This window comes from Macrococcus sp. PK (assembly GCF_022501545.1).
Lineage (GTDB): Bacteria > Bacillota > Bacilli > Staphylococcales > Staphylococcaceae > Macrococcoides > Macrococcoides epidermidis.
In genome coordinates this window covers 1-57671 of record NZ_JAEPRF010000017.1, presented here as the reverse complement: position 1 = coordinate 57671, position 57671 = coordinate 1, and the positions used below count along the sequence as shown (strand labels likewise).

Below are 57671 nucleotides of genomic sequence, written 5' to 3'. Positions count from 1 at the left end.
TATCGGTGTTGAAAAATGGCCAGACTTCTTACCAAAAGATTTAATCGATGCAGTTGAAACGATTTCTGATATCGATGCTTTTACAAAAGTGTCAGAACTTGCTAAGCTTGAAGGGTTAATGCAAGGTAGTTCATCTGGTGCTGCATTACAGGCGGCTTTAAATCAGCAACAACACTTTACGAATCAAAATATCGTAGTCATCTTCCCGGATGCAAGTGACAGATATTTATCACAAGCAATATTTAATATTAAAGGAGAATAACAATGAAGAAAAAGACAATGATGATTCATGGTGGACAAACGACTGATGCTTTTACAGGATCAGTCAATGCACCAATTTATCAGACAAGTACATATAAACAAGATGGTATTGGTAACTTACGTCAAGGTTATGAGTATTCTCGTACGAAAAACCCAACGCGTACTGCCTTAGAAACATTAATCGCAGACCTTGAACATGGACACGAAGGTTTCGCATTCGGTTCAGGTATGGCAGCAGTATCAACAGTAGTGATGCTGTTAAATGCTGGTGACCATATCGTAGTAGGTAGCGACGTATACGGCGGAACATACCGTGTATTTACTAAAGTATTTGACCGTATCGGTATTAAATCAACGTTTGTAGATACAACAGATGTTGAAGCGGTAAAAGCGGCAATTACACCTGAAACTAAGATGTTATATATCGAAACACCGACAAATCCATTACTCAATGTTACTGACATTCGTGCAATGGTAGAAATCGCACAAGCAAACAACTTAATTTCTGTAGTAGATAATACATTTATGACACCATATTTCCAGAATCCAATCGATCTAGGTGTTGACATCGTATTACATTCAGCAACAAAATATATCGGTGGTCATAGTGATGTTGTAGCAGGATTACTTGTTTCTCGTACGCCAGAATTATCAGAACAAATCCACTTTATCCAGAACTCTGTTGGTGGCATTCTTGGGCCACAAGATAGTTTCTTACTTGTACGTGGTATTAAAACACTAGCATTACGTATGGAACAAACTGAAAAAACAACGATGAAAATTATCGAATTCCTACAATCACAAGATAAAGTAACAAATATCTTCCATCCATCATTATTAGATGCAGAACGTAAAGCAATTCATGAATCACAAGCAACTGGATTTGGTGGTATGATTTCTTTTGATGTCGGTTCTAAAGAAAATGCTGAATTACTTGTAAAATCTTTAAAATACTTTACATTAGCTGAATCATTAGGTGCAGTTGAAAGTTTAATCTCTGTACCAAGTCAAATGACACATGCATCTATTCCACGTGAACGTCGTTTAGAATTAGGCATCACTGATGGATTAGTACGTATTTCAGTGGGTATTGAAGATAGTGACGATTTATTAGAAGACTTAAAAGAAGGATTTGCATTACTTAAATAATTAGGAGGCACATCATGACACAAAAAATGAACGTTGAAAGCTTTAACTTAGACCACACAATCGTAGACGCACCATTCGTACGTTTAGCAGGTATTAAAGAAGGTATCAATGGCGATGTTATTAACAAATACGATATCCGTTTCAAACAACCAAACAAAGAACATATGGAAATGCCTGCACTTCATTCATTAGAACATTTAATGGCTGAGAACATCCGTAACCATACAGATAAAGTTGTAGATTTATCACCAATGGGATGTCAGACAGGATTCTACCTATCACTAATTAATCATGATGACTATGAAGACGTGTTAGTTATCCTTGAAAAAACATTAAATGACGTTCTTGCTGCTACAGAAGTGCCAGCATGTAACGAAGTACAATGCGGATGGGCTGCAAGCCACTCATTAGAAGGTGCGCAATCTATCGCTAAAGAAATGTTAAGTAAAAAAGAAGGCTGGAGAAATATTTATCAAGAAGGTAAAGCACCAGCAGAATAATTAAAAATCCACCTCGGCTGAGGTGGATTTTTTTCTCAATCACAACAAATCATTGATTAAAATCTAATTAAATTAGTGGCTGCATAAACATCATCATATTCGTTCAATACTTTTAACTGTTCATCAACGATATCTAAATGATATGGCCCAGTCATCTCACCAATTTCATACATCTTTGCACGATCAATGTCATCATGCTTCTTAAAGTTAAACGTTACGCTGTAATCTGACTTTTCTCCGGTACCATATACAAGTTCTCCTAAAACTTTAGCTGTACCATTACCTTCAAAATAAGACTTCAATTCAAGTGGTAATGTAAACCTGAAGCGATAATGTGGTGTATTATGCATTAAATAATTGTATAACACACGATCAATTCTATAATCTAAGCGGAAAGCAACACCATTATCGTTTGGCGTTACTACTAAATTCTTTACCATAAAGTGTGGCATATGAAACTCTTTACCTACAGCTTCAGGTGGTGTCGATTCCGGTTTTACAAGTTCAACATTGACGCTTTTTTTCTTCTCATCATTATGTTTCAAATTTTGTACCTCATCGTTTTGTTTTTGATTTTTCGTTAAGAAATAATATAGTGCTCCACTCGCTGCAACAAATACAATTGCACCGACCGCACCAGTCGTCTTTTTACAGTTACATTTCATAGTGACGTCCCCTTTATCTACGTTATTTTATTTCACTATACCCCATTCATCCTTCTTTTAAGCGAAACTATTAAAAAACTATAAAAATCTATAAAAATCTATAAAAAAAATAAAAAACATGTTATTGTAGTGTTTGTACTTTAAGAAACGAGGTTTTATTTATGCTTTTTACACGAACACCAGTAAATAAACTTTTACCGTTCGTATACACAACACTTTTCGTTATTTTTATATTACTTATATTTGAGCAGATACTACAAATGGTTATTGTTTTATTATTTCCGGACATATATAGTGTATTACCCTTTACTTTAGACTTTTTCTTTACCGAAAACATTAGTGAACTTACAAATATTCCTTCATGGATTATTATTCTGATTGTCATCATTCTACTTATCGCAATAACATTTTGGGTAGTAGAATTACTCGTAAAATATAACGAGCGACAGGAAGAACTATACATCGGTGATATCACAGACCATCATCTTTACTTAGCCATATTCACACGTCCAAATGTTAATATAACAGACCTACCAATCTATACCGGAGACTTTATGCGTGATAATAAAGGGACTTCAAGCACTTCAGAAACGAATAGTACACCAGGTGAACTCTATAAATTCATGCATGCAGCACTGTTTAGTAAACCACTTGATGAGGTCTTCTATATTCAGCATATTAAAGTTCAGAAAGAAACATGGCGAGGACTTAAATTTACAGGCGAAGCGATAACGAATAAACGTAATCTTCTCGTACGTAAACAGAAGAAATTCTTCCTTTCTCGTTCAGTTAATGATTACGATAAAATGAAAACATTCATTAAAAGTATTGCTGAAAACTAGTATTTACAGATAATTTACTTTAAATTCACTCCATCTCAATATTTAAAGGGTAAGATGTCTATCATGGAGATGATAGACATGTTTACAGAAAAAGAACGTTTAAATTTAATTATGTCGTATGGTTTAGAAGAATCCATCGATCTTTATAATAAATATTATGATGAAATCCATTCTATAGATCTTAAAAAATTTAAATCAACTATGAGCATCCAGTATGATTTACCACAAAAGCTTGCTGATGCCATATACTTTATAGAATATCATTATAAAAATCGAGGTACCCACTTTGAAGAGATCATGGACTTCTTTAATACTTTACGCGCGATTGAACGACAAGTGATGTAAATTTTATAATAAATGAAAAAAAGGAAATATATGAATATTTCCTAAAGTTGAACTTTTTATTATCCTGTTTTAATTAAAGCAAGATTTCTATATCTTATAGGAGTCTTGCTTTATAATTTTTTCTTCTTTCTTACGAAAATAGATTATTCTATATACTCATTAAATTTATTTCCTAGTACATCATATGATTTAATTGTTTCCCCATAAAACATTTATGGTTAAATATTCCAAAAAATTAAAATTCTATCAATAATTAATGGGTATTATAGTCATAATTAGAGATGATAATATGTTTACAGATAAATAACGTATCAACTTAATACTTTCATACAGTTTAAAAGATGCGATAGAACTGTACAATAAGTTTAATGCCCTAGCCAATGACATTTCTTTGAGTATAAACAATTCATTATATAGCACAAATAAAAGTGTTATTTACAGAGAAACTATCATCCTCTTCAAATCATATTTTGTTAATATGAAAGAAATTCAGAAGAGTTATTTTGACCAATAAGTAAACTTACGCCATATATATTCTAATGGACCTTGTTTATACCTTTTTAAATATAATTGTGCTCCCACACACTGAACTACCGTTAATATTAGCGCGATACTAAAAACTTGCGATAAAGAAAGTTGGCTATATAGTCCTAAAACATAAAAAATAATAAACATCGAAATACTTTGGAAAATATAACAAGTTAAACTTATTTTTCCTATTTTTTCAAAGGGCGTTAAATACATTAGAACTTTATTGTTTTCACAAAGTATAATCGTAAAAACAATATAACTCATAGCAATAAATATGCCGCCATAATAAGTGAAATTTTCCATCATTTCAGCATTAATATGATGATAAATTCCAAATCCTTTTACAGTTAACCCGATTATTAAAAATATACTTGCTGTAATAATAGCGCTTGTTTTGTGCTTCAATATCTTATTGATAAGCTTTGTACGATAAGCATAACTACCAAATAACATAAATGGAAATACAGTTAATAGATAAAATATAAATATTTTTCCTCCAATGAGTGGTGTATTTGCCCCAAGAAATGTTCCCATATTTAAACCTAAAATTAATAAATAATCTCTATCCCTTATAGCTTCTTGCCAAACTTCATTACCAAACGCATTATTTTTATTTAAAACTACTTGGTAGTCTTCTGGTTTAAGTATAACGGAAATCAATTCATTAAAATGCAAACTAAAATGTATCGTTACTAAACATATACTACTAACAAGTGCTATGCGGGGAGAAAGTACTAAAAAGAGTAGTAATAATAAACCAAAAATTGCATAAGTATTTAAAATATCTCCATAAAACAATAAACTTCCATGAAGTATTCCTAATACTAATAAAAATAATAATCTTCTTATTAGACGAGGAAATATATTTTGTCCCCTCTGAAACATATTATCTGCCATGATTGCCATCCCAAATCCAAACAAAAATGAAAAAATCGGATAAAAAGAATTATGGATAAATAATAATGATAATTGTTGCAACAACACATCCTTGTCATTAGCAAATTTAACCAACGGATTTACATAGTAGTAATTTTCATGAAAGCCAACAATATTCATAAATAAAATACCTGTTATACTAAATCCTCTTAATACGTCTAAACTTCGAATTCTATTTGACATAATATCCTCCACAGGAATTTAATCACCATAAAAACCAATTATTTTACAAAAAGATTTCTCATAACAATATATAGTGGTACTTGTTTCAAGTCTTTTCATCTATTATGTTATAACACGTCTAACACCTTTAAAAAGGCATCGTTGTATCTGCATAGATATAGCAATTCACTAACATATTGTTAGCATCAAATGTAGCTTCCAAAATGCTATTATTTACCTTATATGTTACATTTCGTTCTATAATCTTCCCCTTACTATCTTTTATTACATCCGTACCGATTTTATATTTTCCATAATGATTACTGAATTGTTTTATACTGATTTTACCTTTTTGTACGGGAAATTCTATCAAGAAGTATTTGCCTTTCGAAGACTTGTAGCCTATTGTATCGTACTTTTTTATAACAAAACGTTTATTATATCGTTGCTTATTATGCAGGTTTTCAAAAGCATTCATTCCTTCACTAATATCATCGTTATTAAAGTTCGTTGATAATTTCATGCCATTTATAGTAACGTTGTCATTAAATAGAGCTCTTTTAAAGTTCTTATCGAACAAAAACGTATAGCTGTTTCCTGTATATCCTTTCCATTGATAATAAGGTTTTAACATATGTGCGTAACCATCATTACTCTGAATAACCCCTGCACTTAATAATATCGTTGATGCTAAAGCCATCTTCATTAATTTTTTATTCATTATAATTTCCTCCTAGTTTTAATTAATATATATAATTTTTATATTTTTATTTTAAATTTTACACTGTTATCATTTGTTTCAAATAGATACTGTTTATTATAATTATCGAGCAATTTACTAACGATGTAGAGTCCTAAACCATTGCTTGAAGTTTTATTAAGATCGAATTTTATTTCAAATATATTATCGGTGTGTAATGATTCCTTTTCATTACAAGTATTCTCTATATAAAACCACCCTGCTTCTACACCAATATTTATTTTACTTTCAATATCTGTATATTTCACAGCATTACTAATAAGGTTAGAAATGATAATTTGCAACGCCGTCATCCCAATATATATTTGTTCATGTACAAGATTGTTGTTAATTTTTAAATGTTTTTGTTGAATCAATAAATCATATTTCATTAATACTTCTGTAACCACTTTGTTAAGTGATATATGTGATTCATTCTGCTTTAAGTTATCTATAGCCGATACTGATAATACTTGTGAGATAGTGTGTGAAAGATCATCTGTAATAGCAATACAGCGCGCAATGTAAACATCTCTATCTTTATACTTTCCAATGTTGTGCTGCATGTTCTCGAGTATTATTTTCAAACTAGCTAAAGGTGTCTTAAGTTCATGTGATATACCTCTGAAAAAATTATACTTCAACTGTTCTAACTTAATTATTTCCTTATTCTTTCCTTCTAGATCTTCAATAGTTTCTAATAATTTAGTATAAAGTGTATTGATTTGCGCTTTTAATTCACCTACTTCATCTTGAGAAGTAACCTTTAGAAGAGCTGTTTTATCAAGCATCATCATGTCATCTGTAACATTTTTAATCTCTTCTATATTGTTCTTTATAAGCCTTGCATAAACTATAGCAACTAGAATAGAAAATATTAATGAAATTAACAATGAATGTGGTAGAAACTTAAAACTTAAATCTATCGCATCTTGTTGCATATCTGCTGTTGAGATAAACTGGACTGTACGTAATTGACCATTATTCAATACAATATTACGCTCTTCAATAATCAGCGAGTTATGTTTACTTTCAGGATTGATATCAATATCTTGTTCAATCTGTATAGAGTTTCGTTTTTGCTCACCCTTCAAAGAAACTTTAGTCTCACTATGTTTTGAATAAAAATCGAGGGTCTCCTTTACATAATTCAATGATTTTCTATTTAAGTTAAGAGCGATAACATCTGCTTTATGTTGTATTTCTTGTTTTCGGTTTTCTAAATACGTGTTTGGAAATATAAGAAATACAAGAACATGTACGAGTATAACGATTATTAGCAATATAGAAAAAATCTGAAGGAACATTTTGGGAAATATCTTCATTTTGTTCATCTTCGCTCCAATCTATATCCAACATTTCGTATCGTTGTTATGCAGTTTAATTGTAGTTTTTTTCTAAGTTCCTTAATATAGACATCAATGACTCTATCATAAGGTACATCATCTGTTCCTTTCCATACATGATTTAATATCTGCTCTCTTGTCAGTGCGTAACCTTCATTCTCGATTAAAAACTTCAAGATTTCTAGTTCTTTCGGATTCATATCTACTAACTTTCCATTAAGTCGTGCAGTGTAGCGCTTAAAATCTACTTCTGCTCCACGATATTCAAAATAATCATGAGTTCCGTAATATTTTTGAATTAATGCATCCACTCTTACCTTTAACAATGAAAGCGAGAACGGCTTTTCAATATAACCATCTGCCAGGTTTGTGAATGCATCAATTTTATAGGTTTCATCACTGAAAGCTGTAAGTATCAGAACCGGAAGATTACTTTTCTCCCTTATTTCTTTTAATACTTCTAGTCCATTTTTAAAGGGTATTTGAATATCAAGAATAACAAGATGAGTACTTTCGTCAAACTGATTTATAGCAGCTTCACCATCTGATGCTTCAACCACGCTATAGCCGAATTCAGACAAATATTCTACAATTCCTTCTCTTATCATTTCATCATCTTCAACAACCAATACCCTCATAATCCGTTCTCCTTCAATTTAAAAAATTTACATTACTTATTATCTGTCAGTAATTCTTTAGGATGCTTATTCAACATTCGTATAGATGAAACAATCACTGAAATGAATAATACGACAGACATAAATAATATTACAGAAATTACAGTTTCCGTTAATATATTAACATTTAGGCTTGTTAATGTCCTATTAAAGCCGTCAACTTCTGCTCCTCCACCCAATTGACTCGATGAAGATTGAGCTGAAATTTGTTTCGTAATATCTTGTGTTACTTTATCTAAAACTTTCTCACCAAGTATATTTGCTGTGTAGCGTGATAAAATATATGCGCCGACGAAAGCAGGTATAGCAATAAAAAATACTTCCATTAAAAACTGCATAAATATTTTCATTTTAGACATACCAAGTGTCAACAAGATAGCAATTTCTTTCTTTCTCGCATTCATCCATAACAATAATAGAAGTGACACAATCATTCCAGATAATACTAATGCCACTGTAAATAGTTTATTCGCAATACTATAAATTCCAGAGATTGATTGTTGTAGAGCGGGGAAGTTTGATGTACTTTTAATTAAATTATATTCATTCCAATTAATATCTAATTTTTCAAGCTGTTTTATAATTGCATTAAGATCTTTATCTCCTTTTACATAAAATGTAGCATCTTGATATACTGCAGTTTCTTCAGTATTACCATATACCTTAGCCGCAGAATGCAAATCTGTAATGATGGTATTCTGATAAAGTTCTTGTGGCGCACTTACTGGACCATCATTCTGACCGTCAAATAATCCTTTAATTTCTACTTCTATAGTTTCATCTGCACGCTTCTCATTATCTACATCGTAAATGTTCGATTTAAGCTTGATTTTATCACCAACTTTAAGTTTGTTTTTCTCTGCTAAGGCTTTATGCATAAGTATTTTATACTTGTCGTTCTTTGTCAGATGTGTTCCTTGAACTAATCTATAAGACTTTGACAGAAACTTCGTTTCTTTTGCCGATTCATTCACACCTGTCAACATTACTGTACGTTTAAAATGTTTAGCACGTTCACTTGACGGGTCAACTTGTGTTTCATTTGTTTCAAATAAATCGTAACCTACAAGGTCTGCTACACTATTAATTCGTTTCACATAATGATGGATATCTTTTGACTGAGCTACTTTCTCAATATCTTCACTTTTAACATTCCCTCCTCCTCTAGGAGTACCAGGATTCACTTGTCTGTTGATTTCCATAGAGAAACTGTTCGTTACGTTACCAAATGTTTTTTTTGCAGCATTGTCTGTTGCATCTTTTAGAGATAAACCAATTAATGATAAAGTCGTCATCACAAGAATAACAAACATGATAATTAATGATTTAATTTTCTTTTTTGTAACGTAAGAAAACGCATTTCGAATCATTGTGCTACCTCCTTCAATTGCTTATTACGAAGTTCTAAAACAACATCTGCTACTTCAGCAACTGCTTTGCTATGAGTTACAACAATTACACATTTATTTCTCTCTTTAGCCAGATTTTTTAATACATTTATGATTTCTGTTGCCGTTATTTCATCCAGATTGCCAGTAGGTTCATCTGCTAATATTACTGGCGCTTCAGAGACAAGCGCTCTTGCAATTGCTACACGCTGTTGTTGCCCTCCTGAGAGCTTCATAACATTTCTCCTTATCTGCTTAGAATCTAAACCTAGCGATAAGAGTATTTCCTCAGATGCCTTACGGTTAACAATTCTTATATTCTCAAGCGGTGATAAATAGTCAATCAAATTATAATTTTGAAAAACAAGGGAAATGTGATTTTGTCTATGATTTCTGTAACCATCTTGTTTAATATTCTGGCCATTAAATATCACTTCTCCACTTTCAGGTTCATCTAATCCCGCCAGTAACGAAAGTAATGTTGATTTACCGGATCCAGACTTTCCGATAATTGCATAAAACTTACCCACTTCAAATTCTTTACTTACGGTGGACAATACTTTTTCTCTGCCTTTAACATAACGATATGTAACATTTTTAATTTCTAAAATACTCATCTATATTCTCCTAACTGATTTTTGATAATAACTTTTTTGGTGGTTGAAGTAGCATAAAGGATGACGAAACTATAATAGACACAACAATTATTATAAGAAGTATACAGTAACTCATTCCAAATGATTGCAAGTGACTTATATCTCTAGAATTTCGCATCAAGTTTGCAAACATACTTACAATCACTAGTTTACCTAGAAAATATGCAGGGATTGCTGCAGATAAGGAAACAAGAATTAATTCAAAGACAAACTGGATGATAATCATTGCCTTACTTATACCTAAAGAAAGTAGTATTGCAACCTCATAAATCCTTTCTCTTGTCCAAAGTGACAGGACAAGTGATAAAGAAATTATCCCTCCTGCAATAATTATATAATTCATCCATTGCATCATCTCACTCATTCCATTATAAGATGCTACTTTACCTTCCAAACCGCTATTATTTTTTTCAATTTTGTAATTTGCTTTTATATCTTCGTTTTGTTCAAGCATGTGTAATACCTTATCAGGATTATCCGTAACAAGCTCTAGTTTATTAACTCGATTTTTCTGAATAGATTGATAACTCAAAAACATCATATTCTCACTAAAGTCAGATGTCAGGCCGGTATATTTCTCCTGTTTCTTTCCGGAGAAGATCCCCCTAATCTTATATGTCATCATTTTCTTAGTACCTGGTTGTAGTAACTGCACAGTATCTCCTACTTTTAAGTGATTCATTTTAGCAAGCACTTCGTGAACAAGCACACTTTTCTTATCACTCGATTGAATATGATGTCCTGATTTTATTGTGAACACATCACTTTGGAATAATACGTTTCGTTCTGTATTTAATACCGCTTCATATGCCACAGCATTCTTCAAGTTATCCGGTATATTATCACGTTTTACTTTTTGGTTTCCATTTACAACATTTATACCTTTCGCTATTGCTGTACCGTTATATATGGGTGATATCTCCTTTATTTTTTCATACTTAGAAAATTTTTCTTTGTTGAACTCCTCACCATTTTTTTTTGTAACTATAAGTGATGAATTCGTTAGTTTATTTAAATCATCTTTTAAGTTTTTTGTCGTTCTTTGAATGCTAATACAAGCAAACAAACTCGACAACAATACTAACAATATGACAAAGATAATCAATGATCGGTTTTTGTTTCTTATAATATATAACCACCCATTACAAATCATCCTTAACCTCCTTTATTAATATACTTTCGAATGTATAATACAGGATATTTATAAAACAATTATGAAATTGAAAAATAAAAATAATTCATATATCTAATACACAAATATTAGAAGAAATAGAAGTGTACAAAAAAAGACAAATTCGCATCATCAAATGCGAATTTGTCCTTTTAGTTATATAACCATCATTTCAATATATTATATAATTACTGTTATCATATTAAATGCTTTAAATAGCTCTTTCCAAACTCCGGCATTTCAACACCAAAGTTATCTGCAATCGTCGCTCCAATTGAAGCGAATGTCGTATGCGTTTCTAATTTACGACCACCATCAAATTGTTTGCTGTACATTAATAATGGCACATATTCTCGCGTATGATCTGTTCCCGGCATTGTTGGATCGTTACCATGATCTGCGGTAATGATTAATAAATCATCTTCACGAAGTTCATCTAATAATTCACCTAAACGCTCATCAAATGCTTTAATCGCATTCATATAACCTTCTTTATCACGTCGATGTCCATACAACGCATCAAAGTCTACTAAATTCAGGAAGCTGATACCATCAAAATCAGATTTCACAACGTCCATTAATTTATCCATACCATCCATATTATCTTTCGTACGGATTGACTTCGTCACACCTTCTCCATCATAAATGTCATTAATCTTACCGATTGCAATAACATCTCGCCCTGCATCCTGTAACGCATTCATCACTGTACGTCCGAAAGGTTTCAACGCATAATCATGACGGTTAGAAGTTCTTGTGAAGTTACCAGGTTCACCAACATATGGTCTTGCAATAATACGACCGATTAAATACTTTGGATCTTTCGTATATTCACGAACTTTCTCACAAATTTCATAAAGTTCCTCAAGTGGGATAACCTCTTCATGTGCTGCAATTTGCAGTACTGGGTCAGCAGAAGTATAGACGATTAAGTCACCTGTTTTCATTTGGTGTTCGCCCCATTCATCAATAATTGCTGTTCCTGAAGCTGGCTTATTCGCGACAACTTTACGACCCGTCATCTCTTCAATAGCTGTTACAAGCTCATCAGGGAACCCATCCGGATATACTTTGAATGGCTGATCAATATTTAGACCCATAATCTCCCAATGACCTGTCATCGTATCCTTTCCAACAGATGCTTCTGATAATTTCGTATAGTATGCTTCAGGTTTGTCGACTTCATTAACGACTGGAAGCTGTGCGATATTACCTAATCCTAACTTTTCTAAGTTCGGTAATTTCCCTTCATATCCTTCTAACGTATGTTTCAAAGTGTGACTACCAACATCGCCAAACTTGTCAGCATCCGGTGCTTCACCGATACCTACAGAGTCCATTACGATTAAATGAATTCTATTAAATTTCATGATTATCTCTCCTTTGCGTTGATCTGATTTGACTTGATTTTCCGCTCGACTTGTCCAATTTCTCATGTTTATTGGACACATCGCTCTCACGTCCAATCCAAATCCAACTACTCAGTAATAACTTTATGAATCAATACTGGTGCTTCTGCACTGTCTGCAATTTCAATATTGTCGTAAATTTTATTCATAACGTCTTCTACATTATCTCGGTTTGCATATATTGTTACAAGTGATTCGCCCGCTTCAACTTTGTCGCCGACTTTTTTACGTAACATCAATCCTACCGCTAAATCAATAACGTCTTCTTTCGTAGCGCGTCCTGCACCAAGTAACATCGAAGCTACTCCGATTTCATCTGCAACAATCTTGCTTACAACACCACTTGCTTTCGCTGGTACTTCAATCACATACGCTGCTTGCGGTAACTTAGATACATCATCTACGACTGACGCATCTCCACCTTGGTTAGCAAGGAATGTTTTAAACTTCTCTAAAGCTTTACCATTATCAATCACTTCCTGTAATTTCGCACGCGCTTCATCTAAAGATTCTGCTTTACCGGCTAACACAACCATTTGACTTCCTAGCGTAAGCACAAGTTCTGTTAAGTCTTCCGGTCCTTCACCGCGTAATGTTTCAATCGCTTCTTTCACTTCTAATGCATTTCCGATTGCAAATCCTAACGGTTGACTCATATCAGAGATTATCGCCATCGTATTACGTCCGACGTTATTTCCGATCTTAACCATTGCATGTGCAAGCTGCTCTGCATCTTCTTCTGTCTTCATAAATGCTCCGGCACCTGTCTTAACATCTAATACGATCGCGTCAGCTCCTGCTGCAATCTTCTTACTCATAATACTTGATGCGATTAACGGAATACTATTAACTGTTCCTGTTACATCACGTAAGGCATATAATTTCTTATCTGCTGGTGTTAAGTTACCTGTTTGTCCGATCACTGCCAATTTATCTTCATTTACAATCTTAACGAAGTCTTCTTCTGAAATTTCAACATGGAATCCTTCTACCGCTTCTAATTTATCAATTGTTCCACCTGTATGTCCTAATCCACGCCCACTCATCTTCGCAACAGGTATATCAAGTGCTGCTACTAATGGTCCTAATACTAAAGTTGTTGTATCACCAACACCGCCAGTTGAATGCTTATCAACTTTCACACCTTCTATAGCGCTTAAGTCAATCTGATCGCCACTTTCAACCATCGCCATCGTTAAGTTAGCACGTTCTTCATCGTTCATATCCTGGAAGAATATCGCCATCGCTAAACTTGATGCCTGATAATCAGGAATTTCTTCATTTGTATAACCTTTAATGAAGCATTCAATTTCTTCTTTCGATAATGCATGTCCGTCACGTTTCTTTGCAATAATATCTACCATTCTCATCATTAATGACCTCCATTTATTTTGTAAGCGTTTTCTTTTATATTAAAAGTGAAAGGGAATTAATAATCCCCTTTAGCTTCTTCACCCTTTAAAATTTGTACACCTGCTGATGCACCGATACGTGTAGCACCTGCATCAATCATCGCTTTAACATCTTCATAAGAACGCACACCACCAGATGCTTTCACACCCATATCAGGTCCTACTGTTTCACGCATTAATTTCACATCTGCGACTGTTGCTCCACCTATTGAGAATCCTGTAGAAGTCTTAACGAAATCTGCCCCTACTTCTTTCGCAATTTCGCAAACTTTCACTTTCTCTTCGTCAGTTAACAGACTTGTTTCGATAATTACTTTCGTCGTAACATCTCCTGCAGCATCGACTACCGCTTTAATATCTTCACGTACTAAATCAAAGTTGCCACTCTTAGCCGCACCGATATTAATTACCATATCAACTTCACCTGCACCATTCGCAATCGCATCTTTCGTTTCAAATGCTTTTACTGCTGGTGTATTAGCACCTAACGGGAAGCCGATTACAGTACATACTAAAACATCCGTACCCTCTAATAAAGCATGTGCATACTTTACGTGTGTAGGGTTCACACAAACACTCATAAATCCGTATTCACGTGCTTCTTGTGCAAGCTGTTCGATTTGGGCAGTCGTCGTTTCTGGTTTCAAAGCAGTATGATCAATATATTTCGCTAAATTCATATTATTTATTCCTCCCTTATATTCAAATCCATTATAACAGATATTGAACAAAAGTAAAAACGATAAATGAAATTACGTTCAAGTTAAATTAATTGCTTAGCTGTAATGCTATCAGTTATCAGGACATTCGGGATACCACCAGCGAGAGCACCTCGAATAGCTTCTACTTTATGTTTACCACCTGCAACGAGTATGCTTGTTGGAATCTGCTTTAATGTATCCAGCGTCACACCCATCGTACGATCATCGACCCAGACGTCAGCAATTCTCCCATTCTTATTATAAAATCTTGAACAGATGTCACCCACTGCTTCATGCTTCAGACGCTTCACTTCATCGTCCGATAAAAAGCCAAGCTTAAACAACAGTGCTTCATCACGCACTGTACCGGTAGTATATATCGCAACATCACATTCACTTGCCATGTTTAATATCCCTTTAATATGGCGATCTTCACTCACTAATTGTTTCACCTGTTTGTTATCAAAAATAACAGGTACAGGTAAATCACGCGGAATGGAATTAAAGCTCTTTGCAAATAAAGCTAACGTTTCGTGCGAATTCGTCTTTATATTTGAGTATGAAATACCACCCTTTAACTGAATGGTAGACACGCCAGTTAAATTCGTCGGTTTCATTAAGTTAGCAGTTTCATACATCGTTTTTCCCCAGCTTATGCCGACAACGTCATTGTTCTTCACATTTTCATGAAGAAATTCTGCAGCTGCTTCTGCTATAGCACTGAGCACAATTTCGTATTTATCACTAGATACTTCTTTAATTAAGACATACTTTAAATTATATTTTTCTTTCAGTAATTCTGCGAGTTCTTCACTTTTCTCATACGGGTCATGAATCGTTATATTAACAATCCCCATATCTTTAGCAAATTGAAGTTGTCTCGATACTGTCGGTCTGGAAATATTAAGTTCATCAGCAATAGCTTTTTGTCCTAAGTTTTCTTCGTAATACATTTTAGCGATTCTGATACATTGTTTGATTTTTTCTTCCATTATGCTCACCTCTACTTACATCCATTCTAAGGGAAAACAAAAAAAAATACACTTCAATTCCATTGAAGTGTATCAATTAATTTATTAACTAATTTGATTTTAAATTATCCTAAGAAAGATTTTAACATCCAGTTATGTTTCTCTAAACTTGTAATCATACCTAAGAACATATCAGCAGTCATTTCATCATCTGCTTCTTCAGCTGTAGTTTTACCTTCTTCTAATTGTTTAATCACTTTATCAAAGTCTTTAGATAAATCTTTCACCATATCTTCTGCAGATAAATTTTTCTTCGCTTCTTTAACAACAGATAAATCTAAACTTTCTTTTAACGTTGCAATAGGATTTCCTTCAATCGCTAAAATACGCTCTGCTAATTCATCGATGTAAACATTAGCCTCATCATATAACTCTTCGAATTTAGTGTGTAAACTGAAGAAATGTGGTCCTTTTACATACCAGTGATAGTTGTGTAATTTCGTATAAAGCACCGTCCAGTTCGCCACTTGTTGGTTTAATGCTGCTACTACTTTGTTTTCTTTTGTTTTTTTAGCCATCAATAATCTCTCCTTTTAATCCCTTATTTATATTAATTATTATATTATAATTATTCTAATTAATAAAGTGATTTTGTCTGTCTCAATTTTAAATAATTGGGTATACTATTTAAAAAAGAGGAGGCCACCATGTTTAGAAAATACATATTACCTATTATTATCGCAATACTCGCTGCTACCATGCTGCTCACAATCGATTACTGGAAACTGCCGTTAACCGATATACTTACTTCTACCCCATATATCGTTGTGTTATGCATATTTGCTGTATTATTTGCTATTATTGCCTTTATTTACAGTAAACTTGCCTATAAAGTAGATAACGACCCTAGTTTAGAACATTATGAACAGGACAGAGCATCATTTAAGAAATTTTCTGAGATGAATATCGCTATCATTATTTCATTTTATTTTGCACTCGGATCAATTTTATTAATCAGTATTAATGATGCACCATTATATCTAGGAATTATCAGTATTATCGTGTTAATCATGGCAGTCCTGATGCGCTACTATGGATATAGCATGATCAACAAGTTGTATCCGGAACGTGACTTACCTGAGAACTTTGAAGCAGATTTCGATGATAAGCTTATCGATTCACTCTCTAAAGAAGAAATGTATACGATATTTACAGGTTTATATAATGCATTTAAAATCACGAATATTTTATTACCTGCAGCAATGATGCTGATTACAATCTATGGTTATGCGACTGGCGTACCGCAACACTTCGCACTGTCAGTTATCGCTGCAGTCGCAATCATCATCAATATCGTCTATCAAATTACTGTGAGAAAGATGATTTAGACCATCTCATATCACTACAATGCCGGATACTCAAAGTATCCGGCATTGTTGCGCTTATCTAAAAATTCATATAAAAAAAAGACACCCAATAATGAGTGTCTAAAAAATTATGCTTGTCGATGTTCTTCTAATAATGGCTCATCCGGTTTAACAAAGAACCATAGGATAATCGCAAGTGCTGCCGGAATTAACATTAAATAGAACGTTGTATCCCAACCAAACTTCTGCACTAATACCCCACCTAAGAATGGACTTAAGAAAGCACCGATATTACCCCATAAGTTCATCCATCCTGATACAGTACCTGAGAAATTACGTCCCAGGTCAGCCGCTGAAGCCCAGCTCATACCCATTGATAGACCAACACCACCTAAACATAGTGATAAGTAAATGATGTTCATCGTCATATCATTCGTTTGAACGGATAAGAATAACGAAATCGCAAATACGATAAATCCAAAGATTGCGATACTTGAACGTGCTTTAAATTTAGAATGACCACGTGCAACGATTGCATCTGAAATTGATCCACCAGCCATGATTAATACGAACATCATTAACCACGGTGCTGCCGCTAAGAATTTCATATCCTTTAAAATAACGTGATATTCTTCTTGCAAGTAAGTTGGTAACCAGATTAAGAATAATGTGATTACAAACTGCACTACGAAATATTGACCCGCAATTGCAAAGAAGCTGAAACGTTTGAAGAAACGACCCCATGGTGCAGTATCCTTAGTTGCTCCACCTACAGCATCACGGTTCTCCATGATATAAAGCTTTTCTGCTTCATTGACCATCTTATGTTGTTCAGGTAAATCTTTAGCAATAACAAGCCATAAAGCTGCAATAACAAAGCCGATTGCACCAAAGATATAGAATACAGCTTGCCAACCAAATGCTTGGTAAATGGCAATGGTTACGAATGGAGCGATAACTGGGCCGAAATAACTACCAGCAAGTAACGCACTTGAAGCACGCCCTTTTTCTGATTTCGCGAACCAGTATGTATTGAATACAGCGTTTGAAGGATACATAGGTCCTTCACCAATACCGAATAAGAAACGCATTGCATATAGTAAACCGTGATGTTTAACAACACCTGTTAGAATCGTAAATGCACTCCACCAAACTAATGCAAATGTTAATAACTTTTTAGGTCCAAATTTCTCAGCCATAATCCCTGCCGGTACCTGCATTAATGCATAACCTGCTGCAAATATAGAACCTAACATCCCAAATTGTGCTTTAGACATATTTAAATCTTCCATCATCGGACCAGCGATATAAGAAATATTCGCTCTATCCATATAGGCTATAACCCCGATAACAAAGAACATTAACGCGAACATCCAACGCACATTTGATTTTCTTTCACCCATAATATAATTCTCCCTCATCATTATTTTCAACTCATTAAGTCATCCGATGACTGTATTTTTGACTCTTCAAAAATACCACAGGATAATATCGTTTACAATACCTTTGTGAAAAAATAATATATATTTTTTCAACTGCTTCAGCACGATAAAAACAGTCATTCTTGAACTTATCATAAATATAAAAGTTATTAATTTCACAAAGTTGTTGCACTATTATATACAAGAATTATATAACAGTTCTAACGACTCTTATCTCATTAATTCATCTATCTATTGATGCTTCACATATATACAATAAAACCCAGAAAATCAAAGTAATATTTCGAATATATGTTATATAAAAATATTCTGAAAAATAAAACAGATAATTTGTAACACACGACACGAATTGGTATAATATAACTGTTATAAAAATAAAATTTCGTTAAGGAGTGGTTGTTAATGAAAGCAGCAGTATGGTATGGTCCTAAAGATATTCGCGTAGAAGAAAAAGAAATTCGTGATATGAAACCGAACGAAGTACGTGTGAAAGTTGGCTACGCTGGTATTTGCGGCTCAGATTTACACGAATATCAGGAAGGACCTGTATTTATTCCGGTCGATAAAGATGATGAATTAACAGGCGGAAAAGCACCTTTGATTATGGGACATGAATTCTCTGGTACAGTTGTTGAGGTCGGAAGCGAAGTAAAAGACTTTAAAGTTGGTGACCGTGTATCTGTTAACCCAACGATAACACATGGTAAAAGTATCGATGAACTAGATGTTTATGATGGCTTTAGCTTTATCGGATTACACACAGACGGTGGTTTCACTGACTTAGTAAACGTACCTGAAGTTAATGTCTATCACTTACCGGACTCAGTATCATTACGTGTCGCAGCAACAATTGAACCATTAGCAGTAGGCGTTCAGGCTGTAAAAGAAAGTGAAATTGAATTCGGTGATACCGTTGCAATCTTCGGTGCCGGTCCTATCGGATTATATACGACACTCGCAGCACGTGCAGCTGGCGCGAGAAAGATTATCGTATTAGACTTATCTAAAGAACGTTTAGAAAAAGCATTAGAATGTGGTGCTACAGACATCATCAATTCTGGTGAAGTAGATGCAGTTGAAGCGATTAAGAAAATCGTACCAGGTGGCGTAGATCGTTCATTTGAAGTAGCTGGTGTTGCACCAACGTTTAAACAGGCAATCGATGCTACACGTCCTCGTGGTAAAATGGTTATCGTATCAATCTTTGCAGGAGACATCTCTTGGCCACCATTACAATTAACAAACACTGGTGTGCAAATCACATCTACAATCGCTTACTCTAGAGCAAGCTACCAACAAACTATCGACTTATTAGGTAGTGGACAAGTGGATACTGAAAATACGATTACAAAAGAAATCGAATTAGATGATATCGTTACTGAAGGTTTCGAAACATTAACGAACGACAAAAACCAAGTGAAGATATTAGTTAAATTAAACGGCGAAGGATAATAAACCATCCTTCAATCTTGCAAAATACAAAAAAACAAAACGGAGATAAGCATGATGCTTATCTCCGTTTTATTTTTATACCTTTAATTATTACTATATTCTCTTCTAAACTCTTCCGTAAATGCTTCAAGTTTAAAGTCTTCCGGTACCTGCTCAGTACGCACAACTAGTACATCACATTTCGCATAACGTACAATCGCTTCTGAAACACTACCCATTACAAAACGTTCTAATGCATTAATACCGTTAGAGCCACAAATAATTAAATCGCAATTTGCTTTCGGCGCTATTTCTTTAGTAATAACCTGACGTGCTGCTCCGTGACCGATCTTTGTATCCACTGATTTCACGCCTTGTTCTAAAGCAATTGCTTTATAGCCATTCAACATCTTCTCAGTGTACTTATCGGCATTCTCATGCAATGAACCACGTTCACTTTCTACATTTGCATATGTTCTAATATCCACGACATGCACTAATGTAATTGCTGCATTATTTCTTTTCGCGATATCGACACCTTTTTGGAATGCATACTCACTCACTTTTGAACCATCAACCGGAATCAAGATATGTTGATACATCATTTGCAACAGCCCCTCTCTTATCTTCATCTTTAGTATATCACCAAAATGAAAACGCTTCATTCTTTTAGAGCTATAAATCTAAATTCTCCACATATAAATTGCGAACTTCTAGTTTCTGATCTTCGTTCGGCAGGAAATACCATAATCCGTCTGCCATAATCGTACCTTCACCCGTTAACTGATATTTCTTAACGTTGTCCAGCGCACCACGATAGGATAACCCTAAACCTTTCAAATCATCAAAAGACATGTCCGTAACAACATTCCCGTCAATATTTTTCAGGATAGCATCCAGTTTCGTTACCGACTGAACATTCACGATTTTATTCGCTAACCCTTGAATGACGATTTGCTGACGTTCCTGACGACCAAAGTCGCCACCTGCACCATCACCTTTACGTGCACGAATAAATGCCAAAGCTTTATCCCCATCTAAATGTACATTCTGCCCTTTCACAAAGTCATAGCCATTTGCACTAAACGTTGCATTACTCTTAACGTCGATGCCTCCGACCTCACCAATTAACTTATGCATACCATCCATATTTACTGTCGCGTAATAATCAATCGGTACGTTCATTAACTTCTCAACAGACTGTACTGCCATCTTTGCACCGCCATAGGCATAAGCATGGGCAATCTTTTCCTGGGTGCCTTTACCGACCATCTCACTGTAAGTATCACGCGGAATACTTACCATCACAGTTTTATTCTTCTTCGGATTAATACTCAGTAATATAATCGAATCACTTCGTCCTTTATCACCCGCAGATAATCGTTCTGCATTTGCATCAACTCCGAACAATGCAACACTGATTGCATCTTTATCCTGAATATTCACAGCTTTGTCACGTAAATCTGATTTATCACGTCCTTCAATTTTATGCTGAATATTATTAGCTGTCTCCTGCACTTTAAAATAAGCATTGCTTACATACCAGCCAATACCAATCAGTATTATTAAACAGAGCAGCATGACCCATTTCAGACAGCCGCCACGTCTTTTTTCACTTCTCTTCATTATATACACCTCACATTACACTAATGATACACACAAAATTTCAATTACGCCATCATACATAAGTTGTAGTGTTAACCTTTCCTAACTGAAGTTTATTGTCATTCAACCCTACTCCACGATATTCTTCTTCAAGCAATAGTTGAATCTGCTCGAGGTCATCACGATCAACTTCAACGACATTCAGCACATCAAACTTATGCATCAAATCTTTCATAAAGATAAATCTCAATTTACCACCATAAAGTCTATCCATCGCAATAATATGCATCCCTAAATGAAACTTGTCTTTAAGACTTGGTGTATTTTCAGGATGAACCGTCGCCATAATCATCTTATATTGAGCAGCAACTTCTTCAAAAAGCCACTCCCCAAGTTTACGCTGCAAAGATAATCCTCTATAATCCGGATCCACAATCGTAATGTCAGAATAGATTAATCCACTATCTTTGGCATCAGCAATACCAGCATATGGCCCTAAGTAGTCATCAGTCGGGATATGCATCGTTCTGAAAGCACCAACCACACCATCTATTTCAGCAATAGCCATTAAACCTGCTTTTATCTCTTCTTTAAGTTCATCTATCGGCACAGGGTCTAACGCTTCAGGATTAACAAGGACATCTAATGCGCGCTGTTGAATGCTTTCAATAGCGACTACGTCTCTCAGTTCAGCTTTTCTAATGTTTATCTCAGTCATTTTTAATTTTCCTTTCCCGCATCTCTTTTTAAATTGTACTATTCAAATTATAAAATATCATATTTTATAATACATAAAGTATTCAAAATAAATCAGCAATAAAAAGCTATTCAACAATAAAATGTAAATTTATTATTAAGAATGTTATTTTGTGATTAATTTTATTAATTTCCTAGCAAAACTTATGCATATTATTAGTATATTTTATTATATAGCCAAAAAATATATTATATCCCATGTAATTTAGTTTCAAAACAAAAAACGATGTATATACATTTCGTCATATTATTATTTAAGAATAGTAATAGTCGATGAATTACACTTTTGAATAAACAATGAAGATAATCGTTTTTTCTTTATATTATCACTTAATTTAAATTTTTCAGTTAAATAAATCACCTTATTAATAAAAAAAAGTATAAATCACGAACAAAATATCATTTATTTATATAAAAGAATCATTTAATAGGTGCCTTTCATTTATTTTTATGATATACTACCTAGGTTGATGTCATGAAATATCTTACGTGTAAATAATGAAGTTTAGAGAAACTAAATTTTATTAACATTTCAGTTAACGCATGGTTTAATGTATGTTTTACACCAACCGCAAAATTATCAAAAGAAATGGGCGAATTTTATGATCGAATTAGAACAATCTTTATTTAAAACAGTCAGCTTGATAGAAACAAACCTTAATGAATCTTTAAATAAAGCATATGGTATTTCTTATACGGAACTCTTAATCCTACACAAACTTTACTTAGATAAAGAAAGTACGATTGCTGAGATACAGAAAGATATTTCATATAAGATGGATTCTGCAAGTACAAAGACAAAGAAACTACGCGCTATGGGACTTGTTGCGAAAGAACGTCGTAAAGACGATGAAAGAAAAGTAGCAACGAAACTGACAGATGAAGGAAAAGCTTTAGTAGAAGATATATTGAATAAATACGATAATCAGCAAAATAAATCAGCAGTAAAATTTACTGAAAATGATGTTCGTACGTTGCAATTATTAATTGATCGATATAGAGAGCATTTTCATACAGATTTCGAAATATAAGATTAAAAAATGCGTTTGAGATTCAATCTCAAGCGCATTTTTTATCTTAAGCTAATTCAGCTGGTTGTAAATTCTGTTGCTCAAAATGTGCTCTTTCTTCTTTCGTCATCTTTACAATCTTAAAGCCAGTGTAGCCATAGATAATTGAAATAATAGGCACAATGAAATTTAAAATTGCATATGGCGCATAATCGCCTACTTTAACACTCAAAGTTGTTGCTATAAATACACCACACGTATTCCAAGGGACAAATACACTTGTTAACGTACCACTGTCCTCTAGACAACGTGATAAGTTTTTCGGATGTAAATTCTTATCGATGAACGCACGTAAATACATACGACTCGGTACAACGATACTAATATATTGCTCAGAACACGTTGCATTTGTAATAAAGCAGCTTGCAATTGTTGCGGCAATTAAACTACCAGTAGATCTTGCCACCAATAAAATCTTAGAAATAATTGCTTGAAGCATACCACTAAACTCCAGAATACCACCGAACGTCATCGCTACAATTGTCATCGAGATGGTAAAGAACATCGATTCAAGACCACCCTTATTGAATAATTCAGTGACTAATTCATTCTTAGATTCCATCTTATAACCTGTTTGAAGCGTATCCATAACAGTCTTCATGCTATCTCCTTGAATCAACTGTTGTGCACCTGCACCTAATAATATACCAACTACAAGCGCTGGAACTGCAGGGACTTTCAATGCTACAAGTACTATTACAATTGCCGGAATCAACAATAACCAAGGAGAAATAACGAACTGATTCTCCATCGCGTTTAATAAAGTATCGATTTTCTTCGTATCCATATGACCGCCAGAAAACTGACGACCGATAAAGAAGTATGCAATTAACGCAATGATGATACCTGGAATCGTCGTAAAGAACATATGTTTAATATGATCAAATAAATCTGTTCCAGTTAAACCAGATGCTAAGTTTGTCGTATCACTTAAAGGACTCATCTTATCCCCGAAATAACTACCTGAAATAACAGCACCTGCAATCATACCAGCAGGAATATCCATACTTAGTCCAATCCCCATACCAGCCACACCAACCGTTGCCATTGTTGACCAGCTTGAACCGATGGCTAATGCTACAATGCCACAAATTAAACAAATCGTAACTAAAAATAAACTTGGAGAAATCAACTTTAACCCGTAATAAATCATCGTAGCAACGACACCTCCACCAATCCAGGCACCGATCACTAGTCCAACTAAAATAATAATTACAATCGCAGGTAAAGCAAGTTTAATCCCTTTGTACATCATCTCTTCAATTTCTTCCCATGTAAAGCCATGTTGATGTGCAACAATTGCTGCAATCGCCGTACCGATCATCAATGGAATATGTGGCGCTTGCTCTAACACAACAACTGTAAATAGCATACTCGCTATCATGAAGACTAATGGCACTAACGCCCACCAAACGTTAATTTCCTTCTTTTGTTTTTTATATTTTTCCATGCCCCTTAATTTCCTCCCACACTATTGAAATCGTTTACATTAATAGTTTAAAGCAAGACAAACAAAAAATCTATATAAATTTTCGAAATACTTAAATAATTTAGTTGTTGTTTAAATTAAAAAAACGTCACTTTTGAAAAAAGTGACGTCCCTTTACTTATATCCATTACACCATATCCTACTAATATTGATGCGTTCTAATAAATCTGCCCGTATAACCATATAGTGATTCCGCTCCACTATATTCAGCTTTGGCATATTTCGTATCATTCTCACCGTAAAGATTATAACCATACGTTCTTAAACCATATACCGTTAACTTACTATCAAATAGCGGAGAACCCGATGCTCCAGCTCTAAATTTATCCTTTAACACAAACTCAGTTTGATTTAACGTGCGCATAATAAATAACGCTCTATTATAATAACGTTTCTCATAATACTTACCATCAAACGGATACCCAACACTATACATCTTCTTACCACGCTTCAACAATTTAATCTGGCGATCCGTCGCAAGCTTCATCGGCTTTGCATAATCTGTTAACTTCTCATTTGTATGCAGTAATGCCACATCCGCATATGGCACCTTTACAACATCTACGACTTCAAATGAATGCGGGATATCATCCCCATTACGATTCATCTCAAAAGTTAAATGTTTCGCAGCTGTTGCTTTACCATGTTCATCATCAATAACGTGTGCATTCGTTAATATCGTATAATCATCGATAACAAAACCAGTCCCCATCGTCTCATATTCAGGACCAGCCCAACCATTCTCATTCGCAATACGACCAATCGAAGTATACTTTGAATATCGATTCGGAATGGATTTCATCATCACGCTATCAGGTGCATAACTTTTAACCACCGGATATGCGACATCACGTGTCGCCTTCTTCATGCCATCATAATAATAAGTTGAATCCATCGCATAAGTTGTTGCATTTGTTGCAAGTTGTAATGTTAATATTGCAATTATAATTTTTTTCATGTAAGACAACCTTCCTCGTTTTTGGTTTGTTCAGCACTCCGGTCACACCAAATCTCATCATTTTGGTGCGTTCACTACCACGGAAGCACCACTACTCCCGGGCTTTAACACATAATTTTCTTCATTCTTGTCATAATATTTATCAAGTACACGTTTTGTCGTATGTCGATTTGAACGTCCAGTCCATTTATAAGCCTCCTTCGCTGTAAATGGACGATTTAATAACAGCGCTAACTCAATTAGTGTATGCTGGATCCACTTTTCTTTCGTCTTTGCATTACCACATGCATCACACATAACCAAGCGCTTCGTTGTAACTCTTAAATCAATTGGCTTTGCACATATTTCACAAATAACGCCTCGTTGCATATCCATAATATTAAATAATGGTCGCAAATTATATTGTTCAATCGGACGGTGTAAACTAAATAAATGATTTTGTATGGCTCTTTCAAAATTTCCAGCTATTCTCTCTTGCTTTATTACTGAAAACAGCGGAGCAATATCTTTAAAGTACAGCATGTCTTCAGTCTTGCAATCAATATAAAAATGTTCATTAATAAATACCATCTTGCACACTAAGCGATGGCTCAATTGATGATAATCTACATATACTGAAAAACCATCTTTCATCATTCTAAATTGTGGCATCGGACTTTTAAAAGAATTAAATTTATTACTCCAATATTCTACCTCATCTCTACAAGGAAGTGCATAATGCTTAACGTCAAATACGTAAATACTTTCTCCTGTAATAATTAAACGATCAACCTCGAACTGATATCCAGCAATGTCGATATTGATATTAAATAGCTCAAGATGATCTTGACTAACCTTAAAAATATTACTGAACTTTAGCTCACCTAAAAACCCGTGTTGAATGCGGTAATACGTATCGCTGAAACGATAATCTTTCAATCGACGAAACAATATATTCTCAAGTTGTATCAACTTCGGTGGTTGTAGTGTAAAAATCGAGTTGTCCTCCTATAACAAAATAGATAACTTTATTATCTCAATTATTCTTTAAGATTATGATACGTATATGTAAATTATTAATAAAAAAGATCTTATTCTATAGCAGAACCTTACAACACATATCGTTTAATATTAAAAAATTTTCTTAAATATAATCGACAACCTTATACTGCTATAACCTTTCCTCAAAATAAAATTATGATAGCTGTTATATGAAGAAACTTAATTCCATGAGACAACGTCAATTAACATTAAATTGAAATAAATAATTGTACAAAAATAATGTTTAAATATTTACAATATTTAAGAATATTTTAGGAATGTCTTTAATTTTTGAGGGTATAAATCAATAAATTTATTTTTTTAATTATTAATATTTTCATGAATATATAACGACGTATCGAAAGTAATATCGAACATACAAAATTTCATCAATTTACAAATGAAAATAGCTGCCTAGCACTAAACTATCACCGCGTCAGAAACAATACAATCACAACCAAGATATTCAAACTGATCTCTACCAATAATGAACTCAGAAAATATTCTGTACTTACTGATGATTTTGAATATCAAATAAAATGGATGAAAGAAAATGGCGCACACTTCGTCTCGGAAAAAGAATTTCTTCACGACTATAACAATAAGCAGTTTAAAAAAGGATGTGTATTTATATCATTTGATGATGCAGACATTACAACATTTAAAAATGCATGGCCAATTCTCGAAAAATATAAAGTGCTGGCAACAATCTTTGTTATCGCAGGACAAGTCGGTAATAAAGACTTCAATAACATACAACTTGCCGACTGGGAACACTTAAAAATAATGAATAAAAGTAAACTTATTACCTTTCAATCACACACGTATAACATGCATGAAATGATATTAGATAAACCAATATTTAATAAAGTACCAGCAGAAAAATTTAAAAAAGACCTCATTAAAAGTAAACAAGTACTCAACAAACAACTTAACACTAAAATTGAAACATTTGCTTACCCATATGGCAATGCGACTGACAAAGTCGTACGTACAGTACAACAAGCAGGATTTAAACACGCATACATATTAGCACCGCGACCAGTAACACCATCAAACGGACCATATAGAATAAACCGCATAAATGGTCGATGACGAAAGCTTTCAACACATACAATCATGGCCAGGATTTAAATAAATTAGAAAAACAAGGAGAAATTACATTTACTATATCTGATCTCCCTAACTTTACAAGATTTAACGAACTATGGCTATAAAGCAGCGTATAACTATAATGATTATACAGGTGCAACAACTCTAGTACGTGACTATGATAGAGTATTTGACGCACCAGGTCAGCGCGCAGCAGTTGATGCAAACTACTATGCAAACTTAATGTATAATTACTATAAAAATAAATTCGGCAGAGAATCATACAACAATCAAGGTAGTCCGATAATCTCAATCGTACATGCAAATAATATCGGGTTTGATAACCGAAATAACGCAGCTTGGACTGGGGATAAAATGGTGTATGGAGACGGCGATGGATATACATTCAGAGCGTTGTCAGCAGCCAAAGAGGTAGTGGCACATGAACTTACTCACGGTGTTACACAATCTACAGCGAACCTACAATACTACGGACAATCCGGTGCATTAAACGAAATGCATATAGATGCTAAAACACATAAATATGTGAAGTAATTAACATCTTACACAACTTAAAAAATCTTTATTTTCATGATTTCTCAACATTTTAATTAATAATACTTAACAAAATGTTTAGTAAAATATGATTCGATTGTTTTATGCAAATATAATACAATATTACAATTTGATTATATTTTAAACCTTTTTATATCGTGGGCAATATTAACATGATGGAAAATATTATTATTTCAAGGATTATTTTCGAAAAGAAAAAAGAGAAAAAAGAGAAAAGGAAGCATCAAAATAGATAATCAGGAAGAATAACATACAAGCAAAAGAAAAAGTGATCAGCATCTTATATTTCATACTTAATCACTTTCATCAGATTTAAATTTATCGACAATCATCGCTATCATTGTGAATGTACCGATGATCAGAGAAGATACAATTGCATTATTTGGTCCTATGGCGAAAATGGTCAGATTTACTAATAACTGTTCCATACGTAGAAACTCCTTTTCATCGTGTAAAATATAATCAATTAACTTTAATTATAGCTTCTGTTATCTGAAAATTCAAACACTTGAATGTAACAATTTGATTACAGAATATCCGAATGAAAACAAGAAAAGCAACACACACTATAAATAGTGTGCGTTGCTCGAATTACAACTTAAACAGCGATTTAGACGTCTCCAAATCAATCGATAAGTTGATTATTATTTACGACGAGAACCGAATAAAGCAGCTCCACCTAATAATGCTAATACTGAAGCAACTGCTCCACCGTTATCTTTTTCACCTGTATCAGGTAATACTGATTTACCAATTTCAGCTGGTTTAACAGTTTCAACTGGTGCTGGTGTAGTTGGTGCAGGCTCAGATGGTTTTGTTTCACTTGGAGGTGTTGTTTCACCTGGAGGTGTTACTTCACCTGGAGGTGTTACTTCACCTGGAGGTGTCGTTTCACCTGGAGGTGTCGTTTCACCTGGAGGTGTCGTTTCACCTGGAGGTGTTGTTTCGCCTGGAGGTGTTACTTCTCCGCCACCACCTGGAGCTGGAGTTCCAACGCCATAGTAACCTTGGTCTACATTAAAGTTAGAAGCACCTTTTAAGTTTACGATAACGTCAGTTGGTCCATCTGAATCAATTGCTTCTGAAACATCATTATCGATGTTCGCAATAACTGGTGACCAGTCTAATGGATTATGGAAATTAACGATGTATTGACCATCTGATAAACCATGGAATGCATAGTTACCATTTGCATCTGTTGTTGTTTCAGCGATAAAGTTTCCAGCATAGTCACGAATAGATACACGTAATCCAGCTACTGGGTTTTCACCTTGATCGTATAAGTTGTTACGGTTTGCATCCCACCATACGTGGTCTCCGATTGATAAGTTACCTTGTGCTGGTGTAGAAGGCTTAACTTCTCCGCCACCTTGTGCTGGTTCAGTTGGTTTAACTTCTCCACCACCTTGTGCTGGAGCAGAACCTTGTCCATTTAAAGGAATGAAACCAGTATCTAAAGTAGTGATGTTAGCTCCATTAATATCAACTAATACGTCGATTGGCCCGTCTGAATCTACATCTTCAGAACCGATGTTTGCTACATCGTTTGCATATCCTGCAGGTACTTCGAAGTTAACGACATAAGTACCATTTTTTAAACCTGAGAATGAATAGTTACCGTTTGCATCTGTTGTCGTTGTTGCTACGTGGTTACCAGCGTAGTCACGAACTGTAACTGTTAATCCAGCAAGACCTGTGTCTCCAGCGTCTTGTACGTAGTTACCGTTATTATCTGAATATACGCGATCTCCTAAAGAATATGTTGCTTCTGCAGCGTCTGCTTGTTGACCAGCGCCTAGGAACAATAATGAACCTACTACTACTGATGCTGTTCCTACTGTGAACTTTCTAATACCATACTTGTTCATAAAAAATCCTCCTTATTTCTATTTAATATCAAAGATTCAAAAAGTCATAACTATCTGATTATGACATATTAATATTTTAATACTATTATTTTACAATGCCACATATACTTGCATATCGCATGTAAAAAAGTTATCAACATTTTTGTATGATTATACTTTATTTTTGTATAAATTAATATTTTTAAACATTAGCCCATTATATAGAATGGTTTATTTTTATGATAATAAAAGATTTATAGAATCGGGGCACTATTACACCCATCATTTTTATGCATGATAATGTATATTGTTATCCACAAATTTTTAATCCGACTTAAATGTGACAATTTTGTGACACCCCAATTCCCATTACCTTTTTTCCTTGCTTTTTTATAAATTATTTCAAAATGATACTTCCATAATCTATAAAGCCATAATGGTTTACATCTATGTATTGAATTGCTGTAGTAAAAATAAATACCTTCTCATTCATTAATACGCTTGAATAATAATAGTTATCTGATAAATTCTTTAATAAAGTATCTGCTTGAACTGTCAATTTATCGAGATAATCATAATTAAATGATTTAAGGAAGGATTGAAATTGCGGCTCTTCAAAATACCATTCTTTAAACTTACAGTGTAAAAGCATATCATAGAGCATAAAAGGTTGTTGTTGATGCATTGATTCAGTCATCCATACAATATCGACATCAAATTCATCAAGTGGTGTTGAGATATATTTGCCGTGTGGAACAGAAATAAGTTCTATTTGTGTCTCATCTTTATTTATCACTTCTATTACTTCATCAAAGAAATGCTGATTAAATGTATCAATTAATAATCTTATCGGTTTTGTTCTTTCAGGTAATTGATTAACTTTATCAGGTATATCAGCATTCCATTTCACATGCTTGCCTTGTCTGGAAATACTATCGTAAATTAATGATTGCAATACTTCTATAGCATTTTTTCGCTCTTCAAATGTCAGCGTAGTAGCAGGGTTGACGACAAAGAAACCGTGTGCTAAATAGAATCTTTTTGTCTTATTAGCATCGTATTTATCCGAAGTTACATATTCTAAAAATCGCTTTCTATTCTGAATAAAATGTATCCTTTCGATTTGTACAAGTCGTTTGTAATATGGATTTATCTGAAGGGTCAATTCACTTTGCATTAGCGACTTTAAATAATAGGGCCCAGTGCCTAACAATTGACCCTCTTCTTCTATATATATTGAGCTATATGGTTCAGATAATAAATACTTTATATGATCACTTTTCTTCTTCACTGTTATAGCTATTTGAAAGTCATCAATAATTTCAATTGATGTAACATCTTCAAAGTACTTTTTGTATCTCGAAAAATATATGAGTTGATTTAATACTAAACACACTATAGTTGCATTTAATCTTTTACGATTAGGGAAGAAGTTATCCTGATGCAAGTATACATGCAAGGTATTGCCTTGCCACTCATCATACTTTACTAACTCATTTTGTATATTGTTATCTACATCAAGCGTGTAAAGCGTACGCATCATTTGCGTAATCACTTGAAAGCTCACTAAACTTTGTGATGTTAACGGATTAAAGTCTCTCGGTATGCTATATACAAAGTCAATAATTGAACTGTTATTCTCCTGTTTAGTCAGGAAGTTATTTTTGAGTTGGCGCACAATTACTTCCTTTGATTCTTCATCCCACGGTAATTCAATGTAAGATTTAATATCCTGTATTGTCATATCCTTTAAATGCTTTAGTGCATAAGAAAAAAGCTCTTTTTCAATATCAACTTCAAAAGTGATTTCCATCTTTCCACCGCGACCAACCGCAGGAGAGTAGTTAATATACCCTTCATCATGCCATTGATTAAGCAATCGCGATAATTGGCGTTTAGACACATCGATATATTCTGCCAAACTAATTTCAGGATTATTCATCGACAAATATTTTTCTAAATATAATAGTCGTTTGTCCATACTTATCATACTACTTTCTGATATATACCATTATTTTTGTCATAATTTTTTAAATATTGCTTTATATTTAGAGTACATGTAAGACAAAAATAAAAAAAGCGACATTTTTTGCGAAAATGTCACCTTATTATCTAACGATAATTTCACCATATAAAATTACTCCGTCATTATTAAAAACTACATTCTTCTGACCTTTTAAAGCAACAATCTCTCTCTTTTGAACACTATTTTCAAGAATCCATGCCTCATTTCTTAGAAAATATTTAAACTTACTCTGTGCATCTGACCATAAATGAGCAGGTTGATATGTCAGTGTTTCATTGAATTTATGACTTTCTTCGAAGCAGCTAAACCAAGTTTTAATATTAGTGTTGTTCAGCAGTGAATAATAAAATACCTTTGAGACATATGTATGGCTTAGGATTACAAAATCACAAGGTATAGAATTTGTGTTGTCTTCAAGTATATCTTTATAGCACAATGTATGATATTTAATATTGAAACCTTTATCCTTCAAATATTTATACAGGGGCTTCAATATGTGTGATGTCAAATCAAACATTCCCATAACAATTGGCTTTTGTGTAACTTCTTCAGATTGAATCATTTCATCGCCATCTTCTGAATAAAACATCTTTATATAGCTTAGCAGTTGATGGCGTTCAGCTCGATTCAGTTGTGTATAATATGGATTGATAAAAGTAAACCTGGCCATTCGTATATTATTCGTAATCTGTCGTTTATTATGCTCCTGTATGAATTGCTCATAATCGCGATAGCTATTCACCAAGTAAACATTACGCACTTCAGGCATACTATGGTGCGGCGTATGTCGTGCAGTGAGTACAATATATTTATCAAATAATCGTTCCATATAGTAAACATTTGTCCCGATATACTGCGATTGTTCAACGATATATATACTTGAGAATGGGCTCGACAAATCAAGCTTCAGTTTTTCAACCTGTCCTTCAAATGTAATCTTTACGATAAATAAGTCAATTACTTCAACACTTTGAATATAATTGAGTAAATTTTTGTACCAATCATGCTTTATTAAACGATCAAGACAATTCTTTACATCTTGAGCGAGTAACAGCTTCCCATTAGAAAATGTAATATCCTGAAATAAATATAATGTAATACTATTTTGTTCTATTTCTTCGTGATTAACTAGATGACTTTTGAAGTTAAGCTCTGAATCTACTTCATATAAACGATCCATCGTATTATATACAAGCGTATCAAGGGCTGTGTCCATAGGTTGTAAGGGGTCTATTGTCTCGGGTATGCGGTAGATGTAATCAAGTGTCATCGTCTTTTGAGAGATATCAATCTCATTATCTGAAATTGCATTTGAAAATAAACTTTTAATGAGATTCTTCGATGACTCATTTAATGGGAGTTGTAATATATTGGTAATCTCTTCAACAGAATAAGCATCAATATTCGTTAAAATATTCATTACAAATTGCTGCTCAACATTTAAATTAAAAGTCACTGTCGATAAATTACCACGACCTACGCCACCAGTATAATTTATCAGACCTTCTTCCTGCCACTGTTTTATTAATCGTGTAAGCTGTCTGGATGTGATTTCCAGTTCTTCAGCAACTTCACAACGTGAATATTCATTATGCTGCAAGTATTTGTAGAGAATTAATAATTTTTCATCATGTACTGTCATGAGCATCCTCTTTTTTATATTATTTAGAAAAAATTGAATTAATTGAATTTACACTAATTTTACTTTATAAAAAGAAAGCAATCAATATAACAAATTAAAAACTTTTACATTTTATTAACATGTTTAAAAAAACCAAAAAAAACCAAAAAAGTTGTAAATATTCTTCAATGAAATTGAAAAATATTTACAACTTTATCATTTAGATATTAAAGATATTTCGAAAGATATTTAATTATTATTTACTTTTTTTATCTTCATTTTGCTTTGAAGTACGATCTGTAACGTGACCTTCAATCACACGTTTCGTCTCATCTTTCACTTTTCCACCAATGGATGCTTTCTTTTCTTCAGACATTTCATTCAACCTCCTTTGTTACTTTTATTAATTATAACATTTATCATTTTTTGTACATAATAGAACGATATATAATATAATGATAGTATTAGCACTTTTTATTTAACATTTACTATTAACTACAATTGAATGATAATAATTTAACAATTAAGGGTGAGTACTATGAGTAAAAAACACTATATTGACGAACGCGACAGAAAAAAATCAGTTGAGGACATCAACCGTGAAATCGAAGCACAATTACTTGAAGAAAAAGAAAATAATAATATTGAAAAAGAAGACAGCAAGAAGAAGAAACGTGCGATATTTAGTATTGCCGGGGTTATATCTATATTCTTCCTGCTGCGATTACTTTATAATATGTTTCACTATTTCTTTGTTTAATCTTTTAAATCATTTAATACAGCATTGATGTACTCAGCAGTTGCATGATTTGCAGCTGCTTTTTGTTCTTTTAATAAATTTTTAAATGCTTCTTTGTTACTATACAATTGATATAATCTATGATTAATCTCTTTACAGTCATCTATACTAAATACATTACTATCATTTGTAAAACGTAAATTATGTTGCAGCCCTTCATAACTTAAAATTAATAAATCAGCTGTGAACGCCGCTTCATTTATTCCCATGACCTCGTTACCTTTATTAATATCCAAATAGATATCACATGTTTCTAATAACATTTTTATAGTGTTTCTTGATACATTCGGATATAAAGAAACGTTTGCATATTGCATAAGATTTAAAAGTTTTTGTGACATTTCTGTTAAAGCTGCGATATGAAATTGAATATTACTGTTCTTTTGAACAATGCTCTCAATATTAGGGAGTTGATCAGAATTAGTAAGGTTAAATGCATGGTTTGATAATTGATTTTGTCGTCTCAATTTATAATGATAACCAAACTCATTAATTGCAGAATGATTTATAATCTGCTTGATTTTTGCAAATTCATTATGCTCTGGTATTAATATCGTATAACCTAGCTTGAGTGCTATTTTCATATTAGCAGGCAATTCTTGTTTAATATTTTCCTGCCATACAATGATATGATTATTCTTTTTAGAGAATTGATTCAATATTATTAGAGGTGCCCCTAGCGAATTAATTATAAATTGTTCCCCTGAAAGTTCTAATGCATTTAAATAAAACTTTATGAACTGGTGATACGTATCAAAAAAATATTTATGCTCCCCCCATAATAATTCAACCGCATTATTCGTAAAATAACGTGTAATAATTACTTGCTGTGCTGCATTAAAATATCTTTGAATAACCTTTTTTTGATTATTAAATACTACTTCACTAAATTTAAAGCCATGTTTATTATAGTAATCTACTTTAATAATCTCTTTTTCTTCATTGAGCCATTCTACTTTCTCAATAATTCTTCCCACTCTAGACTTTGAATATACAATGTTTGCTCGCTGTTGCCATAAATCTTTAATAATAGCTCCCGTGGCATCACCTTCTATTTCATAGAATGGAGGAAGTGTTAAAGCATTAAAAAAACGTCCTTTATCTGTGGATTGATAATTTGAGAAGAATTGATAATATGTCATAATGTCATTCGGTAAAAACCCATTATCTTCCAGTATAATTCTTTTAATCGGTTCAGTACTTTGTGACAGCGTATCGAACAGCAACTTAGTTCTTGAATCAAATTGTTCAGCTAGTATTATCAACGGCTCATCTCCTCTATAAAATCTTTCCAACGTTTAATATTTTCTTTCTCGAGAAATAACTGTGCAATGCTATAGGAATGCTTACTAAAATCATGATTATCTCTCATAAAGTATTCAATGATAGCATCTTTGAGATGCATGATTTTTTCTTTTTCAGACATTTTATCTTTGTGATATGGTATTAAAAAGCCATTCTTTTTATTTTGGATGAAAGTTGGATTACCATAGTTCACATCAAACCCGATTAAAGCAAGACCTGAACCTGTTGCTTCCATAAGTGTTAAACCAAATCCTTCACTCGTTGATGCTGAAACGAATAGTTCATATTGTGAATAAATATCTTTTAAATCACGATGCCCTTTTAAATAAATATAGCTTTCGGCATGATTCTCTCTTATTAAATTAACAAGATTACGCTTTTGACCACCTTCGCCATATACATCTAGCGTAATGCTAGGTATTTCTTTATGCGCAAGCATTACTGCCTTTATTATCCAGTCAATATGTTTTTCTTTAGCCAATCTGGAAGCTGTGATAATGCTATAAGGTGTTCTCTGCCTGTTGCGCGCAAGTTTTTTTAGGCTTCCAACTGGTATCGTATAAATTCTAGCTGTTTTATTATAATATTTTTTCAGTTGCGCAAGTAATAAATCAGTTTGAATTTGTGTTGAAGTAATAATAAAATCTAAATAATCAACCTGATTCAGCATATATTCATAATGGTTATTCCAAAGAATATAATCATCATTCGTATTTTGTTCGCTAAAGTGTTCAGCATGTATGACTATGCCCATCTTACTTTTACCTTTATTTCTTACGATTGAGGCACCAAGTTTCGTACTCCTATCAATAATCACAATATCTTCAGTAGTTAGTCGAAGACTTTGCATAAAGAATGCCACAAATTCCGCTTTATTATAGAATTTATTATCTTCAAAATCATATAATACTTCCACGTTTTCCTCTAGATAGATGCTATAAGCGATTGATCCGTCTTTATTATGGAATGTCTTTAATGCCACCTTTTTATCATTAAAATATTCAGTAAGCGTAAGTGTGTATGAGAAATGTTCTCGCTTAATCAGTATATCTTTAACATAATATTCAGCAAAGTAAATCTTATCTTGATCAGTGGCAACCAATTTGCATCGTACTGACATATTTATATCTAAAGGTTTAATAACAATATACTCCTGATTTCTTTCTATAGTACATTCTACAGCTATATCAGATATTATATTGCGATAACTGTAAGTTGATGGTGCTATCTCTACATCTGTAAAGTACTGATACAGAGAAATAATTTCTTCATCCATAAAACCAATCTTTGAAGTATATGCCTGGATATTCTCACGATTAAAATAATCCAGAAATATAAACTTTAGTGGCACATTACATTGCCTTAAGATTTCTCCTCTGTATTTTTGAGCATATTCAACACCACTACTCGCAAAACCAATCCCATAATTTATATTATAAATTGTCATTATTTTCTCCCTTGATAAATATGAAATTTCTTATATTTTTTAAGCTCAAAACACTTTAATTCCTGTTATAATTTACTTAAATAGAACACAATGGAGGTCAACATGAATTATTTCTTAGGTATAAGCATCCCACAGGTGATTACAGGTGTAGATAAAGCACAATATAATAGATTAAAACTTTTTAAAATGAACAATCACCCTGCTAAGATAGTGACCATTCAATATAATCATCTCGCATCGCTCTGGGCCCGTCAACACGGTATTGAACACGACGTATTGAATATGTATGACTATTTTCAACAGGCGACATATTATGAAGCCAACAATAGCTTTAACTGGATAAAGTATTGGAAAGATCAGAACTATGAAGTAACTGTACTTCGTAATAAATTAGATATTCGAATAATGCAAGCTGGCAAAATGATTATGTACGCCAGATTCTTAGATACTAATTTAAAGCAACCTTTATTTATTAATTATTTTAACAATAATAATCAATTTGTTAAACATGAAGAATACGACGTTAGAGGGTTTCTGAGCTCCGCTTCTCATTATGCCAATGGAAAAGATACAGTATATCAGGAATTCTTCACACCGAATGGTGAAAAAGTAATCGAAAAATATTATACAAGTAAAGAAAATGATGCTAATGCCAATGTAATCTATTTAAAGAATAAATATGGCATATTCGATAGATTTAGCAGTGAACAAGAATTAGTAACGCATTTCTTTGATACAATCGCTAGTACAAATGATCTTTTTATTATAGATAGACCTTTAGAAATTGTTCCTTCTTTTTTAAACATGAAGCATAAAATAAATGCATTAGTCGTAATTCATATGACACATCTCAGTGAAATTAACCCTGACAACGAAAGGTTAAAATGGCCATATGATTTATTATTCAAAAATCTATATGCCTTTAAAGGTTTAATAACTTCAACGAAAGCGCAGAAAGATGATATTACAGAATATATTGAACGACATGATAATATGAAAAATATACCTGTTTATCATATCCCTGTTGGATATGTTGAGAATAAATTAACACCACTAAACATTTCAGAGAAACAGCCGTTTAAAATTATTTCAATTGCGCGTTATGTTGAAGGAAAACAACTTGAGGATCAAATAAATATTGTCCATCAACTTAAAAATGAATTCCCTGAAATAACATTAGATTTATATGGATTTGGCTCACAACAAAACAAATTACAAAATCTGATCAATACATTAGACGCCAATGATTATATTTGTTTAAAAGGCTATGCACAAAATTTATCAGATGTATATAGCGGTGCAACACTGAGTTTACTTACAAGCAAATCAGAAGGATTCTCACTCGCTATATTAGAATCTCTATCACATCACACGCCCGTTGTATCATATGATGTTGAATATGGACCGAATGAAATGATTATGGATGGTGTGAATGGTAATTTAATTCCTTATAACAATTTAAATCAACTCTATGAAATTTTAAGACATTTATTGAGTAGCCCACAACAATTAAAATCCTATTACGAAAACTGTGAAACCTCACTTTCACCATACACACGCAATGAAGTATATAAAAAATGGAATAATTTAATTCAAGTTTTTAATATGGAGGGAGCAGATAATGACAACAAAGATTAATGGTATTACATTTATGCAAGAGAATATTATTTGCTCAAACAATAACAGTAAGAAATTTTATCAATTCAATAATCAATACCAATCGTTTTTTGAGCAACATAATATATTTACAACCGGAAGCGCAGAAATTAGACATCGATTTAAAGACAATGCCAGATTTACAGTTTCTAAGTTTGCACAAATTGAACCTTATTGCGTATTCTTTGCTGGAAACACATTTCACACGATGGGGAGCTTTTCCACATCATTTAGTGCATTACCTGCTAATACAATAATCGGAAGATATTCATCTATCGCACCAAATGTTAGAAGAATGAACGGTAATCATCCGATACATCGATTCACAACGTCTATGATTACATATTTAAGCCCGACTCCGCCGTTTGATAAGTACTATGAAGACACCGGAACAAACTTCGAACGTGTAAAAAATGAAGCTGATCAGACAAATAATGGTGCAATTGTGATTGGAAATGACGTGTGGATTGGACAAGACGTATTAATTACAACATCGGGTGTAACAATCGGTGACGGTGCAATTGTTGCTGCAGGTTCCGTACTTACAAAAGATGTTCCGCCTTATGCAATCGTAGGAGGTGTCCCTGCAAAAGTTATCAAATATCGTTTCGATCAATCTACCATCGATAAACTACTGGCACTTAAATGGTGGCAATATGGTATTGGAGATTTTGAAAATATTAAAGGTGATGAACAAATCGATGACTTTATTGAAAAATTAGAAAATTTAATTGCCAACAAAAATATCCAGCCTTTTAAACCGAAATCAATAACTATTGCTGATTTCGAATCTGTAAAAACAAATAACGAGGTATAAATATATGGCTTCTATTGTGAATAATATTGAATATGTAACAGATGGTATTCATTACAACGAAAAACATCATTATACAAAAGTGAAAACAACCGAACATATTAATAACCAACTCTCTCGATTCGGTATATTTACGCAGATGATGAATGAAAAACAGCTACTACAACCCGGAATTAATCATATATTTTTCGGCAACAATGCAGTCATCGAACCACATGTCACATTTTCTGCCACTAACTATTTTTTTACTATGGGTAGCTTTAGTTATACACGTAGTCAATTACCGATTAATACAATTGTAGGAAGATACTGTTCCATTGCAAACAATGTGCAAAGAATGGGAGTAAATCATCCACTTGATCAATTTACAACATCTTCACTTACATATCAGACACGAGGAGCAGCTATATTACATTATGAACGACAGCATGATATTGCATTTAAGCGTGGCAATATCCATAAAGCTGAAGAAAAACCGATTGTTATAGGAAATGATGTGTGGATAGGGCAGGATGTGTTGTTCTCATCTAAAGGTGTGACTGTTAATGATGGTGCTGTAATTGCAGCTGGATCTGTTGTCACTAAAGACGTTCCACCATATGCAATTGTAGGAGGAAATCCAGCCAAGATTATAAGGTTTAGGTTCCCTCCTGAAATTATTCAGAAGTTATTAAACCTTAAATGGTGGCAATATGATTACGGGCAATTTAACACGATTACAAGCAATGATTCAATTATTGCGTTTATCGATAAGATTGAAACGTTAAAACAGAATAATGCATTAGATATATATAAACCCCAAACACTTAATCTTGATAAATTTCTTAAGATGACTCAATAGAGATATTTTATTTTTTTATGTTTCAACGAATAGGTTCTCTATCAAATAAAACTGATAGTAATTTAGATACAATAGTATTCAAAAATCAAAAAACGGGCTGAAGAAAGACTTATATTTATTCATCAGTCCGTTATATTATAGAAAGATATATTTTAAATTTAAATACCTCTGATAGTTAGTTCTATTATAGGCTTGTTATCTTCTACTTGTTGAGATGTGTGATTTAAAAAGTGACTTCCAATACTCTTTTAATCTCATCTTTAACTTACAGAATTTATCTTTCATCAACCCAAAAAAGGTTTTAATGTTCTATCTATAATTACAGTATTCTCGCAAAATTGTATAGCGACCTTCATATCCTTTCTTCTCAATGTATTTGAATATTGCCATGGCAGTATATCCTAATTCAATTTTTTCATCAATTATTTCTTTAAACAGATCTAGTTTTGATGTTTTCTTAGTTTACTTTCTTTTCTTCAGTCCTTCTAATTCATTTTCTTTACCGGTATCATAATATTTTTTAACTGTTCTTGGATCACAATTATACTGTCGACCAAGCTCAGCATAATTTGGTTTAATACCCTCAGCACTCCTTCATAAATGTCATGTCTCAATCAAATAAACTCCAATCCAAGATTGAGTTAAGACATGTTTATATAATTTTGAAAAGAAAAAATGTAGGAAAAACAGCATTTTCATTCCGCCATTTTCCTACATTTTTTAACTGCCATTTACATCATAAACAAGTTCTGCTCTATCAATATACTCATCTTGAGTACTTTTTAACTTACATTTAATATATCTTATATCTCCTTTTAAATTTTAAAATAATTGTCCTATCTTTCTTTTCAATTTTTATTACATCTTCATCCAATAAAGCTATAAAATCATTTAATGTAAATGTAGTAGGTGCAATTATTATATCTGTAAAATACTGATACACCCAGATTATCTCATTATCTTCAAAACCCATATACTATGTTAAAGCTAGGATATTCTCCACGCCAATAAAGTCTAAGAAGATATATTTTTGCGCAAATTCAATACCACTGTTAATCCAGCCGATATTAAAATTCATTTTATATATTGTCACTATTAGCACCTCTGATTACTGAATTGATGCGATTATATTTTATGTAATACATATCATTCACCATATAAAGCTTTAAATTAAAAAATCCGAATGATGATAATCTTTCTTATCTTTTTCATCATTCGGATTTTATATAAAGTTACCACTAATTAAATATCTTAATTTATAGCCTTATTGATTAAAAATTATACTATTTTTTTCTTCTGAATAATAACACTCCACCTAGACCTGCAAATACTGTCGCAAGTAAGCCACTATTATCTTTTTCACCTGTATCAGGTAATGTAGTCAATTTATTATCAGGTGTGCCTGGCTCACTTGGTGTTCCCGGCTCACTTGGTGTGCCCGGCTCACTTGGTGTGCCCGGCTCACTTGGTGTTCCTCCACCTTCAGGAAGGTAGAATCCTGAATCAATTGTGTAATCATTTTCAGTTAGGTCAATTGTAACTACTGAACCGTCTGAATCAAATCGATCATCACCAATATTTAAGCCTGTCGGAATCATACCGTCTGGTGTTTCAAAGTAAACAGTATATTTTCCTGGTTCTAAATCTGTAAATAGATAGTTTCCATCTTTATCAGTCTTAGTTTTAATAATTGTACCATCCGGTTTTACTAATGCTACTGTAACACCTTCGATACCTGGTTCACCTGCGTCCTGGATACCATCCTTATCAACATCGAACCATACTTTATCACCAAGTTCTAACTTATCTTTAGGTGTCTTCACGAAACCACTATCGATTGTCGGGATGTCTTTGTCGCCAACAGTTACTGTTACTGTAGTTCCGTCAGAATCTTTTGTATCATCACCATTATTTGGTGTTGTCGGTGTATAACCATCCGGTGTTTCGAAGTCAATCGTTACTGTACCTGGTGGTACGTTAGGGAATTCATAGTGACCATTCTCATCTGTTGTCACTGTCTCCTTCGTGCCATCTGGATAAGTGATTGTTACATCTACACCTGGGATACCCGGTTCACCTGGTTCTTGGACACCATCGCCATCATCTTCCCATACAGTGTCGCCGACACTTACTCTGATGAAACCTGAATCGATTGTCATGTCATCAGCATTATTTATGGTTACTGGTACTACTAAACCATCTGAATCAAGCGTATCATCACCACTGTCTACTGTTGTTGGAGCATTATAACCTGGTGGTGTATCGAAAGTAATAGTATAGTCTCCATTTGGAAGATCAGTAAAGATATAGTTACCATTTGAATCTGTTGTCGTTGTCACTGTTGTTCCATCTGGTTTCGTTAACGTTACTGTTACGCCTTCAATTCCCGGCTCATCTGCGTCCTGAATACCATCCTTGTCCACATCAAACCATACTAAATCTCCGATATCATAAAGGTTCTCTACAATTGCTTCACTGTCCTGTAATGAATCACTTAATGATTCACTTAAACTGATCGACTCACTTGAATCATCTAAATATAGTCCTGCATCAATTGTCATATTATCAGCGTTATTGATAATTGCTGTTACCCTGCTACCATCTAATGGTAAATTTGAATCACTTTCTGCTGTAGTAGCATTAGGTGTTACAATCGCTAATCCTTCAGGTACCACAAATTCTACTTGATAAGTTCCATTAACTAATCCATCAAATTGATAATGTCCTGTATTATCAGTCATCGTTGTTCCAATAAGATTACCATTAGCATCATATAGATTAACAATAACACCTTCAAACGGACCTTCATCTGCTGATGTATTTTGTTTTCCATCTGTTGTCACTGAGTTACCATCAAACCAAACGTAGTCACCTAAGCTATATGTCTTAACTAATCCAGCATCAATTGTCATATTGTCAGCACCATCAATAGTAGCAGGTGCGATATATGATGTACCTGCGCTTCCACGTACTGGAACAGGATCTGAATCGACAGCATCATTAGTTGTAGTATTTGCGCTAGTAAATGTATATCCCGTTGGCGCAATAAACTCAACTGTATAATCTCCGCTTAATAAATTATCAAATTGATAGTATCCTGTGCTGTCTGTCGTAGTTGATGTTTGTCCAATTAAATTACCACTTGTATCATACTTTCTTAAAATAACTTGAACATTCGCAGCTCCATTTTCAGTTGAATCTTGAATACCGTTATTATTTGTATCAAACCATACATAATTTCCTAATGAAAAGTTTTCACCAACTGCTGTTGAACTTTGTCCTACTGAACCGAAAGTATTGAAGTGCGTGACCGGTCCAGCCCAAGTTGTATTATTTAAAATTGTTTTTACTGAGCTTTCTGTATTTGGATCACTATCTTCAATTAATGTATAACTAACAATATACCCTTCAGTAGTAGTAATCTGTCCGAAATTAATTACTGGTACTCCACCGTTATAAGTGATTGGAAAAGTTTTAGTTACATCAATTAATTGACCACTTGCTAAACCTGATGCATAACTTGGCGCAAAGCTATCGGCATATGCTGCATCATTGACTACTTGATAAATTTTTAAACTACCCGTCTTATAATTAAGTCCTGTTAGTTCTGCACTCAATACCGCATTGTTAATAGTGTAATCATTTTGATTGATATAAACAGTACGTGTTATTTCTTTAGTTGTTGAATCAATCGAAGCAGTTCCCGCTATCATTGGTGCAGAAGATTCTTTAACTCCGTTATTAATACTGCCATCTTTGTTACCATAGTCAACAATAATAGATTCAGTGTATCTCTCACCTGCAATAGAAATATCATATAAATAAGATTTATTATCTACCGTTACAACAGTTTTTTCCGGGAAAGTATACATACTAAAACTACCCGTAACATTTTCTTGTTTGTCAACGACATCTGTGAAAGTATAAGTGACAGTTTTAGTATTCGGATTATAACTACCGTAAGCGACTACCTGCCCGACTGTATTATAAAGGGGAGAAATCTGAGGGGGCGTCTCTATACCACCAAATCTAAAATTATTATTATTGTATGAAATTGTAAAATAATCACCAGATTGAACGGCATTATCTACTTTATAATCTGCTTTTAAAGTCAGTGTATCTCCAGATGTTGCCCAGAATTCCGGCGCTGATGGATTATCATCAACTTGCGGTCTATACGTCACATCAATATTTGATGCAGTAACTAAGTTATTCACATTTTGAGCTGTTCCATTTAAATTATTGATGACTGTAGCGTCGTTAATACCTAAAGTGATGCTTTCCATCATCGAAGTGTTGCTTGTTGTTGAAACTGGCGTTGCAACTGCTGTATTTGCATCTTGTTCAGCTGCGATTGCTTGTAATAATGCTGCAGTGATATCCGCTGTTGTTGCAGTTGAATAGTCTATATTCAAACTTTGAATTGCTGCTGTCGCTTCTTCTGTTGTTACACCTGTTGATTGCGCATAATTATCTACTAATACTGCTTCTTTTTCAGTTGGTGTATTCGCTTGATCGATTGCTGTTGATAATTCTGTTTCAGAAGGTGTGGTTTGTGTTACTGAAGATTCTGTCGTTGGTACTTCTGTTGTTGAGGTTTCTGTTGTCGCTTCTTCTGTTGTCGCTTCTTCTGTTGTTGCTTCTTCTGTTGTCGCTGTTTCTGTTGTCGCTTCTTCTGTTGTCGCTTCTTCTGTTGTCGCTTCTTCTGTTGTTGCTGTTTCTACAACTTTGTTAGCAGTTACTTGGACAGCTTCACTCTTAACATCACCATCAACAGTAATTACTGATACAACATCTTCACTTGCTACTGTTAAATTATGGAAGGTAAATGTACCATCACTTTCAGCTACAGTCTTTTCAATCGTTCCATCTGCTAAATGTAATTCAACTGTTTGTCCAGCTGTTGCATCTCCTGATAATTCAGTGTTATCAGAGTTAAATTTAATGTTCTGAGCTTGTTCTGTTGTTGGCGCTTCTGTTGTCACTTCTTCAGTAGTCGGCGCTTCAGTAGTCGGCGCTTCTGTTGTTGGCGCTTCTGTTGTTGGCGCTTCTGTTGTTGGCGCTTCTGTCGTTGGGGCTTCTGTCGTTGGCGCTTCAGTAGGTGGTGCATTAGCTGTTTCTACACTTGTTGTGCTTTGAGATGTTTCCTCTGCTTCTACGTCTACTGCATTCCCTAAAAATAATAATGAGCCAATTAATATTGACGATGTTCCTATCGTAAACTTACGTATCGAATACTTGTTCAAACGATTTGATATAAAATCATATCGTTTACTATTAGGTTTTTTCTTCATATATTCCTCCGAAGTTTTTATTTTATACAAAAATAATATTTCAATACATCTTAAAACACATTTATATGTATTTACTTTACTTGAAAGCTTAAAACATAAAAAGCGACAATTTTTAAAAAAGTGTCCCCTTTTCGTCGAATTCAATAAAAAAAATAAGCCCGGAATCTATTCCAGGCTTTAATTAAAGGTTTTATTAAACTGTTCTACTGTCATTTCATTTGCATGTTCCTTTTGTTTTTTCAACAAATCCATAAATTTATCTGGTCTTTCATATAAGAGATTTAGTTGCCTAATAATGTCTTCGGTCTGCTCATAAATATGTTCAGGTGCAGTAAACCTTCTGTTATGCGCCGTATTGTTATGTGCAAGTATCAACATATTAAAATCAAATGCACTACGAACTGCATTCAAAATCTCATTACTATGATTGATATCCAAATAAATATTACTTTCTTTATATAATTTCATCACTGTATCACGCTTAACACTTGGATATAATTTAACATTATGATACTTCCCAAGCTCCATCAACTTCGGTGACATTTCTGTAACTGCTGCAACATTAAAAGTGTATTGTGGTAACTCATTAATGTAACGCTCAATATCTTCGAGTTGGTCTGAATTAGTAAGTGTTAGTATTTGTTCGCCCATTTGCGCTTTCTTCATATATTTATAAAGGTATCCTGCACTTTTAATTTTATGTTTCACAGAATGATTTACTACTGATAGTATACGTTCATATTCAAGTTTATCAGGAATAACTGCTGTAAAATCACGATTTGGTGATTCAAACATTAGTTTCATATTTCCCGGTATGTCATCTTGAATCGTTTCCTGCCAGAATAAATAATCTTTCCCAGGCAGTCCTAAATGATAAACTGCAATAAATGGAACAGAAAGTGAGTTTAAAATAAATCCATCTAATTGATCAAATGCTTCTTTTAAAAAGAATTGGACGAATTCGATTTTATTTTTAAATAGATAATCTTTCTCTTTATAAGTAAGTACAATTGACTGAGTGAAATGGTTTTCATATATAATTACTTTCCCATTACGATCATAAAATGTTTTTAATACTGATTGTCCTGCTTTATTAAATACTTGCGTCGCAAATTTGAAGCCGTACTTATTGTAGTGATCAACGGCGCGTACATCTCCTTCTTCATCTAACCAATCTACTCGATTTACAATTCTATTTTTATTGTTTCGGCAGTAGAATATTCGTCCGCGTAGCTTCCCCATATCTTTAATTGTACCTTGATTGTTTGTTCCTTCTATTTCCCAATATAATGGTGTTGCCACTTCGTTAAAATAACGTCCATTTTCTTTTTTTAATGGTATGAAGTTAGAAAAGAATAAATAAGGTGTTATCACATCATCTGGCAGAAACCCATCATCTTCGATAACTGCTGTTTGGTGATATATTTCAGATTGCTTCAAGCTGTGATACAATGTTGCGCTTTCATCTGTAAATGTTTCAAATAACGTTATCATTGAATCACCTCATTTATCAGTTGTTCCCACTTCTGATGAACATTCTCTGTCAGGAATGGTTTAGCTATTTCATAAGACTGTGCTTCTACTTGTGAAATTGATAACTCGTAAAATTTAACTATTACCTTAGCATATTCTGTTATTGTTTCTTCTATTGATTTCTTCTCAAGTTCCAGTGGCAACAATAATCCATTTTGTCCATGCTTAATAAATGTCGGATTACCATAATTCACATCAAATCCTATCATCCCTAACCCTGAACCTACCGCTTCCATCAATGTTAAACCGAACCCTTCACTTTGAGACGCCGATAAGAATAATTCATAATTTTTATATACTTCTGCTAAATCAACGTGTCCTCGTAAGTGAATATATTCATTTGCATCATGTTGATTAATAATTTCAGCGATTTTACTTTTTTCAGTACCTTCTCCGTATATATCAAATGTGAGTTCTGGTATTTCTTTCTTGGCCTGGATAACTGCTCTTACCATCCAGTCAACATGCTTTTCATTTGCGAGCCTTGATGCAGTAATAATTGCAAATGGTCGTCTTGTGCCTTTTTTCAATGCATCAATACTGCCTACTGGTATCGTATAAATCGCTGGTGAAATATTTTTATATTTTTTAAATTGCTCAGCGAGCAATTTGTTTTGTGCATCTGTTGAAGCAATATAAAAATCGACTAACCCTGCATTTGTAAACTGATAGTCATAATAATTATTCCAGAGAATATAATCATCATCTGTAAAATTCTCACTATAATGTTCAGCATGGATAACGACACCAAGCTTACTGTCTCCTTTATTAGAGAACACGGCTTGACCGACTTTCGTTCCTCTGTCTAGAATAACGATATCATCACGAGTTAATTTCAAACATTTCATAAAGTAATCAACAAACTGTTCTTTAGAATATAATTTCATATCTTCAAAATCATACATACTATTTTCGCCATCAATGTATTCTTTATATGCAATCGAGCCACTTTCATTATAGAATATGCGCATAAATACTTTTGCAGCACCATCTACAGGTCCATAAAACTCACTAAATAAGCGAGTGTACGTATAATAATCTTTGCGCACTAAATAACCATTTATAACGAATTCTGCACGATCTACTTTATCACTTGTTTTATCTTTTAAATAACAGGTAATAAAGTTGCCCTGTCCAGGCAGAATCAGCTTCTTCAGTTTACCAACTTGTTCTTCAGATACTACTTTCTCAGCTAATGTTTCCTTTAAATCATTTATTGTATATGTTGTTTCGTGTATTTTTACATCCGTAAAATATTGGTATAACCATATAATCTCTTCATCCTTAAAATCCATATTAGATGATAACGTCTGAATATTTTCATTCGACATAAAGTCTAAAAATATAAACTTTGCCGGAATATTTAAATCACGCAAAACTTTAGCACGGTACTTTTGAGCATATTCAACACCACTACTTGCCCATCCTATACCAAAATTAATATTATAAATCATTATTTCACCTCTTATTATGGGAAATGGATAATTAAGTTACCCTCTTTATCGAACGCGATAATGCTGAGACACATATTTCTAACGATGGATTCATAAATTTTATGTCCCATAGCTTTATATGATGCTAATGCTACACGATGATATTCACTGATTGCATTACGATGTCCGCTGCGATTTGACACACTACTTTTAAGCTGTGATAATTGATCGACTTGTCTAATCCAGTTCGTATCGACTGCTTTAAGAATGGATTTTTTCAGAAACTCCTGGAACATATCATCATGATTAATGATATCCCTATTACTTTGTAACTGTTTATTAAATAAATCCAATAGAAATGAAATTAATTCCTCTTTATCCTGTAATACATATTCATCAATTGATTTACTATATTGAAAGCTTATATTTTTATAAATATATTCTAATATATCTTGTTTAGAAAACGTTGCTTGTGAATGTACGAATGAAGCGATAACATCTCTAGCAACCTGCTCAACTTTAAAGTTAAAGAAATCATCTGATTTTAGTAAACGATCCCTTTCTTGATATACATTCATACGTTGTATACTAATACTTTTCTCATATTCATTTGCCATCAGTCGACCGACGATTCCATTTTCTTCTGAAACCATCTGTGCCTTTTTTACGATACGATTAATACGCTGATGAAGCAGTCGACTACCTTCCAACTGTTCAGCATTCACAGTCAATGTTTCGCGCTTGTCAATAAGGCGGTCATTTCCCCAGCGTTTCACAAGATAATCTTCTAGAGAAATGAATATTTGACTTGTACCAGGATCACCTTGTCGACCAGATCGTCCTCTAAGTTGTCGGTCTACGCGGCTATTCTCCATATGTTCATTAATAATTACCGCAAGTCCACCTAGTTCAAGCGAGGTCTTATCTAATTTAATATCAGTACCTCGGCCAGCCATACTAGTAGCAACGGTTACTGCGTTATGTTGCCCTGCTTCTTTAATCATTTGAGCTTCCTTCGCAACGTTTTGTGCGATTAGTAAGTTATTTGGAATGCCTAAATTAAATAACAATTCCGAGAAATACTCTGCAGCTTCTGCGGTACGTGTAATCATCAAGATTGGTCTTCCTGTTTGATGTACCGAAAGGACATGTTCTAGTAATGCTTTATTCTTTGATTCCATATCAATAAATACTTTATCTGCCAGATCCTCTCGAATAACTGGTTTATCTGTTGGGATTTGAATAACAACTTTATTGTACAGGTCTGAAAATTCTTTCTCTCCAAGTTTTGCAGTGGCACTCATACCTGAAAAGTTATCAAACTGCATAAACAGATTTTGAAAAGTAATCGTAGCCATCGCACTTAAGTCCGGTGATAACTTAACATGTTCACGCGCTTCTATAGCTTGATGCATACCTGATTGCAGTTTCGTACCGGTAAGCATTCTTCCTGTTGTACGATCAATTAGAATCACTTCATTATCCCTTACTATATAATCAATGTTGCGTTCAAAGAGAAACTTTGCACGTAAAGAGAGGTTAATGATTCTCACAAGATCAAAATATCGGGCTTCATACAATCCTTTAATTTGAAAATAATGTTCAGCAGTGCGCACACCTTTATCTGTAAGGTATATTTCCTGTTCATCTTCTTTATATTCATAATCATCTTCAGACAGTGTATCGATAAACTCTTTGACATTCGGATATAGATTCGACTGTACACGAGCGGCTCCTGAAATGACGAGTGGTGTCTGTGCTGCATCTAGAATAATTGAATCAATTTCATCGATAATAGCATATTTAAGCTGTGGCATATATTTGCTCTTTATATTATCAGCTAGATTATCTATCAAGTAATCAAAACCTAATATACCATTCGTTGTATAGATAATATCTGCTTCATAGATTGCCTTCTTTTCACCTGGTTTATAGTCATAACCAGGCTCATCAACAAATCCTAAATTGGCAGTAAGACCTAACCAAGAATATAATGGCTGCATTTCCATAAAGTCACGCTTAGCTAAATAATCATTCGTTGTAACTAGCATATTTCCATTACCTTGAAGGCCGTTAAGATACAAAGGCATTGTTGCAGTCAATGTCTTCCCTTCACCAGTCTGCATCTCTGCAATATTACCTTGGTGCATCACAATCGCACCCAGAATTTGTACTTCTTTTGGATACAGACCTATTACGCGACGACTTGCTTCACGACACACTGCATATGCTTCAGGCATAATATCGTCCAGCGTTTCTCCTTGAGATAATCTCTTCTTAAATTCTGCTGTTTTACTTTGCAAGGCTTCATCAGTGAATGTTGAATATGTTTCGGATAAACGTACAATCTTACGTAATATTCTCTGTAACCCACGTAATCGCGCATCATTAATCACTGTATTTATCATATGCTTCATCTGATCACCTCTTTATGTCATCCCGCTTTAATTGTTTCAATACATTAGCATTATTATAGTTAAAGCTTTGTTCATCACAATTTAGTTGATGAATATTACTTATCGCTTCAATTGTTATAGATTCAAATTCAAATGACTTTACTGAAGCGCTAAGCATCTCAATTTCATAATAATACGCTTCTTCTGAATACGTAAATGTACCTTCTTTTTCGTTAAATATAATTGCTTTTATCAAAGATTTATTACGGCGATACATAGACAGTTTGAAGTAAACAGAATTTGCTGGGGTTTCTTCGATATTAAATTTTATATCGTACGCTTTGTTACGCTTCAATATCGGTAGACTTGGTATATGACGTTCACGAAAATAAGCACTCGTCATCATCCAACTATGAATGACTGTACCTGCTGGCATTAATTCGTTCTTAAATTTCACTTTGTTATCATCAAATGATAATGTTGTACCATACATAAACGTTGTTGCTTCAATATGTTTCCATTGAATGATAAATTTATTATCGATCATGTGGTATTCTCCCAAATTCGGTTTCTAATAATACATTATAGAAATGTACAAACCAGTTATTAATCGTACTCGAATCATCATTGTGACGCCCAGGAATGGCACGGCTAATCGTCTTCACATGTTTCTCCGATAATACATGTAGTAAATCATCAAAGGCCAGTAAATCATAATCATCATGCATCATGTATGAAAGTGCAAATGTTGTCTGAGATAAATCAGAGTCACTAAATACTTTCCAGAATTTCTCGTTTAAAGCTGCAATATGCTCTTTTGAAGTCCCACCAGTTAAGGACATGAGTACGTCATTAGCAGTGCCGAAATCATTTGGTCTTAACAACTTCATATTATCTGCTATCGTTCCAACATTGACCAAAGGTTTACCTGCTATAACGGCTGCAGGATTAAGTTGTGCACCATAGTACAATGCGCCGAATGAGCCCATCGATAATCCTGATAAGATCAAATCATCGCTATTAAAACCGAGCTGCTCTAAACTTTGCTCAATCACTTCTTTAATCGCATGTTCATATTCTTGTGACCCCATATAGAAAGATCCACCTTCAAGTCTTGGATCTGCAATCAACAAAAAGGGAGCATCAAACATATTCATCATAAAATAACCTTCAAAACCTTCTGCTGTTCTATATCCACTGAAATATACGTTAAGCGGTGGCTTTAAATCGCCAGGATGCAAATAGTAAATGAATTCATTACGTTGATCATCTGCAAAGCGTTTTCCACCCATAAGAAAACTTCCAAATTCAAGTCGGCTCCACCTTCTATGCAGTGCACCAAGTAATAGTTTACCTTTTCCTTTAACTTCAACGGTTATCGATAAATATGCTTCATAATCAAGTCGCTTAAACTTTATTGGTTCTTGTAAATCTTCTAATGGGACAACGTATTCTTCAGTCAACATACCAATTGTTCCAGAAGGAATCATACGAATTCTTAATTGCATGTCTAACTCATTATCTATTTCAAATTCCGGCCATACTTCAAGTACTCTGTCTTTTTCATAAAAAATATTGTAACGCCATGTCGCAATCGGTACGAATTCATTTGTCTTCGGACAATCAAAGACAACATATTTATTTCCGAGGTACTCTACCTGTCCTTTAAATGAAGGGTGTGCCACAATACTTTTCGTATGAATCTTATCACCGTATTGACCCACATACGCAATCGACTTAATCTTTTCAATAAGCGCTTCACGATTTGGTGCACTGAATTCTCTAATTAGCATTTGACGTGTCAACTTAAGACTTTCAAATTCCGGCCAATATGTACTTGTCACGTACGTATTATAAGGCGTAACAATATCTTCTATAACCATCATGAGTTCATCCGTTTTATGTGCTTCAATTAATATAAAGTCAAAAGCCTTTGCCTTTTTTAAGAACACCTTTAATCCTTCGATTATTTCAAATGGTTCTATGAGTCGCTCTATATGAACAAACTGCCAATAAATATTATTGTTACTTTCAAAAGCAGCTGTATCATTTTGTGTTCCAATTTGTAATACTTTAAATTTCTTTCTCATATGCTTCTCCTTTAATAAATCGATCAAATTGATTGATAATATTAATCGATGCATATTTTTTCGTCAATTTCATATTGTATGCAAGTGATGCGTTCCAATGTTTTAAGACCAGTAAGTAATAATTGAGCGCAAGCGTAATACCATCATCATCATGGATAATCATCCCATTAATATTGTCTTCAACATAGTCTGTTGCTCTCATGTTTATTTGAGGAATACCTGCACTGATTGCGCAAATCTGCAGGAATAAATCAGGTTCTTGATTTAAATCTATTACAATTCTGAGCTCGGCAATTTTTTTAATAACATCATTCTCAAACGGAAGTGATACTAATTGTATCACCTTTGCTTTTTCAGTATCTTCCTCATTAAACAAGCCTAAAGTATCAGCTTCAGCAATAAATCGGTCATTAATAGCTTCTACTTTCTCGGTTAAATAATGATAATTAGATAAACTTTCACGGGTCATCAATACAATTTTCATCTGTTCATTCTCTACGACAAAATCAATTAGTAAATCAATTAATGAATTCAATCTTTCAGCGTCTAGACCATCAATATTTACACCTATATACGTCTCATACAATTGACTGCTAAGACTTGGCAAAGCCTGAGTGTTAAAAGGTGTGATCCTTAACATACCTTCAGGCTTAACTGTAGCTAATATTGCTTCATTATCTTGTGTATCAACAACCCAATGAGATGCGTGTTGCATCTCAATTAACTCATCTTGCTGAATAATGCGATTACGCTTTGTAAAGATACAATACGTTAAATTTTTTTCAATTACAACACGATTAATAAGCTTATTATGGTGATAATGCGCAGCTGCAATGATCGGCTCTTGTGATACATTCTCAAGATATAGTTGAAGTCTTTCTTCAATCAGTTCCATCATCGATGAATACGATGTCTGCTTAAATTGTGACTGATAAGCACTTGCTATCATTACTTCACCAGCTGTATATTCTGTAAGCACAACATCACCTTTTACACTCATCAATTGACTATAAGCTAGCTCACCATCGTCATACACCTCAACACTTGAAAGCATACCACGATCATCAAATACATAACGATGCGTCTTTATATCATCTTTGAAATCTTCAATCCAGATTAAATACCCCATATTAGAATAATGAATATGTGAATAAGTATCATTTGACGTAATGCAGCGAATTAAATACGGCGTATATACAAATTCAGTATGTTCGGGCCAATCTAAATCTCTGTAGTCTATTGCTTGGGGGGTCATATTTTTAAATCCCTGTATCTCATCAAACACAGACCAGTAATCACATTCGAATAACTGATTGCGATACAAAAATGATCTTAAGTCTGTAAAATGATTTAGGATTATCATTTTAAAAGGGTTATCATTTTTGTAATGCATACCCATAATACTCACCATGTCATCAAATTCTGTCTTCGTGTGAACATCATCATAATAAGGTCTTGCTCGGTCTTGCCACCACTGATTTTGTGCATACCAAGCGGGAATAAAATATTTCATATAAACTCCTTACCAATAACGTTTTAAAAATCCTTCGTATCGATCAAAATATAATAAAGTTTTTACATATTCAACCATATTTAAAGCAATATATACAACCATGATAATCTGAATCGACAGAATAATCTCTACAGATGATTTTGGATACAGTAATGTCGTAAATAATGGGATACCAATAATGAGTGTAACGATAAATGCACCTACAAAACTAACTTTGCGTGCTTTATCTTTTAGAAACCTTTCAGTCGCTTTACCAGGTTGAATACCGATAAAATAGTTGCCACTCTTTTGAAACATCTCAGCTTTATTCTTTGGATTTAACATAAAAACAGAAAGCCAGAAATTAAAAACAAATAACATTGAGACAAATAATGTGATTCCTACAGGATTAGTGAAACTTATAAAAGACGTATCAACATAATCACCTAACGTTAATGCATGTAACATTAAATCAACAAAATACTTCAAACTTATAAATAGTGCAATTGTAATCATAATCGATAAACTGCCACTTGGATTTAACTTCCAGGCAATATAAGGTTTCTGATAAGGCGTTGAAACCGTCATAATATCCTCATATTTAATATGATACTCTGATAACTCAAGCACTAATAAAACAATAAATGCAATTAATACAAATATAAAAGCAAACATAACAATGATCGGACCAACCGAAAATAATACAGAAGATTGGCTAAGAAAGCTTCTAATAATACTAATGAAAACGATAGGCATTGCTCCAGCAATCCCTCTAATTGTATTAATATCAGCCATCCACATTAAAAGCATACTTCCACTAATTAATACAAGCATCGCAATCCATTGTGAATATGGCTGTTCAGGGTTTAAAATATATGCTTGTCTGACTAAAAAATAACTTTGAATAATTGCGATTATTAGAGTTAATATTTTTTCTCTAATACTTCGTTCATATTGAGTAAGTTTAACCATTTTCTCCGGAAACTTATAATAATAAAGCATAGTGATTATCATCGCTGTTAACCACGGACCAAGTCCTAGAGAAAAAATATTAATACTATCTAAATTGCCTCCCATATTGGCGATTGTCATTTTATAAGTTGAATCTATGTTTAGTTCATTTGGTGTTGATAACAATGGAATACGCGTTCCTATTACATAAATGATTAATAATAAACATGTAAATAATAAACGCCTTCTCACCGTTTTCCATTCATTCATTTCAATGTAATGGCTACTCATAATTTTACTCCTAATTATAGAAATATATTTAATATTATACCAAAGTACAAGTACGCCTGTGCGTACTTGTACTCTAGATAATATCATATTAAATTATACTTCTTCATTTCCTTCATCATTGTCTTTCTTTTTCTTCTTAAGCAATCCAAGACCCGCAAGTAACGCAAATGCACCTGGCAATAACGTACCGCTACGTTCACCCGTATCCGGAAGAATCTCTGCATGCTTAGATGAATCTTTCGTATTTCCTAGGCTATCTTTATCATCTTCTTGATAAGCAGGTAATATATCTGCATCATCATTATCATCTTCTTGATAAGCAGGTAATATATCTGCATCATCATTATCATCTGCAGGAGTTACTGAATCATCATAGTAACGGCAACGTTGCAAAATCATCTTCCTCATAAGCATTTGACATACTAGTTGATTGAGAAGTCATAGACTCAGAACTTGATTCGCTCATAGTTCCACTTGTCGATTCTGAAATTGAACCTGACGTTGACTCACTTACTGAACCACTTGTCGATTCTGAGATTGAACCTGATGTTGATTCACTTACTGAACCACTTGTCGATTCTGAGATTGAACCTGATGTTGATTCACTTACTGAACCACTTGTCGATTCTGAGATTGAACCTGACACTGATCCAGAAGTTGACTCACTCACCGAACCGCTTGTTGATTCTGAAATTGAACCTGATGTTGATTCGCTTACTGAACCACTCGTCGATTCTGAWAYTGAACCTGATGTTGACTCACTTACTGAWCCACTCGTTGATTCTGAAATWGAACCWGATGTTGATTCACTCACMGARCCACTYGTYGATTCTGARATTGAACCTGAYRYTGATTCRCTTACTGARCCRSWRGTTGATTCTGAWAYYGARCCTGATGTYGACTCACTTACTGAWCCRCTSGTTGATTCTGAAATMGAACCTGATGTTGAYTCACTYACWGAKCCACTTGTTGAYTCTGAAATTGAACCWGAWRYTGATTCACTYACMGARCCRCTTGTYGATTCTGATACTGAACCTGATGTTGACTCCGAAATCGAACCTGACGTTGATTCTGAAATAGAACCTGATGTTGACTCACTTACTGAACCACTTGTTGATTCCGAAATTGAACCTGATGTTGATTCACTCACAGAACCACTTGTTGATTC

The 57671-nt window shown here is 33.6% G+C and carries 48 protein-coding genes and 2 pseudogenes (1 of these 50 running past the window's edge); 14 read left to right on the top strand and 36 right to left on the bottom strand.

The window, feature by feature from the left end:
• The 3 genes in view from JJJ02_RS11370 to JJJ02_RS11360 are tightly spaced (at most 14 nt apart) and all read left to right on the top strand, a layout consistent with a single transcriptional unit that may run on beyond the window.
• On the top strand, window positions 1–262 hold the 3' portion of the coding sequence (locus tag JJJ02_RS11370) for a PLP-dependent cysteine synthase family protein (RefSeq protein ID WP_275542457.1). 629 nt of this gene lie to the left of the window's left edge; the window shows 262 of its 891 coding nt (coding positions 630–891); the start codon falls outside the window, past its left edge; it ends in the stop codon at window positions 260–262.
• Window positions 263–264: 2 nt separating this feature from the next.
• Window positions 265–1410: a bifunctional cystathionine gamma-lyase/homocysteine desulfhydrase gene (locus JJJ02_RS11365; RefSeq protein WP_240839114.1), complete on the top strand. Its 1146-nt coding sequence runs from the start codon at window positions 265–267 to the stop codon at window positions 1408–1410.
• A 14-nt stretch (window positions 1411–1424) separates the two neighbouring features.
• A complete protein-coding gene (locus JJJ02_RS11360; RefSeq protein ID WP_239243257.1) occupies window positions 1425–1910 on the top strand; it encodes an S-ribosylhomocysteine lyase in 486 nt (161 codons plus the stop codon).
• Between the two features lie 56 nt (window positions 1911–1966).
• On the opposite strand, the gene JJJ02_RS11355 is transcribed toward JJJ02_RS11360, so the two are convergent.
• Window positions 1967–2575, bottom strand: a complete 609-nt coding sequence (locus JJJ02_RS11355) for a hypothetical protein (RefSeq protein ID WP_239243256.1) — start codon at window positions 2573–2575, stop codon at window positions 1967–1969.
• Window positions 2576–2736: 161 nt separating this feature from the next.
• On the opposite strand from JJJ02_RS11355, the gene JJJ02_RS11350 reads away from it, so the two are divergent.
• Together JJJ02_RS11350 and JJJ02_RS11345 are read left to right on the top strand one after the other, a co-directional pair.
• The gene (locus JJJ02_RS11350) at window positions 2737–3417 is read left to right on the top strand and encodes a hypothetical protein (protein WP_111716640.1); all 681 of its coding nucleotides are present in this window, start codon (window positions 2737–2739) and stop codon (window positions 3415–3417) included.
• A 78-nt stretch (window positions 3418–3495) separates the two neighbouring features.
• A complete protein-coding gene (locus JJJ02_RS11345) occupies window positions 3496–3762 on the top strand; it encodes a hypothetical protein (RefSeq protein WP_240839112.1) in 267 nt (88 codons plus the stop codon).
• Window positions 3763–4260: 498 nt separating this feature from the next.
• Here JJJ02_RS11345 and JJJ02_RS11340 read toward each other — a convergent pair whose 3' ends face one another.
• The 12 genes from JJJ02_RS11340 to JJJ02_RS11285 form a co-directional block, all read right to left on the bottom strand.
• A complete protein-coding gene (locus JJJ02_RS11340; RefSeq protein ID WP_240839110.1) occupies window positions 4261–5412 on the bottom strand; it encodes a DUF418 domain-containing protein in 1152 nt (383 codons plus the stop codon).
• A gap of 127 nt (window positions 5413–5539) precedes the next feature.
• Window positions 5540–6112: an immunodominant staphylococcal antigen IsaB family protein gene (gene isaB / locus JJJ02_RS11335; protein ID WP_240839108.1), complete on the bottom strand. Its 573-nt coding sequence runs from the start codon at window positions 6110–6112 to the stop codon at window positions 5540–5542.
• 38 nt (window positions 6113–6150) lie between these two features.
• On the bottom strand, window positions 6151–7224 hold the full coding sequence (locus JJJ02_RS11330; RefSeq protein WP_483869258.1) for a sensor histidine kinase: 1074 nt from the start codon (window positions 7222–7224) through the stop codon (window positions 6151–6153).
• A gap of 236 nt (window positions 7225–7460) precedes the next feature.
• Window positions 7461–8114 (bottom strand): response regulator transcription factor, encoded by a 654-nt coding sequence (locus JJJ02_RS11325; RefSeq protein ID WP_240839104.1) that lies wholly within the window; start codon window positions 8112–8114, stop codon window positions 7461–7463.
• Window positions 8115–8146: 32 nt separating this feature from the next.
• Window positions 8147–9523, bottom strand: coding sequence for an ABC transporter permease (locus JJJ02_RS11320; RefSeq protein WP_240839102.1), 1377 nt, complete (start codon window positions 9521–9523; stop codon window positions 8147–8149).
• Entirely contained in the window at window positions 9520–10158 is a 639-nt protein-coding gene (locus JJJ02_RS11315; protein ID WP_240839099.1) for an ABC transporter ATP-binding protein, read from the bottom strand. Before JJJ02_RS11315 ends, JJJ02_RS11320 begins: the two co-directional genes overlap by 4 nt.
• Before the next feature lie 10 nt (window positions 10159–10168).
• Window positions 10169–11350 (bottom strand): ABC transporter permease, encoded by a 1182-nt coding sequence (locus JJJ02_RS11310; RefSeq protein ID WP_240839097.1) that lies wholly within the window; start codon window positions 11348–11350, stop codon window positions 10169–10171.
• Window positions 11351–11565: 215 nt separating this feature from the next.
• The gene (gene deoB, locus JJJ02_RS11305) at window positions 11566–12738 is read right to left on the bottom strand and encodes a phosphopentomutase (protein WP_255724863.1); all 1173 of its coding nucleotides are present in this window, start codon (window positions 12736–12738) and stop codon (window positions 11566–11568) included.
• A 107-nt stretch (window positions 12739–12845) separates the two neighbouring features.
• On the bottom strand, window positions 12846–14147 hold the full coding sequence (locus tag JJJ02_RS11300) for a pyrimidine-nucleoside phosphorylase (protein WP_240839159.1): 1302 nt from the start codon (window positions 14145–14147) through the stop codon (window positions 12846–12848).
• A 59-nt stretch (window positions 14148–14206) separates the two neighbouring features.
• Window positions 14207–14869 carry a deoxyribose-phosphate aldolase gene (gene deoC, locus JJJ02_RS11295; RefSeq protein ID WP_240839095.1) on the bottom strand — a complete coding sequence of 221 codons (663 nt, stop codon included), beginning with the start codon at window positions 14867–14869 and terminating at the stop codon, window positions 14207–14209.
• An 83-nt stretch (window positions 14870–14952) separates the two neighbouring features.
• The gene (locus JJJ02_RS11290) at window positions 14953–15882 is read right to left on the bottom strand and encodes a sugar-binding transcriptional regulator (RefSeq protein ID WP_240839093.1); all 930 of its coding nucleotides are present in this window, start codon (window positions 15880–15882) and stop codon (window positions 14953–14955) included.
• Between the two features lie 104 nt (window positions 15883–15986).
• Window positions 15987–16439 carry a Dps family protein gene (locus tag JJJ02_RS11285; protein WP_239243252.1) on the bottom strand — a complete coding sequence of 151 codons (453 nt, stop codon included), beginning with the start codon at window positions 16437–16439 and terminating at the stop codon, window positions 15987–15989.
• 129 nt (window positions 16440–16568) lie between these two features.
• On the opposite strand from JJJ02_RS11285, the gene JJJ02_RS11280 reads away from it, so the two are divergent.
• Window positions 16569–17249, top strand: coding sequence for a hypothetical protein (locus JJJ02_RS11280; RefSeq protein WP_239243251.1), 681 nt, complete (start codon window positions 16569–16571; stop codon window positions 17247–17249).
• A gap of 107 nt (window positions 17250–17356) precedes the next feature.
• Here the strand turns inward: JJJ02_RS11280 and JJJ02_RS11275 are convergent, their stop codons facing one another.
• Window positions 17357–18631, bottom strand: a complete 1275-nt coding sequence (locus JJJ02_RS11275; protein ID WP_240839091.1) for a pyruvate MFS transporter — start codon at window positions 18629–18631, stop codon at window positions 17357–17359.
• 441 nt (window positions 18632–19072) lie between these two features.
• Here JJJ02_RS11275 and JJJ02_RS11270 point away from each other — a divergent pair, with 441 nt between their 5' ends.
• Window positions 19073–20122, top strand: a complete 1050-nt coding sequence (locus tag JJJ02_RS11270; RefSeq protein WP_240839088.1) for a 2,3-butanediol dehydrogenase — start codon at window positions 19073–19075, stop codon at window positions 20120–20122.
• Between the two features lie 83 nt (window positions 20123–20205).
• Here the strand turns inward: JJJ02_RS11270 and JJJ02_RS11265 are convergent, their stop codons facing one another.
• The 3 genes from JJJ02_RS11265 to JJJ02_RS11255 all read right to left on the bottom strand — a co-directional run bounded on the left by JJJ02_RS11265 (window position 20206) and on the right by JJJ02_RS11255 (window position 22424).
• On the bottom strand, window positions 20206–20706 hold the full coding sequence (locus JJJ02_RS11265) for a universal stress protein (RefSeq protein WP_239243248.1): 501 nt from the start codon (window positions 20704–20706) through the stop codon (window positions 20206–20208).
• A 70-nt stretch (window positions 20707–20776) separates the two neighbouring features.
• Window positions 20777–21727, bottom strand: coding sequence for an LCP family glycopolymer transferase (locus JJJ02_RS11260; protein ID WP_240839086.1), 951 nt, complete (start codon window positions 21725–21727; stop codon window positions 20777–20779).
• Between the two features lie 52 nt (window positions 21728–21779).
• Window positions 21780–22424 carry a GNAT family N-acetyltransferase gene (locus JJJ02_RS11255; RefSeq protein ID WP_240839084.1) on the bottom strand — a complete coding sequence of 215 codons (645 nt, stop codon included), beginning with the start codon at window positions 22422–22424 and terminating at the stop codon, window positions 21780–21782.
• Between the two features lie 640 nt (window positions 22425–23064).
• On the opposite strand from JJJ02_RS11255, the gene JJJ02_RS11250 reads away from it, so the two are divergent.
• A complete protein-coding gene (locus JJJ02_RS11250) occupies window positions 23065–23493 on the top strand; it encodes a MarR family winged helix-turn-helix transcriptional regulator (RefSeq protein ID WP_240839082.1) in 429 nt (142 codons plus the stop codon).
• Between the two features lie 46 nt (window positions 23494–23539).
• Here the strand turns inward: JJJ02_RS11250 and nhaC are convergent, their stop codons facing one another.
• The 3 genes from nhaC to JJJ02_RS11235 form a co-directional block, all read right to left on the bottom strand.
• Window positions 23540–24982: a Na+/H+ antiporter NhaC gene (nhaC, locus tag JJJ02_RS11245; RefSeq protein WP_240839080.1), complete on the bottom strand. Its 1443-nt coding sequence runs from the start codon at window positions 24980–24982 to the stop codon at window positions 23540–23542.
• A gap of 181 nt (window positions 24983–25163) precedes the next feature.
• Window positions 25164–25979, bottom strand: coding sequence for a trypsin-like serine peptidase (locus JJJ02_RS11240; protein WP_240839078.1), 816 nt, complete (start codon window positions 25977–25979; stop codon window positions 25164–25166).
• 57 nt (window positions 25980–26036) lie between these two features.
• Window positions 26037–26909, bottom strand: coding sequence for a nuclease-related domain-containing protein (locus JJJ02_RS11235; protein WP_240839076.1), 873 nt, complete (start codon window positions 26907–26909; stop codon window positions 26037–26039).
• A gap of 633 nt (window positions 26910–27542) precedes the next feature.
• Here JJJ02_RS11235 and JJJ02_RS11230 point away from each other — a divergent pair.
• Both JJJ02_RS11230 and JJJ02_RS11225 read left to right on the top strand, forming a co-directional pair.
• Window positions 27543–28094 (top strand): polysaccharide deacetylase family protein, encoded by a 552-nt coding sequence (locus JJJ02_RS11230; RefSeq protein ID WP_240839074.1) that lies wholly within the window; start codon window positions 27543–27545, stop codon window positions 28092–28094.
• 93 nt (window positions 28095–28187) lie between these two features.
• Window positions 28188–28619, top strand: a pseudogene (locus JJJ02_RS11225) (gluzincin family metallopeptidase); the annotation flags it as partial.
• 341 nt (window positions 28620–28960) lie between these two features.
• Here the strand turns inward: JJJ02_RS11225 and JJJ02_RS13365 are convergent.
• The 4 genes from JJJ02_RS13365 to JJJ02_RS11210 all read right to left on the bottom strand — a co-directional run bounded on the left by JJJ02_RS13365 (window position 28961) and on the right by JJJ02_RS11210 (window position 34182).
• A complete protein-coding gene (locus JJJ02_RS13365; RefSeq protein WP_255724862.1) occupies window positions 28961–29095 on the bottom strand; it encodes a hypothetical protein in 135 nt (44 codons plus the stop codon).
• 216 nt (window positions 29096–29311) lie between these two features.
• Window positions 29312–30535: an SdrD B-like domain-containing protein gene (locus JJJ02_RS11220; RefSeq protein WP_240839072.1), complete on the bottom strand. Its 1224-nt coding sequence runs from the start codon at window positions 30533–30535 to the stop codon at window positions 29312–29314.
• Between the two features lie 376 nt (window positions 30536–30911).
• On the bottom strand, window positions 30912–32495 hold the full coding sequence (locus JJJ02_RS11215; protein ID WP_240839069.1) for an ABC transporter substrate-binding protein: 1584 nt from the start codon (window positions 32493–32495) through the stop codon (window positions 30912–30914).
• A 127-nt stretch (window positions 32496–32622) separates the two neighbouring features.
• Entirely contained in the window at window positions 32623–34182 is a 1560-nt protein-coding gene (locus JJJ02_RS11210; RefSeq protein WP_240839067.1) for an SgrR family transcriptional regulator, read from the bottom strand.
• A gap of 517 nt (window positions 34183–34699) precedes the next feature.
• On the opposite strand from JJJ02_RS11210, the gene JJJ02_RS11205 reads away from it, so the two are divergent.
• Window positions 34700–34921, top strand: a complete 222-nt coding sequence (locus JJJ02_RS11205) for a hypothetical protein (protein ID WP_240839066.1) — start codon at window positions 34700–34702, stop codon at window positions 34919–34921.
• Here the strand turns inward: JJJ02_RS11205 and gtfB (JJJ02_RS11200) are convergent.
• Both gtfB (JJJ02_RS11200) and gtfA (JJJ02_RS11195) read right to left on the bottom strand, forming a co-directional pair.
• A complete protein-coding gene (gene gtfB, locus JJJ02_RS11200) occupies window positions 34918–36225 on the bottom strand; it encodes an accessory Sec system glycosylation chaperone GtfB (protein ID WP_240839064.1) in 1308 nt (435 codons plus the stop codon). The two genes, JJJ02_RS11205 and gtfB (JJJ02_RS11200), sit on opposite strands and share 4 nt — an antisense overlap.
• Window positions 36222–37712 carry an accessory Sec system glycosyltransferase GtfA gene (gtfA, locus tag JJJ02_RS11195; RefSeq protein WP_240839062.1) on the bottom strand — a complete coding sequence of 497 codons (1491 nt, stop codon included), beginning with the start codon at window positions 37710–37712 and terminating at the stop codon, window positions 36222–36224. Before gtfA (JJJ02_RS11195) ends, gtfB (JJJ02_RS11200) begins: the two co-directional genes overlap by 4 nt.
• Window positions 37713–37814: 102 nt before the next feature.
• Here gtfA (JJJ02_RS11195) and JJJ02_RS11190 point away from each other — a divergent pair, with 102 nt between their 5' ends.
• From JJJ02_RS11190 to JJJ02_RS13465, 3 genes and pseudogenes are all read left to right on the top strand, one after another.
• A complete protein-coding gene (locus tag JJJ02_RS11190) occupies window positions 37815–39350 on the top strand; it encodes a glycosyltransferase (RefSeq protein WP_240839060.1) in 1536 nt (511 codons plus the stop codon).
• Window positions 39334–40185 carry a CatB-related O-acetyltransferase gene (locus JJJ02_RS13470; protein WP_396614747.1) on the top strand — a complete coding sequence of 284 codons (852 nt, stop codon included), beginning with the start codon at window positions 39334–39336 and terminating at the stop codon, window positions 40183–40185. Before JJJ02_RS11190 ends, JJJ02_RS13470 begins: the two co-directional genes overlap by 17 nt.
• A 478-nt stretch (window positions 40186–40663) precedes the next feature.
• Window positions 40664–40870 (top strand): annotated as a pseudogene (locus JJJ02_RS13465) (CatB-related O-acetyltransferase); the annotation flags it as partial.
• Window positions 40871–42306: 1436 nt separating this feature from the next.
• Here the strand turns inward: JJJ02_RS13465 and JJJ02_RS11175 are convergent.
• The 10 genes from JJJ02_RS11175 to JJJ02_RS13395 form a co-directional block, all read right to left on the bottom strand.
• On the bottom strand, window positions 42307–46317 hold the full coding sequence (locus tag JJJ02_RS11175) for an SdrD B-like domain-containing protein (RefSeq protein WP_240839056.1): 4011 nt from the start codon (window positions 46315–46317) through the stop codon (window positions 42307–42309).
• A gap of 177 nt (window positions 46318–46494) precedes the next feature.
• The gene (gene gtfB / locus JJJ02_RS11170; protein WP_240839054.1) at window positions 46495–47811 is read right to left on the bottom strand and encodes an accessory Sec system glycosylation chaperone GtfB; all 1317 of its coding nucleotides are present in this window, start codon (window positions 47809–47811) and stop codon (window positions 46495–46497) included.
• Window positions 47808–49307, bottom strand: a complete 1500-nt coding sequence (gene gtfA / locus JJJ02_RS11165) for an accessory Sec system glycosyltransferase GtfA (RefSeq protein WP_240839157.1) — start codon at window positions 49305–49307, stop codon at window positions 47808–47810. The genes gtfB (JJJ02_RS11170) and gtfA (JJJ02_RS11165) overlap by 4 nt, the downstream gene beginning before the upstream one ends.
• 11 nt (window positions 49308–49318) lie before the next feature.
• The gene (gene secA2, locus JJJ02_RS11160; protein WP_240839052.1) at window positions 49319–51700 is read right to left on the bottom strand and encodes an accessory Sec system translocase SecA2; all 2382 of its coding nucleotides are present in this window, start codon (window positions 51698–51700) and stop codon (window positions 49319–49321) included.
• 4 nt (window positions 51701–51704) lie between these two features.
• A complete protein-coding gene (asp3, locus tag JJJ02_RS11155; RefSeq protein ID WP_240839050.1) occupies window positions 51705–52226 on the bottom strand; it encodes an accessory Sec system protein Asp3 in 522 nt (173 codons plus the stop codon).
• The gene (asp2, locus tag JJJ02_RS11150) at window positions 52216–53769 is read right to left on the bottom strand and encodes an accessory Sec system protein Asp2 (RefSeq protein ID WP_240839048.1); all 1554 of its coding nucleotides are present in this window, start codon (window positions 53767–53769) and stop codon (window positions 52216–52218) included. Before asp2 ends, asp3 begins: the two co-directional genes overlap by 11 nt.
• Complete coding sequence (gene asp1 / locus JJJ02_RS11145) at window positions 53753–55282, bottom strand: accessory Sec system protein Asp1 (RefSeq protein WP_240839047.1); 1530 nt, start codon at window positions 55280–55282, stop codon at window positions 53753–53755. Before asp1 ends, asp2 begins: the two co-directional genes overlap by 17 nt.
• A gap of 9 nt (window positions 55283–55291) precedes the next feature.
• Window positions 55292–56503, bottom strand: coding sequence for an accessory Sec system protein translocase subunit SecY2 (gene secY2, locus JJJ02_RS11140; protein WP_240839045.1), 1212 nt, complete (start codon window positions 56501–56503; stop codon window positions 55292–55294).
• A gap of 93 nt (window positions 56504–56596) precedes the next feature.
• Window positions 56597–56911, bottom strand: a complete 315-nt coding sequence (locus JJJ02_RS11135) for an LPXTG cell wall anchor domain-containing protein (protein ID WP_240839043.1) — start codon at window positions 56909–56911, stop codon at window positions 56597–56599.
• Window positions 56874–57317 carry a hypothetical protein gene (locus JJJ02_RS13395; RefSeq protein ID WP_304653865.1) on the bottom strand — a complete coding sequence of 148 codons (444 nt, stop codon included), beginning with the start codon at window positions 57315–57317 and terminating at the stop codon, window positions 56874–56876. The genes JJJ02_RS11135 and JJJ02_RS13395 overlap by 38 nt, the downstream gene beginning before the upstream one ends.
• Window positions 57318–57671 lie beyond the last annotated feature (354 nt).

What these genes read in the sequence shown, in the direction of transcription:
- JJJ02_RS11365 (WP_240839114.1), top strand. Translation starts at nt 265, where the DNA reads ATGAAGAAAAAGACAATGATGATTCATGGTGGACAAACGACTGATGCT.
- JJJ02_RS11360 (WP_239243257.1), top strand. Translation starts at nt 1,425, where the DNA reads ATGACACAAAAAATGAACGTTGAAAGCTTTAACTTAGACCACACAATC.
- JJJ02_RS11355 (WP_239243256.1), bottom strand. Translation starts at nt 2,575, where the DNA reads ATGAAATGTAACTGTAAAAAGACGACTGGTGCGGTCGGTGCAATTGTA.
- JJJ02_RS11350 (WP_111716640.1), top strand. Translation starts at nt 2,737, where the DNA reads ATGCTTTTTACACGAACACCAGTAAATAAACTTTTACCGTTCGTATAC.
- JJJ02_RS11345 (WP_240839112.1), top strand. Translation starts at nt 3,496, where the DNA reads ATGTTTACAGAAAAAGAACGTTTAAATTTAATTATGTCGTATGGTTTA.
- JJJ02_RS11340 (WP_240839110.1), bottom strand. Translation starts at nt 5,412, where the DNA reads ATGTCAAATAGAATTCGAAGTTTAGACGTATTAAGAGGATTTAGTATA.
- isaB (WP_240839108.1), bottom strand. Translation starts at nt 6,112, where the DNA reads ATGAATAAAAAATTAATGAAGATGGCTTTAGCATCAACGATATTATTA.
- JJJ02_RS11325 (WP_240839104.1), bottom strand. Translation starts at nt 8,114, where the DNA reads ATGAGGGTATTGGTTGTTGAAGATGATGAAATGATAAGAGAAGGAATT.
- JJJ02_RS11320 (WP_240839102.1), bottom strand. Translation starts at nt 9,523, where the DNA reads ATGATTCGAAATGCGTTTTCTTACGTTACAAAAAAGAAAATTAAATCA.
- JJJ02_RS11315 (WP_240839099.1), bottom strand. Translation starts at nt 10,158, where the DNA reads ATGAGTATTTTAGAAATTAAAAATGTTACATATCGTTATGTTAAAGGC.
- JJJ02_RS11310 (WP_240839097.1), bottom strand. Translation starts at nt 11,350, where the DNA reads ATGATTTGTAATGGGTGGTTATATATTATAAGAAACAAAAACCGATCA.
- deoB (WP_255724863.1), bottom strand. Translation starts at nt 12,738, where the DNA reads ATGAAATTTAATAGAATTCATTTAATCGTAATGGACTCTGTAGGTATC.
- JJJ02_RS11300 (WP_240839159.1), bottom strand. Translation starts at nt 14,147, where the DNA reads ATGAGAATGGTAGATATTATTGCAAAGAAACGTGACGGACATGCATTA.
- deoC (WP_240839095.1), bottom strand. Translation starts at nt 14,869, where the DNA reads ATGAATTTAGCGAAATATATTGATCATACTGCTTTGAAACCAGAAACG.
- JJJ02_RS11290 (WP_240839093.1), bottom strand. Translation starts at nt 15,882, where the DNA reads ATGGAAGAAAAAATCAAACAATGTATCAGAATCGCTAAAATGTATTAC.
- JJJ02_RS11285 (WP_239243252.1), bottom strand. Translation starts at nt 16,439, where the DNA reads ATGGCTAAAAAAACAAAAGAAAACAAAGTAGTAGCAGCATTAAACCAA.
- JJJ02_RS11280 (WP_239243251.1), top strand. Translation starts at nt 16,569, where the DNA reads ATGTTTAGAAAATACATATTACCTATTATTATCGCAATACTCGCTGCT.
- JJJ02_RS11275 (WP_240839091.1), bottom strand. Translation starts at nt 18,631, where the DNA reads ATGGGTGAAAGAAAATCAAATGTGCGTTGGATGTTCGCGTTAATGTTC.
- JJJ02_RS11270 (WP_240839088.1), top strand. Translation starts at nt 19,073, where the DNA reads ATGAAAGCAGCAGTATGGTATGGTCCTAAAGATATTCGCGTAGAAGAA.
- JJJ02_RS11265 (WP_239243248.1), bottom strand. Translation starts at nt 20,706, where the DNA reads ATGATGTATCAACATATCTTGATTCCGGTTGATGGTTCAAAAGTGAGT.
- JJJ02_RS11260 (WP_240839086.1), bottom strand. Translation starts at nt 21,727, where the DNA reads ATGAAGAGAAGTGAAAAAAGACGTGGCGGCTGTCTGAAATGGGTCATG.
- JJJ02_RS11255 (WP_240839084.1), bottom strand. Translation starts at nt 22,424, where the DNA reads ATGACTGAGATAAACATTAGAAAAGCTGAACTGAGAGACGTAGTCGCT.
- JJJ02_RS11250 (WP_240839082.1), top strand. Translation starts at nt 23,065, where the DNA reads ATGATCGAATTAGAACAATCTTTATTTAAAACAGTCAGCTTGATAGAA.
- nhaC (WP_240839080.1), bottom strand. Translation starts at nt 24,982, where the DNA reads ATGGAAAAATATAAAAAACAAAAGAAGGAAATTAACGTTTGGTGGGCG.
- JJJ02_RS11240 (WP_240839078.1), bottom strand. Translation starts at nt 25,979, where the DNA reads ATGAAAAAAATTATAATTGCAATATTAACATTACAACTTGCAACAAAT.
- JJJ02_RS11230 (WP_240839074.1), top strand. Translation starts at nt 27,543, where the DNA reads ATGAAAGAAAATGGCGCACACTTCGTCTCGGAAAAAGAATTTCTTCAC.
- JJJ02_RS13365 (WP_255724862.1), bottom strand. Translation starts at nt 29,095, where the DNA reads ATGGAACAGTTATTAGTAAATCTGACCATTTTCGCCATAGGACCAAAT.
- JJJ02_RS11220 (WP_240839072.1), bottom strand. Translation starts at nt 30,535, where the DNA reads ATGAACAAGTATGGTATTAGAAAGTTCACAGTAGGAACAGCATCAGTA.
- JJJ02_RS11215 (WP_240839069.1), bottom strand. Translation starts at nt 32,495, where the DNA reads ATGGACAAACGACTATTATATTTAGAAAAATATTTGTCGATGAATAAT.
- JJJ02_RS11210 (WP_240839067.1), bottom strand. Translation starts at nt 34,182, where the DNA reads ATGACAGTACATGATGAAAAATTATTAATTCTCTACAAATACTTGCAG.
- JJJ02_RS11205 (WP_240839066.1), top strand. Translation starts at nt 34,700, where the DNA reads ATGAGTAAAAAACACTATATTGACGAACGCGACAGAAAAAAATCAGTT.
- gtfA (WP_240839062.1), bottom strand. Translation starts at nt 37,712, where the DNA reads ATGACAATTTATAATATAAATTATGGGATTGGTTTTGCGAGTAGTGGT.
- JJJ02_RS11190 (WP_240839060.1), top strand. Translation starts at nt 37,815, where the DNA reads ATGAATTATTTCTTAGGTATAAGCATCCCACAGGTGATTACAGGTGTA.
- JJJ02_RS13470 (WP_396614747.1), top strand. Translation starts at nt 39,334, where the DNA reads ATGACAACAAAGATTAATGGTATTACATTTATGCAAGAGAATATTATT.
- JJJ02_RS11175 (WP_240839056.1), bottom strand. Translation starts at nt 46,317, where the DNA reads ATGAAGAAAAAACCTAATAGTAAACGATATGATTTTATATCAAATCGT.
- gtfB (WP_240839054.1), bottom strand. Translation starts at nt 47,811, where the DNA reads ATGATAACGTTATTTGAAACATTTACAGATGAAAGCGCAACATTGTAT.
- secA2 (WP_240839052.1), bottom strand. Translation starts at nt 51,700, where the DNA reads ATGAAGCATATGATAAATACAGTGATTAATGATGCGCGATTACGTGGG.
- asp3 (WP_240839050.1), bottom strand. Translation starts at nt 52,226, where the DNA reads ATGATCGATAATAAATTTATCATTCAATGGAAACATATTGAAGCAACA.
- asp2 (WP_240839048.1), bottom strand. Translation starts at nt 53,769, where the DNA reads ATGAGAAAGAAATTTAAAGTATTACAAATTGGAACACAAAATGATACA.
- asp1 (WP_240839047.1), bottom strand. Translation starts at nt 55,282, where the DNA reads ATGAAATATTTTATTCCCGCTTGGTATGCACAAAATCAGTGGTGGCAA.
- secY2 (WP_240839045.1), bottom strand. Translation starts at nt 56,503, where the DNA reads ATGAGTAGCCATTACATTGAAATGAATGAATGGAAAACGGTGAGAAGG.
- JJJ02_RS11135 (WP_240839043.1), bottom strand. Translation starts at nt 56,911, where the DNA reads ATGAGGAAGATGATTTTGCAACGTTGCCGTTACTATGATGATTCAGTA.